This window comes from Inhella sp. (assembly GCF_027532025.1).
GTDB lineage: Bacteria > Pseudomonadota > Gammaproteobacteria > Burkholderiales > Burkholderiaceae_C > Inhella.
On the sequence record NZ_JAPZSY010000003.1, the window covers coordinates 56642 to 110566 of the forward strand.

The window sequence follows — 53925 nt, forward strand, 5'->3', positions numbered from 1 at the left end:
CGTCGCAATGGATGATGGGGATCGGGGTGCCCCAGTAGCGCTGGCGGCTGATGCCCCAATCGCGCAGACGCCAGGTGGTCTTCTTCTCGCCCAGGCCCTGGGCGGCCACCAACTCGGCCACTTTGTCCACGGCCTCCTTGTGGCTCAGGCCGTCCAAGGCGCCGGAGTTCACGCAGCGACCGCGCTGCTTGTCGCCGTACCACTCGGCCCAGGCGTCCAGGCTGAAGCTCTCGCCCTCCACCGCCACCACCTGTTGGATGGCGATGCCGTACTTCTTGGCGAACGCGAAGTCGCGCTCGTCGTGTGCCGGCACGCCCATCACAGCGCCATCGCCGTAGCTCATCAGCACGTAGTTGCCGACCCAAACCTCCACCTGCGCGCCAGTGATCGGGTGCGTGACGAAGAGACCGGTGCGCTGGCCCTTCTTTTCTTGCGTGGCCAATTCGGCCTCGGTGGTGCCGCCAGCCTTGCACTCTTCGATGAAAGCGGCCAGGCTGGGGTTGCTGGCGGCGGCGTGCGCGGCCAGCGGGTGCTCGGGGGCCACGGCGCAGAAGGTGACGCCCATGACGGTGTCGGCGCGCGTGGTGAAGACGTAGAGCTTGCCGTCCTGGATCAACTGGCCATCGGCACCGCGGATCTCGTGCGGGAACGCGAAGCGCACGCCCTGGCTCTTGCCGATCCAGTTCTCCTGCATCAAGCGCACGCGCTCGGGCCAGCCGCTCAGGTAGTTCGGGTCTTCGGGGTTGGCCACGGCCGAGAGCAACTCCTCGGCGTACTGGGTGATCTTCAGGTAGTAGCCGGGGATCTCGCGCTTTTCCACCAGCGCGCCCGAGCGCCAGCCACGACCGTCGATGACCTGTTCGTTGGCCAGCACGGTTTGGTCCACCGGGTCCCAGTTCACCACCTGCGTGCGGCGCTCGGCAATGCCGGCCTCCAGCATCTTCAGGAACAGCCACTGGTTCCACTTGTAGTACGCCGGGTCGCAGGTGGCGACCTCACGGCTCCAGTCGATGGCCAGACCCATGGCCTGCATCTGGCCCTTCATGTGGGCGATGTTCGAGTAGGTCCAGGCGGCGGGCGGCACCTTGCCCTTCATGGCCGCGTTCTCGGCCGGCAGGCCGAAGGCGTCCCAGCCCATGGGCATCAGGACGTTGAAGCCCTTCATGCGCAGCTGGCGGGCCAGCATGTCGTTGATCGTGTAGTTGCGCACGTGGCCCATGTGCAGTTTCCCGCTGGGGTAGGGCAGCATGGAACAGGCGTAGTACTTGGGCTTGCTGGCGTCCTCGGTGACGCGGTAGGCGTCGCGGGCGTTCCAGTGGGCTTGCGCGCGCGCTTGCAGGGCGCGGGGGTCGAATTCGGGGGTGGGGCTGGCGGGGGCGGTCATAGGGGCCGGATTCTCGCCCAGCCCCTCGGGTCCAAGCGTGGCCCTCAGGGCGACGAAGCCCCGACCGGCGCCGTGACGAAGGCCACGCGGCTCAGGCCAGCGGCTTGCAGGGCGTCGATCCAGCTGGCCACTTGCCCATAGGGCACTGCGCGGTCGATGGCCAACTGCACTTCCGCCTGAGGCTGGGCCTGGCCCAGCGCCTTCAAGCGCGCTTTGAGGGCGGCTTCGTCGGTGGGTTCGTCGTTCCAGAACAGGCGCCCCTGCGCATCGATCGCCATGCGCTGCGCCACGTCGCCTTCGGCCACCGGCGCTTGCGTGCTGGCAGGCAGGTCCAAACGCAGGGCTGCGCCCATCAAGGGAGCCGCCACCAAGAAGATCACCAACAGCACCAGCATCACGTCGACGAGCGGCGTCATGTTGATCTCGCTCATCGGCGGGGCCGGCTCGCGCCGGGCGAGGCGGCCGAAGCTCATGCGCGCGCCAGGGCCCAGGCCCGAAGGTCGTGGGCCAGCCCTTCGAGCGCGGCCTCGCACGCCGCCACGCGCTTGCCCAGCACGTTGTAGGCCAACACCGCAGGGATGGCCACGATCAGGCCAGCCGCCGTCATCAGCAGGGCCTCACCCACTGGCCCCGCGATGCGGTCGATGGTCAGGGCCCCGGCACCCGACAAGCCGACCAGGGCCTGCTGAATGCCCCACACAGTGCCCAGCAAACCGACGAAGGGCGCGGTGGCCCCGATGCTGGCCAAGACCACCTGCCCCGCCTGCAGCCGAGCGACCGCTTGCTGCAGCGCGCCGCGCAGCGCGCGGGTCAAGCGTGCTTCAGCCGGGCCTTGCTGGGCCAGTGAGCCCGCGGGCTCGTGGGCTTGGCTGGCGTCCAGCAGCGGCAACAAGAGCCCATCCGGGTCCAAGGCCTGGACCTGGGCGCGGCCCGTGGCCCAATCGGGCGCGGCCCAAAACACCGGCAAGGCCTCCACCAACCCGCGCTGCGCCCGACGCAGCAGCCAAGCCTTCCAGCCGATCAGACCCCAACTGACGATGGACATGCCCAGCAACAGCAGAGCCACTGCGCGACCGACCCCATCGGCCGCCTGCCAAAAACCACCTGCGTCCATCATGCCGAGGCCTGCAAGGCTGCGGCAACGTCCGCCATCCGGTAGAGCCGAGGCGCACGGCTCGGTTGGGCCAGGAAACGGGCGGCGGCCAACGCACCCTGGGCGTAGTGCACCCGGCTGCTGGACTTGTGACTGATCTCGATGCGCTCGCCCTCGCCACAGAACATCGCGGTGTGATCGCCAATGATGTCGCCGCCGCGCACCACCGCAAACCCAATGCGCCCGGCTTCGCGCGGGCCGGTGTGCCCTTCGCGGGCGAAGGTGGCCACCTCGGCCAAGCGCTGGCCCTGGGCCTGCGCGATGACCTCGCCCATCTGCAAGGCCGTGCCGCTCGGGGCGTCGACCTTGTGGCGATGGTGGGCCTCGACGATCTCCACGTCGTAGGCCGCCCCCAACTGCCGCGCGGCCTGGGCCAGCAGGTTCATCATCACGCTCACCCCCAAGCTCATGTTGGGCGCCCACAGCATGGGCACGGTCTGTGCTGCCTCGTCGATGCGCGCCATCTCGTCGGGCGTGAAGCCCGTGGTGCCGATGACCAAGGCGCAGGCTTGCGCCTGGCAAAGCGGCAAATGCGCCAAGGTGCCGCTCACGCGGGTGAAGTCGATCAGCACCTGGGCGCCGGCCAGCGCGGGCGCCGCATCTTCGGCAATGGCCACGCCGCAGGGGCGCCCCAAGAAGGCGGCCGCGTCTTGCCCGATGGCGGCGCTGCCGGCGGGCTCCAGGGCTGCCGTCAGCTGCATGTCTGGCACAGCCAACACTTGCTCGATGAGCATGCGGCCCATGCGACCGGTGGCGCCCGCCACCGCGATGCGCAGCCGCCCGCTCACTCGCGTTCCAGGGGCGGGTAGCTGCGGGTGGGGCCCATGGCTTCCGTGGCCGAGGGCTCCGCGCGCACGGGCTTGGGCAGCGCGGCACGCTCGGCCTGGCTCAGCGCCAACTTGGGCGCCTCGCGCTTGGGCTGGAAGGTGTTGATCGAGGCCACGAATTCGTTCTCGGTCGGCAGGTTGTCGGGCACCTCGAATCGCTCGAGCACGTCGCCCTTGAAGTGCGCCACCAACTTGCGCAGTTGCGGTTCGGTGCCTTGCCGCCGGATGGTGAAGAGGTAGTCCCAGCGGTCGGCGTGGAAGGGGTCGGTCAGCAGCGGCGAACCCAGCACCCCCCGCACCTGATCGCGCGTCATGCCGGGCTTGACCAAGGCGGCTTGCTCCTTGGTGACGACGTTGCCTTGCACGATCTCCACGCGGTAGAGCGGCACGACGTAGGCGAAGCGGTCGTTGTGACCCACCCAACTGGAACAACCCACCAGCAGCACGCTGGCGGCAAGAGCGACGAATGACTTCATGGGGTGATCGGGCGCGCGCCGTCGGCGCTCGCTGGCTATGATAGTTCGATTCTAGGTGGCTGCCCATGCCGGCTTCCTGACGGCAGCGATGAACCAAAGCGACGAAATCAAGAACAGCGGGCTCAAGGCAACGCTTCCGCGCATCCGGGTGCTGGAGGTGTTCCAGCGCGCGACGCGGCGACACCTGACGGCCGAAGACGTCTACAAGGCACTGTTGGCCGAAGACGCCGACATCGGCCTGGCCACGGTCTACCGGGTGCTGACGCAGTTCGAACAGGCGGGCCTGCTGACGCGCAACCACTTCGAAGTGGGCAAGGCGGTGTTCGAACTCAACGAGGGCCGGCACCACGACCATTTGGTGTGCCTGAGCTGCGGCAAGGTCGAAGAGTTTTACGACGAGGCCATCGAAACACGCCAACATGACATCGCCAAAGAGCGGGGGTTCGAGTTGCAAGAGCACTCGCTGGCGCTGTACGCCGTCTGCACCCGCACCGACTGCCCTCACCGGCGCAAGTGACGCCGCCGGCGCAGGGGCTCAGTCGGGCTGTCCCTGCTCCATGGCCCGCTGGTGGCGGGCCACGAACTCCTGGTAGGTGTCGATGCCGCGCAACTGCAAGATGGTGTTGCGCACCGCCGCCTCCACCAGCACGGCGAGGTTGCGCCCGGCATCGACGGCGATGATGACCTTGCGCGTGGGCACACCCAGGACGTCCTCGTACAGGGGCTCGTAGGGCAAGCGCTCGAACTCGCGCTCCAAGGTTTCGCGGCGCACCAGGTGAACGATGAGCTTGAGCCGCATCTTGCGGCGCACCGCCGTCTCGCCAAAGATGGCCTTGATGTCCAGCAGGCCGATGCCGCGAACCTCGAGCAGATTGGCCAGCAACTCGGGACAGCGCCCAACCACGGTGTCTTGGGCGATGCGGAAGAAATCGACCGCGTCGTCGGCCACCAAACCATGACCACGAGAGATGAGCTCCAGCCCCAATTCGCTTTTGCCAAGGCCAGACTCACCGGTGAGCAACACGCCAAGACCCAGGATGTCCATGAACACCCCATGTCGGGTGCTGCGGTTGGCGCAAAGTTGGGCCAAATGGGCCCGCACCACGTCGATCACGTGCCCCGCCGAATCGGCGGTGGTGAACAGCGGGATGTCGGCGCGGTCGCACATGGCCACCAGCTTGGGCGGCGCGACGCAGCGGTCGGCCACGATGATGACCGGCGGCTCCAGCGTGACGATGCGCGAAACACGACGCTCCAACACCTCGTCGCTGGCCTGGGTGAGGTAGGCCACCTCGCGCACGCCCACGATCTGGACGCGGTAGGGGTGGATGTAGTTCAGGTAACCGACCAGGTCGGCGGCGGATTGCGCATCCCGCAGCGCAGCGTCGTCGAAGCGGCGTTCGGGGTGGGCGTGGCCCGCAATCCATTCCCAGCGCAGGGCCTCGCGGTGTTCCTCGAACAAACGGTCGGCACTGATCGAGACTGCCTTCATGCCGCCGAACGGGCTGGCTGCCAGGCGCTGATCAGTTGATGCACCGTGGCGGCATCGGGCTCGGTTTTCAGGCGCTCGCGCAACTCGCGGTCGCTGAGCATTTCGGCGATCTCGCCCAAGATTTCCAGGTGCCGCTGGGTCGCGGCTTCAGGGACGAGCAGAAGGATGAGCAGGCTCACGGCCTCGTCGTCGGGCGCGTCGAACCCGATGGGCTGTTGGACGCGCATCACCGCAGCCAAGGGCGATTTCAAACCCTTGATGCGCCCGTGCGGGATGGCCACCCCATAGCCCAACCCGGTCGACCCCAAGCGCTCGCGCGCGAACAGGTTGTCGGTGACCACCGCCCTGGACAGGCCGTGCAGGTTCTCGAAGAACAGGCCCGCCTGCTCGAACAGCCGCTTCTTGCTGGTGGCGTCCACGTTCAGCTGCACATTGGCAGCGGGGAGCACGGCGGCGAGTCGGTTCATGGGCGGGGCGTCGAGAACGATTGGAAATTATAGGAAGCGGCGCACAAAAAAGCGGCCCCAAGGGCCGCTGCGGGGGGAATGCACCGCGTCGGTCAGGATGCAGCGCCCACGTCCAGGCGCTTGGCCGCCTGGTGATGGTGGTCCTGCAGCATCTCCTTGTGCCGACACACTTGCCGATCCAGCTTGTCCATCAGCTGGTCGATCGCGGCGTACAGGTCTTCGTGGGCCTGCTCGACAAAGATGTCCTTGCCCTTGACCCGAACGGTGACTTCGGCTCGCTGCCGACGCTCCTTTTCCTTTTGCTTTTCCACGGTGAGGAGCACGTTGATGTCCACCACTTGGTCAAAGTGACGGGTCACTCGGTCGAGCTTGGTCACCACGTATTCGCGCAGTGCCGGCGTCACGTCGAGATGATGGCCGCTGATCGTCAGGTTCATAGAGCCTCCTTTCCAAGGCTGGGGCAACAGACGCCGTTGCCGAACCTCCAAGGGTCCGGTGATGGCGCCAAGGGAGCGCTGGAGCCGGGCTGCCGCTCGGCCACGCGCCCTCCGTGGAAGCGGGGGGCGGTGGCAGGCCCGGTCAAAAGGCGGGCCGAGGGAAACGGGTCTCGGGGCAGCAAAGGAACTCCAAACGCACCCTGAGTGTGCCCACGGAGCGGGGCGCGGGCAAGCCACTTTTGCAGGGCTCCAGTAGGCATTTGTTCACGTTGTGAGCCCGGTCAAGGCAAGGCCATAATGACCCGTTTTCTGCATCGACAGGAGCCATCTTGGACAGCGACCACCCTCGGTGACCGCTTCCTTCGGCGTCTAGGAATTCCTGAGGCCCAAGGAGCGGATCCCCACCCCACCCAGCCTTTGGAACCGCCCCACCGGGGCCCGCTTGCACGCCGACGATGCTCAACATCTTCTCGATCGACAACGGCCGTTTGGCCGGCTTGGCCCCCGAGGCCTTTGATGCGCCCGATGCCGGGCAACTGCGCCCGATCTGGGTGGACCTGGAAGACCCGTCGCCCGACGACAAGGCTTGGGTGCTGAAGCACTTCGGGCTGTCGATCCCGGAGGACGCGGTGGACGATGACTTGGAAGAGTCGGCCCGCTTCTACGAAGAAGACGACGGGCAACTGCACATCCGATCCGACTTCTTGCGCCTGGACGAAGAGGGGGCCTCTCGCAACGTGCGCGTGGCCTTCATCTTGCACCGCAGGGTGCTGTTCAGCGTGCGCAAAGAAGAGCTGCCCGTGTTCCGCCTGCTGCGCATGCGGGCTCGGCGCACGCCCGCCTTGATCGACGACGCGAAGGACGTGCTGCTCAAGCTGTACGACGCCGACGCCGAATACAGCGCCGATGCGCTGGAAGGCATTTACGACGCCCTGAACGCCATCAGCGCCCGCGTGCTGAAAGAACAGGTGACCGACGAAGAAGCCGGCGAGGTGCTGACCGCCATCGCCCGCGAAGAAGACTTGAACGGCCGCATCCGTCGCAACGTGATGGACACGCGCCGCGCGCTGAGTTTCATGATGCGCAGCCGCATGCTCACGGCCGAGCAGTTCGAGGACTCGCGCCAGATCTTGCGCGACATCGACTCCCTGGACAGCCACACCGCGTTCTTGTTCGACAAGATCAACTTCTTGATGGACGCGACGGTCGGTTTCATCAACATCAACCAGAACAAGATCATCAAAATCTTCTCCGTGGCGTCGGTGGCCTTGCTGCCGCCCACGCTGATCGCCAGCGTGTACGGCATGAACTTCGACTTCATGCCGGAGTTGAAGTGGACGTACGGCTACCCGTTCGCCATCGGCCTGATGGTGGTGTCGGTGGCCGCCCCGTTCATTTACTTCAAGCGCAAGGGCTGGTTGCGGTGAAGGTTCGCGCCTTCACGCTGGACCTGGACGACACCCTGTGGCCGATCTGGCCCGTGATCGAGCGGGCCGAGGTGGAGCTGCACGGCTGGCTGCAGCGCCACGCCCCGCGCACGGCGGCGATGTTCGACGTGCCCGGCCTGCGCCAGCTGCGCGACGCAGTGACCGCGGAGTTCCCCGAACAAGCCCACGACTTCTCGTGGCTGCGCCAGCGCGCCATCGAGCAGGCACTCGCGGCAGCGGGCGATGCGCCCGCGCTGGCGTTGCCGGCCTTCCAGCATTTCTTCCACTGGCGCCAACAGGTGGTGTTGTTCGACGATGCGGCCGCTGCCCTGTCGGCGCTGAGCGCGCGCGGGCCGATCCTGGCCCTGACCAACGGCAACGCCGACCTGCACGCCGTGGGGCTGGACCGGTTCTTCGTCGGCATCCTCAGCGCGCGAGCCTTTGGGCGCGGCAAACCGCACACCGACTTCTTTCACGCGGGCTGCAGCCAGTTGGGCGTTCCGCCTGCCGAAGTGCTGCACATCGGCGACGACTGGCGGCTGGACATCGAAGGCGCGCACCACGCGGGCCAGCCCAGCGCCTGGGTGCACCGGGGGCACACCGCCGCCAGGCCGGCGGACACGCCGATCCGCCCGTGGTTCGAGGGCGCGACGCTGGCCGCGTTGGTCAGTGCGCTCGAAGCCGCTTCTTGAGCAGCCGCAGCACCGAGCCCAGCACGGGCAGCTTTTCCCAAAGTTCTTCGGCGGCGTCCCAGTAGTCGCGGTGGTATTGCACCTTGCCATCGGGGGCGAAGCGCACATGGCTGCTGCCGTGGATGAGCATGGGGCGGCCTCGCGCGACGAAGTGGAAGTCCCACGTCAAGAAACCCTGATCGCCTTGCTCGAAAGCGTCGCGCACGACGAAACGCGGCGCCTCCACGCTCTCGAACATGTGGGCAAAGATGCGCTGCACGGCCGCCAGGCCGCGCACCTCGTTGAACGGGTCGCGGAAGAAGGCTTGGTCGGCGTACAGCTCGCCCATGCGCGCCACGTCGCCGGGCTGCAGGGCTTCGAAGTAGGCGCGCACGGCCTGAACGCGACTCACAGCCCCGTACCCTTGCGCACCAGGGCAAAGTAGGCCCGCGCCGGCATCCAGCGCAAGGCCTTGACGAGGCGCGTGAAGCGCTTGGGGAAATGGATTTCAAAGTCGCCTGCGGCGTAGCCGTCGAGCATGGCCTGCGCGGCCTGCTCGGGGGTTTGCAGCGCCGGCATGGTGAAGTCGTTTTGCGCCGTGAGCGGGGTGGCCACGAAGCCCGGGTTGACCACGCTAACGGCCAGGCCCTTGGGCTGCAGGTCGAGGTAGAGCACTTCGGCCAAGTTGATGAGGGCCGCCTTGGACGGCCCATAGGCCAAGGCCTTGGGCAAGCCACGGTAACCGGCCACGCTGCTGACAAGGCTGAGGTGCCCGCCGCGCCCTTGCTCGCACTGCGCCAGCAATTGCGGCAGCACGGCATCCAGCAAATTCAAAGCGCCCAGGTAGTTGACGCGCAGCTGGTCGGTGGCGTTGGTCAAGTCGAAGGCTTCGGCCCGCATGGGGCTGTAGGTGCCGGCGCAGAACAGCACGAAGTCCAGCCCGCCTTGGCGCGCCACCAGGGCACGGGCTGCGGCGCGCAAGCTGGCGGGGTCGCCCACATCGACCGGCAAGGCCAGGCTGCCCGGGTGCTCGTCGACGAAGGCTTGCAGCTTGTCGGCGCTGCGCGCGCTGACGGCCACGCGTGCGCCAGCGGCATGCAGGGCGTGGGCCAGCGCGGCGCCGATGCCGGTGCTGGCGCCGAGCAGCCACACGGTCTTGCCGCGCCAGTCGGTGATCTTCGGGTTCAAAGGCATGGGGAGGGTTCAGGGTTTGGTGAACGACAAAGTGACCTCGCCCAAGCGGACGCCGAACTTGCTCATCGTGGCCTTGTTGAGCATGACGCGCTCGTCCACCAGCCACATCCAGTCGTCGAACTGCACGTCGTAGGTGGTGTCGTCCACCTTCAGGCGCAGGGTGTAGGCCCAGCGCAGGGCATTGCCCGCAGCCTGACCTTGGGCCTCGCCGATGACGTCGTCGGCCCGGCCGGTGTAGCGCCCCTGGCCGTGGTGGGTGATGCGCCACACGCGACGCTCCTGGGCGCCGTCGCTGTAGACGAAGTCCTCCTCCAGCACCCCCTCGTCGCCCTTCCAGGTGCCCAGCAGCTTGACCACGAAGCGGCGCTTGACGGCGCCGCTGCGGTCGGTGAAGACGCCGTGCGCCGTCATGGGGCCGTTGAAGTACTGGCGGAGATCCAGCACCGGCTTTTCGGCGGCGTACTGCTCGACCGAGGGGCTGGCGCAGGCGGCCAGCAAAGGCAGGCCCAACAGGGCCCATCGGCGGTTCATGGGTGTGTCTCCAGCGAGGAGCGGCCCTGACCGGCCGCGAAAAACGTCCACAACAGGGCCATGGCCCCGACTTTGAGCACGCAAGGCAGCCAGGCGTACACCTGGGCCAGCGCCTGCAAGGAGCCCTCGTCGCGGGCGCCTTCTTGGTAGCCCAGGGCCTGCAGCAGCGGCAGGGCCAAGCCGGCGGCCAAGGCCAGGTTGAGCTTGCTCATGCCGTTCCACCAGCCGAAAAAAGCGCCTTCGGCACGGCCGGCTAAGCCGGCGTTCTGCACGACCCGCGCCAGCATGGCGGCGGGGATGGCCAAGTCGGCCCCCACCGCCACGCCGCTGGCCAAACAAACGAGCAGGAAGGGCATCACATCGCCCGCGCCCAGGGACCCCGCCCAAACGAAGCTGATCACCGCCAGGCCCATGCCCAAGAGCCACGAGCGCGCCTGACCCCAACGGGCCACGGCGCGCAGCCACAGCGGCATGGAAACGGCCGCGGCCGCGAAGTAGGCGACCAAGAACATCGCCTCCTTCTCGGGGGCTTGCAGCACGTCGCGCACGTAGAACAGGAGCACGGTGGCCGGGATGGCGGCCGCGATGCCGTTGACGGCGTACACCGCCAGCAGCTTGCGAAACGCGGGCGTGCGCCAGGCCAAGGCCCAGCGCGTGGACTGGCGGGGCGGGGCCGGCGGCGCGGCCAAGCTCCACAGCAGCGCCAGCCCCAAGGCCAGGGTGATGGCCAATGCCAGGGTGGTGATGGGCCACCCCGCTTGGCTCATGAGCACGCTGGCCAGCAACACCCCCAGCAGAGCAGACCCTTCGCGCCAAGCCACGATGCGGGTTTGGGCCGTGGCATTGCCCCCGAGCCGTGCGCCCCAGGCTTGGTGGCTGATGGCCAGCACGCTGTAGGCGGTGTAGCCGAGCACCAGCATGGCACCGGCCCAAGCCAGGAGGGCGGGACCGCGAACGGCGGCCGGCGGGAAGAACAGCCCTGCAAACGCCAGCAGCATGACGACACCGGCCACGCCAAGCACGGGCACCAGCCAGGACCGGCGGGACAGCCAGGCGTCGGCCGCCCGCCCGATGAAGGGGTCCAACGCGGCATCCACCAATCGGGCGAACAGCAAGAGCGCGCCCAACTGCGCCAGGGGCACGGCAAAGGCCTGGGCGTAATAGGCCGGCAGGCTCACATAAAGCGGCAGCGCCACGAAGGCCAGGGGCAGCCCCAAGGCGCCGTAGCGCCAGCCGCTCATCCCCGCTCTCCCAACAACTGCTCACGCAGGGCCAGCTCGGAGGTTTGCGGGCTGAGCCAGATGCCGAAGAACCAGCGGCTGCCCTCGGCGTCCAGTTGGGCGGGCCGAGGCTGTCCGTTGAACCAGAAGCGGGCGGGCTCGCCAGGGGCGTAGCGACCCACAAGACGGTCGTTTTCGGCCACGTCCGGGAAGGCGGCGGTCATGGCTGCCAACCAGGCCTTGGCCTTGGGCTCCGCGATCTCCCCCTGGCGCCGCATTTCCTTGAGCGAACGCTCGGCAATGAGCGGGCCCTTGAGGCTGCGCGCGTAGGTCAGCTCCAGGGCCAGCGTGTGCCGGGTCCAGTCGGGACCGATGGGCTCGGGCGACCAGAGCTTGATGTCGTACACACGCAGGCCCAAGAAGCGCAAGCGCCCCTGGCCGCGCGCCTGCATGCCCGCCAACTCGGCCGGGACGGCGGTGGCGCCCTGGGCCCAGGCGAGCCCTGGCACGGCCATCAGCGCGGCAGCCGCGCCGATCCAAGCCCTACGGCTTGCGCAAGGTGAATTGCATGACATCGGTGTTCCCCGTGGCAAAGGCGGCCTCGCAGTAGGCCAAATAAAACTCCCACATGCGGACGAAGCGCTCGTCAAAGCCTTGTTCCCGCACCTGCGGCTCGTGGCGCAAAAAGGCCTCACGCCAGCGCTTGAGCGTTTCGGCGTAATCGGCGCCGAACGAGAAAGCACGCTCGACCACCAGGCCCGCCCGCTCGGCGGCTTGCCGGAAAGCGCTGGGGCTGGGCAGCAAGCCACCCGGGAAGATGTACTGCTGGATGAAGTCGGTGGAGCGGCGGTAGCGCGCCCACAGCTCGTCGCGGATGGTGATGGTCTGGATGCAGGCGCGCCCCCCCGACTTGAGCTGGCGGGCCACCGTCTCGAAATAGGCGGGCCAGTAGGCCTCGCCCACGGCTTCGAACATCTCGATGGAGACCAGGCCGTCGTACGGCTGCGCGGCTTGGTGGTCGCGGTAGTCCTGCAGGCGCAGATCGGCCTGTTCGTGCAGGCCGGCCGCATGCAAGCGCCCTTGGGCGTAGGCCAGTTGCTCGTCGCTCAAGGTCAGGCCGGTGGCGCGCACCCCGAGGTCGCGGGTGGCCATCTCAGCGATGGCGCCCCAGCCGCAGCCGATTTCGAGCAGACGCTGGCCGGGTTGCAGGCCCAGCTCGTCGAGCGCGCGGCGCATCTTGGCGTTTTGGGCCTCCGTGAGCGACATGTCGCGCCCTTGCGAGAACCAGGCGCTGCTGTAGTTCATGCTGGGGTCCAGCCACAGCGTGTAGAACGGGTTGCCCAGGTCGTAGTGGGCGACGATGTTCTTGCGGCTGCCGCTGCGCGTGTTGCGGTTGAGCCAGTGTTTGACGCGGTAAGCCAGCGCCCCCCACCAGGTGCCGTATATGACGGATTCGAGCTCCTGGCGGTTGCGCAGGAACAAGGTCAGCAAGGTGGCCAGATCGGGGCTGCTCCAGTGGCCCTGGATGTAGCTCTCGGCGAAGCCAATGTCGCCCTTCTTGAGCGTGGCCTCGGCCAAGGCCCAGTCTTTGATGCGGATGGCGGCACGCTCGCCCTCGGCCACGCCCACGTGGGCGGTGCTGCCATCGGGCAGTTGCAGGTCCAGGCTGCCATGGCGCAGGCGGTGCAGCAGCGCAAAGACGGCGCGCACGGCATGCGGCGCGTCGGCCGGAGCCTCCAAGGCGGGGCGCAGGGTGTCGGAGGTGGTGCTCATGGGGTGGACCGTGTGACAGATTGGAGGGGAGGCTCGGGCTTGCTGAACCAGGGCACGCGCTTGAGCCACAGACCCAAGGCTTGCCAATGGATGCGGGCCACGACCATCAGGCTGTGCAAAGGCTGGGCCCAGGCGACGCGGCGCAAGGCCGCGGCCGTCAAGGGTTCCAGCGTGCCGGAAAGGGAGGTTTCGATCAAAGGCCGCCCGGCGTCGTCGTCGAGATCCACGCGGGCCAGCAGGCGGGGCTGCTCGCCCCAGCGGTGAAAGAACCGGAAGCGATAACGCCCGGCCACTTCGGCAAAAGGCGAGACGTGGAACACCTTGCGGGCCTGCAAGGTGGCACCGGTGCGCAAGCCCGGCCCTTGCAGCAAGTAAGCGTGTCGCTCGCCGAAGGTGTTGTGCACCTCGGCCACCACGGCGGCGGTGCTGCCGTCGGCGCGTTCGCAAAACCAAAAGCTGACGGGCTTGAAGGCATGACCCAGCACCCTGGGAAAGCACTGCAACCAGACCTCGCCATCGGCGTCGCGCACACCCTCGCGGGCGAGCAGCGCTTCCAGCCAAGCCAGGGCATCGGGGCCGCCGTCGCCGTGGTCGGCGTCGTGGAACGACATCCAGCCCCAGCGATTGCGGGGCAAGGCGGGATGGGGCTGCGCCCGCAAGGTGCGCATGGGCAGCATCAGGAAGCAGCTGGCGTAGGCAAAGCCATGGCGGCGCGGCGCCAGGCGCTGGTGGCGCACCGGGCCGCGGCCCAACCAGGCGGTCGCCAGGCTCATGAGCGAACCGCCTCCAACTCGGCCAGCACGGCACGCGCGGCGGTCAGGCCCGACAACAGCCCGTCTTCGTGGAAGCCGTAGCGCGTCCAAGCGCCGGCAAACCACACCCGGCCTTCGCCTTGCAAGGTGTTCAAGCGCGCCTGCGCACGCACCGCCGCTTCGTCGAACACCGGGTGCGCGTAGCGGAATTCCTGCAGCACCTGGGTCGGCTCGCGCAACGGGTTCATGCTGACGACGACGGGCCGGCGCCACGGCAAGGGCTGCAGGTGGTTGATGAGGTAGTGCAGGCACACGGGGCGGTGGTCCTGCTGAGGCTGCGCAGCTTGGGCCTCGTAGTTCCAAGCGGCCCAAGCACGACGGCGGCGAGGGAGCACGCGCTCGTCGGTGTGCAACACGGCGCGGTTGGGTTGGTAGCGCAACGCACCCAAGAGGCGGCGCTCGGCGTCGCTCGGGGTGTCCAGCAAAGCCAGGGCTTGGTCGCTGTGCGTGGCCATCACCAGGGCATCGAAGTGCTCCTGGCCTTGGTCGGTCCGCACCCACACGCCGTCGGGCTGGCGCAGCACGCCGCGCACGGGGCTGGCGCTGCGCACGTCGTTCAAGCTGGCGCGCAGACGCTCCACGTAGTGCCGCGACCCCCCGGCCACCGTGTACCACTGGGGTCGGTCGGCCACCTGCAAGAGGCCGTGGTTGTGGCAGAAGCGAATGAGCGTGCCGATGGGAAAACGCAGCATCTGCTCCGTGGGGCAGGACCAGATGCAGGCCACCATCGGCAACAGATAACCGTCGCGGAAGGCGTCGCCAAAGCGCTCGCGGCGCAAAAAGGCGTCGGTGGGCTCGGCCAAGGCGGCGTCATCGCCCCGCTCCGCCAACTCGGTGCATCGCTTGTTGAAGCGAAGCAGGTCGGCCAGCATGCTCCAAAAGCCCGGTCGCACCAGATTGCGACGCTGGGCAAACACCGTGTTCAGGCTGCTGCCACTCCACTCCAGGCCCGTGGCCAGGTTTTGCACCGAAAAGCTCATGTCGCTTTTCGCGGTGGTCACGCCTAAGTGGGCGAACAGGTCGATCAGCAGCGGATAGGTGCGCTCGTTGAACACGAGAAAGCCCGTGTCCACGCCGTGCGTCACACCGTCCAGGGTCACGTCGACCGTGTTGGCATGGCCGCCAAGGCGCGGCTCGGCCTCGAACAGCGTGACCTGCGCCGAGGTGGACAGGGCATGCGCCGCGCCCAGGCCGCTGATGCCCGCCCCCACCACGGCGACGCGCGGCCCCCGACCCGACGGCGCCGGGCGAGCGCGCCGCTCGTGCAGCCAGGGCAGCAAATCCCGCGCATGGGCGGCAGGCCCGCGGTCGGGCGCGGCGGTCTCGCGGCGCATGGCGGGCGCGAGCATCGGGGAGGCGCTGCCCAGGGCGCTCAAGGCCGGGCCCCCAGCGCCTTCTCCAAGGCCGACACCAGGGCCTTGCTGTCCGGCGCGGTCATGCTGCCGTAAGCCTCGATGACCTTGCCGTCGCGGCCCACCAAGTATTTGTGGAAGTTCCAACGCGGCGCGCTGTTGCTTTCGCGGATGAGTTGCTCGAACAACGGGTTCATCCCGGCCTTGCCGGGTTTGACCACCGACTTGGCGAACATCGGGAAGCTGACGTTGAAGGTGTTCTCGCAGAAATCGGCGATCTCCTGGTTGCTCTTGGGCTCCTGCTCGCCGAAATCATTCGACGGGAACCCCAACACCGAAAAGCCTCGTGGCCCGTACTTGGCTTGCAGGGCCTCGAGCCCCTTGTACTGCGGGGTGAAGCCGCAGTAACTGGCGGTGTTGACCACCAACAGCACCTGACCCGCATACTGGCACAGATTCTGGGGCGCTTCGTCTTGCAAGCGCAGTTGGGTGCGCTGCAGCAAGCTGGGGCAGTTGGGAGCGGCGCTGGTCGCCGCCGGGCTGCCGGGCGCTTGTGCTCGGGCCTCGCCGGCCCCCACGCACCACGCCAGCACCAAGCTGGCGAACACCGACGCTTGGACAGAAAAGCGATTCATGGGGTTTTGTCCTGGTCAAAGTTGGGTTGATGCGCTAAATTACAGCACATTGTCCATTCGAGCACAACTCTGTCCAAGACATTCGCCGAACAGGTCGAGGCCCCTCCGACTGCCAGCCCCACGCTGGACGTGGGCTTGGGCATTGCTGCCGTGGAACGCGACACGGGGCTCTCCAAGGACCTGCTGCGCGTCTGGGAACGCCGGTACGGCTTCCCCTGCCCCGAACGGGACGGCTTGGGTGAACGCGTGTACTCGGCGGAGCAAGTACAGCGGCTGCGTCTGATCAAGCGCCTGCTGGACGCAGGCGCCCGTCCCAGCCACGTGGTGGCCCTGCCCACCTCCGCGCTGCAGCAGCGGCTGCAAACCCTGGAACAGCGACCCGCACCGGCCACCAGCCGCAGCGAAGGGCGACTGAGCCACGAAGACCTGGACGCCCTGCTGAAGCCCTTGCTCAGCCACCAGCTGTATGCGCTGCAAGAGGCCCTGCAAGCCCAGCTGCTCAAACGCGGCTTGGGGCCCTACGTCATCGAGGTGTTGGCCCCACTGATCGCCCACGTCGGCCACCTGTGGAGCCAGGGCCGGGTGCAGATCTTTGAGGAGCACCTGTTCACCGAAGTCGTCCAACAACAGCTGCACCGCGCCATGGCGATGCTGCCGCCCAACGAGCGCATGGGCCCGCCCAGGGTGTTGCTCGGCACGGTGCCCGGCGAAGAGCACGGCCTGGGCCTGCTCATGGTCCAGGCGCTGCTGGCCCTGTCGGGTTGCCAATGCATTTCGCTGGGCTTGCAAACGCCCATCGACCAAATCGCCACCGCCAGCCACAGCCAGCGCGCCGACGTGCTGGCCCTGAGCTTTTCGGCCTACGCCTCGGCCGCCCTGGTGGATGAATCCCTGACCCACCTGCTCGCCAGCCTGCCGTCCGATGCGCAGCTGTGGGTGGGCGGCTCGGCCGCCGCCCTGCGCCGGCATGCGCAACGCGATGAGCGCTTGCGGGTCATCGCCTCGCTGGACCAAGTGGCCGAAGCCGTGAGCCAATGGCGCGGCCGCGCCCAAGAAGCGCCGACCCGCCCCTGAGGCTGCCGCCGGGGTTCAGGCCCCGCAACGAAAAGCCCGGCAGTGCCGGGCTTTTCGTTGTGCGCGTGAGTCGCTCAGCCGTTGCTGCGGCGCTTGACGATCAGCAGATAGATCGCCACCGCGCTCAACAGCAGGCCCAGCGCAAACTGCGGGGAGGCCAGGTCTTTGGCGGACTCGGTGAGGAACTCAACCGGCAGCATGGGCTGGAAGCTGTCGCCGTCCACCTTGCCACCCGGGACGTTCAGGGTGGCAAAGACCCGCACAGAGCCGTCCACCACCGCGCCACCCAAGCTCAGCCAGGTCATCATGAAGGCACGGAACGCCGCGGCCGAGGCCGGCAGGTTGGCCAACAAGACGCCCACCACGATCAGCAGCGGCAGCGCCAAACGCTTGACCCAGGCCGACGCAGCCATGATGACGAAGACCAGCGGCGCCATCCACAGGGCGGTCAGCACCAGGCCCACCACGCCCAAGCCCGCCTGCAGACCCACGCGGCCGAACAACAAGCCCCAATCCACGTTGCCGAGCGCGGCCAGACCCTGCCACTTCACCAGCAGCAGCGGCAGCAGCATAAAACCCAGGGCCAGGCCCAGGGCCAGTGCGCCCAGCGGGAAGAGCAGGCCGTGCATCAAGTACTGCGCACCAACGTGCTCGCCATGCGTGCTGGGCAGGGACAGCCAGAATTCGATGGAACGGTCCTGCACATCTCGCCGCGCCAGGCCGCTGGCGGTGAACAAGGTCGTCAGCCAGGCGAAGGTCACCGCCAACAGGGCCGTCACGCAAACGGCCGCCGTGCCCACAAGCGTCACAGGCAAATCTTTGGGCAAGCTCACTTGCCCAAAGGGCGTGATGAGGAGCACGAGCGTTGGCAAACTGCCCACGGCAATCAGCCAGGTCCAGCGGTTTTGCAACCACTCGCGCAGCATCAGGGTCTTGAATCGCGTTGCGTTGAACATGGTCCTTCTCCTTCAGGCGCGGGGGGCCAGTTCGGGCTTGCGCGTCAGCGCCACGAACAGGTCCACCAAACTCGGGCGGAAGCGCTGACCCAGCGCCTCCAAGTGCGGCGGCGGCGCGCCGTCGAACAGCGCGGCCGGCTTGCCGCCCATCGAGCGGTAGCGCAGCAGCGGGTGCGCGGCGGCCACCGCGTCGGCGGCTTCGGCATCGTGGCTCAGCGCGACAAAACGGCTCTCCATCGCCTCCAGGCTCAGGTTCAACACCAGCTTGCCTTCGTCCATCATCAGCACGTCGGTCAGCAAGGCCTCGATCTCTTCGACCTGGTGCGTGCTGATCAGCACGCTGCGCTCGCCGTCGCACCACTCGTCGATCAGCATTTCGTAAAAGCCCTTGCGGCTGATCACGTCCAGGCCCAGCGTGGGCTCGTCCAAGATCATCAGCTTGGCGTCGATGGCGGCGATCAGCGCCAAGTGCACCTGCACCACCATGCCCTTGCTCAGGCTCTTCACCTTGTCGTTCAGGCCCACGCTGGTGCGACGCAGCAGCTGGCGCGCCCGCTCGGCACTGAACTTGGGCTGCAGCCCGCTCATCAGCGTGATCAGCTCGTGCACCCGGGCCCAGCGCGGCAGCACCGCCACGTCGGGGATGTAGCTCAGTTCGCTCAGCAACTCGGCGCGATCGACCACCGGGTTGCGGCCCAGCACGCTCAAGGAGCCCTCCACGCCCTTCAAACCCACCAGGGCCTTCATCAGGCTGGTCTTGCCCGCGCCGTTGTGGCCCAACAGGCCCACCACGCGGCCGGGGGCGATGTCGAATGACACGCGGTCCACCGCCGTCTTGCTGCGCCCGTATCGCAGCGTGACTTCACGGGCCTCGATCCAATTCATCAGTGGCTCTCCCAGTTCAAGTCCTTGGCGCCCAGGCCCAGTCGGCGCAACCGCTCCCGCAGCACCGGCCACTCGTCGCGCAAAAACGCCTCTCGCTCGCTCATCATCAGGCGCTGGCGCGCCCCTTCGGTCACGTACATGCCCAAGCCGCGACGGGGCTCCAAGAACCCCTCGTCGACCAAACTCTGCAGCGCCCGGCTCACCGTCAGCGGGTTGATCAGGTACTGCTGGGCCAGCGCGCGCACCGACGGCATCGGTTGGCCCTCGGGCGGCTCGCCATCGAGCAACTGCCCAGCCAACTGCTGGGCCAGCTGCCGATAAATCGGCGCCGTGTCATTCCATGGGTGGTGCATCGCGATCCCTCCGGCTCCAGTGTGTTGGTGAGTTAACACACTATGCCCGCACCCCTCGCCCCACCCAAAGCGATCGCGATGCGCCGCACGGTGGCGAGGATGAACTGCACACGGGGTGGATGGGCTGCCTGTTGTCGGGTTTCACTGAAACCGGGATTGTTTTCATTCAATCCTGAACTGAACGGGCTCGTAAGACAGTGAACCCGGTAACCCAGCCAGACCCGAGTGATCGACAGGACGCTACCGCAACCTGAAGCGCAGCCCAGAGCAGCCAACCAGCGCAGTCGTCACAGCCGGCAGCGCAGCACCAAGCCACGGCGCTTGATGCAGCGCAAAGCCAGCCTCGTCCGGGACGGCGAGCATGGGGTTTCAGGAGACGACGATGACCACCACCCAAATCCCCTCACGATTGGCCCAGCCCTGGGCTCAGCTGGAATCCGAGTTGATGACCCGCGAGCGCGCGCTGGCATCGGAATGGCAGGCGCTGGCCGAGCAAGCCGGCGCAAGCGGCGAGCAACGCACCGAGCTCGCGCACGCGTTGTTGGCCAACGACCCCGAAGGGGTGCGCCACCACCCCGACGACCGCGAGCTGGCGTTGGGCCGGGCCGATGCGCTCCATGCCGAGCAAGTGGCCATTGGCGAGGCGTTGCTGGCCCTGCGCGATGGACGATACGGGGCGTGTGCCGACTGCGGCGAGTCCATCCCGGTCGAGCGGCTGCTCGCTCAGCCCACGGCGCTGCGCTGCGTGCGCTGCCAAGCCCTGACCGAGCAAACGTCAGGGGCTGCCTGAGCCTGGGCCTGAGCCTGAGCCTGAATTCGATCCCCGGGCGGCGCGAGCCACCGCGCGCCACCCGCACGCAGTCGCCACCGCCATGACGCCCGCGAGGGCGCCCGCTGCATGCGCCCAAGGTGCCACGGGCATGGCCCCCCAAAGCGGCTCGTGGCGCAGTGCCGGCCCCCAGGGCTGCTCCAGGCCCAGTTTGACGAGCAGGCCCAGGCCGATGAGGACCCCGACCCAGCGGTCGCGCCGCGGCGCCGCCATCACATGCAAGGCGGCGATCGCCACGCCGGCGTGCAGCCAGCCGGACAAGCCCGCCACCCGCGTCAGATCGGGGTGCGCCAGCAGCATCCACTGCCCCAGGGGCGCGGCCAGCGCCCAGGCCCAGGCCGCGCGCAGCGACAAGCCGGCGCGCCAGCCCAGGGCCGCCAGCACGAGCGCCCCGGCGACGTTGGCTCCCGCGTGCCCAACCGACCAGTGGGTGAAGGCGCCGGTGACCCAACGCCAGGGCTCCTCGCGGAGCCAGGCGCGGTCCCAGGCCCAGCGCGCAGCGTCGGCCTGCCACGCGATGGACAACGCCGCCCAAGCAGCGCCGAGCAGGGCCAGCAGGACCCACAGACGGCCCGGCTGCCGCCAGGCGTCGTGCTTCATGGTTGGGGCGTCGTCGGGAACACGGCCGCCCACAGGGCGCGGACGGCATCCCGGTGGGCGGCCAGTTCGTCCAGTGCGTCCTCGGGCAGGTGGGTGGCCTGCTCGTCCAAGCGCAGCCGGTGCTGGGCACGGCGCAGGGCGCGGTAGGCATCGGCCGCCGCTTGGCCCACGCCCTGGGCCAGCAGGCCTTCTTGCTCGGCCCGCTTGAGCAGGGCGATGACGCCGAGGTTGGCCATCAGGCCCGGGTGCGTGGCGCTGTGGGTCAGCTGCAAAGCCTGCAAGGCGAACTCGGCGTCCAGCATGCCGCCGGGGCTGTGCTTGAGGTCGAAGCGACCGGCGCGGATGGGGTGGGCGGCGCGCAGTTTGTCGCGCATGGCCAGCACCTCGGCGCCCAGGGCCTGGGGTTGACGCGGCGCGGCCATGACGGCCTCGCGCACGGCGTCGAAGCCGGCTTGCAAGGCCGGGTCGCCGGCGCACCAGCGGGCGCGGGTGATGGCCTGATGCTCCCAGGTCCAGGCGGTGTTGCTGCCACGACCTTCTTGGTAGGCCGCGAAGCTCTGCAGGCTGCTGACCAGCAGGCCGCTGCTGCCGTTGGGGCGCAGCGCGGTGTCGATGTCGAACAAGCCGCCGGCCCGGGTCTGCAGCGTCAGCCAGGGCACGAGCTTGCGCACAAAGGCGCTGTAGGCCTCGAGCGCAAGCTCATCGTCGTCGTCGAACAGGAACACGAGGTCAAGGTCGGAGCCATAGCCCAGTTCCTTGCCGCCGAGCTTGCCGTAGGCGATGGCGGCGAACCGCGGCGCGGCCCGGTGCGCCTTGCCAGACTTGACCTGCCGCGCCCAAGCCCAATCGATGGCGGTTTGCAGCAGGGCGTCGGCCAGCAGGCTGAGGTCGTCGGCCACCTGCTCGACGGTGATGACGCCTTCGACGTCGCGCACCAGGGTGCGGAACACCTCGGCGTGGTGCGCGCGGCGCAGGGCGTCGAGCAGGGCTTCTTCGTCGGCGTCTTCGCCCGAGCGGACCCAGGCGGCGTGGCGGTCGGCCAGCTCTTGGCGGAAGACCACGGGGTCGAAACGCTCGTGCAGCAGCCGCTCGTCGGCCAACTCGTCGATGACCCCCGGGTGCTGCATCAGGTAGCGCATGGGCCAGCGGGCCAGGCCGAGCAGGCGCAGCAGCCGGGTGAGCACGCGCGGTCGCTCGGCCAGCAGGGCCAGGTAGGCGTCGCGGCGCAGCAGGGGCTCCAGCCAGTCGACGAAGCGCTCGCCGGCCTCGTCGCTGCAGTCGCCCCGGCGCACGGCCTGCGCGGCGCGCTCGAACAGTTTGGCCAGGCGCAGCTTGGCGTCTTCTTTGAGCGCCTGCACCCGGGGGCGCTGCCCAAAGGTGCGCACCGCCTGGCCCAGCCGCTCGGGCAGTTGCTCGACGAAGGCCTCGCTGTCGAGGGCCGGCGGCGGGCCGCCGCAGTTCTTGCAGCCGCCGGGGGCGGCGTCGCGCGGGTTGCCGTCGTGCAGCAAGGCGTCGAATTCGGCGGCCACGCGCTCGCGGATTTCGAGCAAGCGCTCCATCAGTTCGCAGGCTTGCGGCTTGCAGGTCAGGCCCAGGGTTTGGGCGATCCAGCGCAGGTCGCCGTCGTCGCTGGGCAGCACGTGGGTTTGCTGGTCGTCCAGGTACTGGATGCGGTGCTCGATGTGACGCAGCAGCTCGTAGGCCTCGCCCAGGGCGCGGGCGGTGTCAGGGCTCATCAGGCCGGCGGCGGCCAAGCGCGTCAGCGCCTTGAGGGTGGAGCGGGTTCGGATCTCGGGGAACTGCCCGCCCCGCACCACCTGCAGCAGCTGGACGGTGAATTCGATCTCGCGGATGCCGCCGCGGCTGAGCTTGACGTCGTTGGCCCGCTCGGGGCGGCCGGCGGCCCGGCGCTGGGCCTCGTCGCGGATCTTGCGGTGCAGCTGACGCAGGCCCTCGAAGACCGAGTAGTCCAGGTAGCGCCGGTACACGAAGGGGGTGACCAACTGGCGCAGCTGCTCGGCGCGGCGAAGGGTGTCGGGGTCGCGCGGGGCCACGACGCGGCTCTTCAGCCACGCCAACCGCTCCCACTCGCGCCCCTGCACCAGGAAGTAAGTTTCCAAGGCGGCCAGGCTCACGGCCGGGGCGCCGCTGTTGCCGTTGGGGCGCAGGGCCAGGTCCATGCGGAAGACTTGCCCCTCGTCGGTGACGTCGCCGATCAGGGCGTACAGGCGCTTGGCCAAACGGCCGAAGTACTCGGCCGCGGTGAGGGGCACGGGGCCGTCGCTGTCGCCGTCTTCTTCGTAGACGTAGATGAGGTCGATGTCGGGCGAGACGTTGAGCTCGCGCGCGCCGAGCTTGCCCATGCCCAGCACCCAGAAGTCCACCGGCTGGCCCTCGGCGTTTCGCACGGTGCCGTGGCGGCCGCGCAGCTCGTCCTGGGCGGCGGTCAGGGCCAAGTCGAGGCTGACTTCGGCCCAATCGGTCATCACGCCGGTGACGTCGGCCAGGGGCACGCGCTGCTCCAGGTCCAGCACGGCCAAGCGCTCGATGAGCACCTGCCGGGCCACCCGCAAGGCAGCGCCCAGCTCGCGCCCCCGGGCCTGCAAGGTCGCAACCAGGGCGCGCATGGCGGCGGGGTCGGGCGTGCCAGGCGGCAGCAGGGGCAATTCGTCCGCGTGGCGGCGTCGCACGCGCTGAACGAAGCGACTGTGAGCGGCAGTGGCGGTGTTTTGCCACACCGCGTCATCAACCGGCGGGGGCAGCGCGTTCACGAACACCCCCTACGATCCGGCCCGCTCACCACCACCGCCTCCAGGCGGTCGCCCGTTCCCCGTCCATGTCGTCCCTCTGGTCTCCATTGCTGACTGCCTGCCACCGGCCGGCGCGTTGGCTGCGCCGCGTGCTGCGTTGGCTGCTGCTGGGGGTGGCGGGCCTGTGGCTGCTGCTGCTCACCCTGTGGCTGGTGCTCCATTGGGCGATTCTGCCGAACGTGGACCGTTGGCGTCCGACCCTGGAATCCCGCGCCTCACAGTGGACAGGGTCTTCCGTGCGCATCGGGGCCATGAGCGTTCGAACCAGCGGCTGGATGCCGGTGGTGGAGTTGCGGGACGTGCGCCTGATCGACCCCCAGGGCCAGAACGCGGTGCAGCTGCCGCAGGTGACGGCCGCCTTGTCAGCACGCAGCTTTCTGACCCTGGTGCCGCGGCTGGAGCAGCTCTACCTGCACGAGCCCGAGCTGACCCTGCGCGTGGACCGAGAGGGCGTGCTGTGGCTGGGCGGCCAGCCCCTGCGCGGGGGGGGCCAAGACACCGCCTTGGCCGACTGGCTGTTCAGCCAGCACGAGGTGGCCATCCGCGGCGGACGCCTGCACTGGTTGGACGAACGCCGGCCCGGTGCCACGCCGCTGACGCTGAGCGACGTCAACGCCGTGCTGCGCAACGGCCTGCGCCGCCACGAGGCCCGGCTGGATGCCACGCCACCGGCCGCCTGGGGCGAGCGCTTCAGCCTTCGCGCCCGATTCACCCAACCGCTCTTGGCCCGCTCGGGCGACTGGCGCCGCTGGAGCGGCTTGTTCTACGCCGACCTGCCGCGCGCCGACCTCGCCGTCTGGCGCCAGCAAGTCGACCTCCCGCTGCAGATCACCCAGGGCGTGGGGCAGTTGCGGGCCTGGGCCGAGGTCGAACGGGGACGCACGCGCAGCGTCGACGCGGACTTGGCCCTCGCCAACGTCGACCTGCGGCTGGCGCAAGCCCAGGAGCGCTTGCGCCTGCCCACCCTGCAAACCCGTTTGGGCTGGCGCGCCTTGCCCGACGGCTCGCGCCTGCAGGCCCGCGGCCTGCAGTTCACGCTGGACGGCGAGTCGCCGCTTCGCTGGCCCCCCAGTCAACTCACCCTGACCCTGCGGCATGCCGAAGCCGCCGCCCCCTGGCAAGCCAGCGCCGTGCAGGGGGGGCGACTGCAGGCCGACCGCCTGGACCTGGCCCTGCTCACCCACCTGGGCCGCGCCCTGCCCTTGGGCGACGCCCTGCAAAAAGCCTGGGTGAGCCGGCAGCCGCAAGGCCTCGTGACCAGCTTGGACGCCGACTGGCAAGGCGCGCTCGATGCCGAGCGCCCCCCGGCCCGCTGGCGCCTGAGCGCGGCGGCCCAAGACCTGGCCCTCAATGCCCTGCCCGCCCCCGAACCCAGCGCCAGCAGCCCGCACCCGCTGGGCGAGCCCGGCTGGCGGGGCGCCGGCCTGACGCTGAGTGCCACCCACCAAGGCGGCGAAGCCCGGCTGACCTTGCGCCAAGGCGAGGTCGCGTGGCCGGGCCTGCTGGCGGTCGATCGACTGGCCGTGGCCAAAGCCGAGCTGCCCCTCAAGTGGCGCCACGACGGCGACGCTTGGCGCGTGCAACTGCTGGCCTCGTCCATCGACACCGACGATGCCGACCTGAAAGTCAGTGGCGAGTGGCGCAGCCTGCCCGGCCACCCGGCGGGCCACCTGCAGCTGCAAGCCAGCGCCCCCAAGCTGGATGCGCGTGCCCTGCCCAAGTACCTGCCCGCCATGCTGCCGGTCACCCGTCAGTACCTGACCGACGCCTTGCTGGGCGGCCAGGCCCGCGGCCTGCAGTTCCGGCTGGACGGCCCGCTTCACGCCTTTCCGTTCGCGGCGCCGGCGCAAGGCGCGCCAGCCGGCGTGTTCCGCGTCAGCGCCAAGGCCGACGGCGTGCGCTACGCCTTCGTGCCCAGCCACGGCGCCGACGCCACACGTGCGGCCTACGCCTCACCCTGGCCCGCCTTGGCCGAGGTTTCGGGCGACCTGTTGTTCGAAGGCCCGGGCATGAGCATCCGCAACGCCCGAGCTCGCGTGGGCGATCTGGAAGCCACGGGCGTGCGGGCCACCATCGCCGACTTCGCCCACGAGCCCACCCTGGAACTCGACGGCCAGTGGCGCGGACCGGCTGCCGGAGCCTTGGCCTTGGTGCAGACCACCCCGATCAACGACTGGACGGCGCAAGCCCTGGCCCGGGCTCGGCTCAACGGCCCGGCCCAGGGTCGCCTGAGCCTGCAATTGCCACTCAAGCACCCCGAACGCACGCGCGCCCAAGGCGACGTGCAACTGCTCGGCGCCGAGCTGCAATGGCGGCCCGACCTGCCCAGCTTCCAGCAGCTGCGGGCGCGGCTGGAGTTCACCGAGCGCGGCTTCACCCTTCAACCCAGCCAGGCCCAGTGGCTGGGGGGTGAAGTGCGGGTGGACGGAGGCCTGGCCGCCGACGGCGTGCTGCGCTTCAACGCCCAAGGCACCGCCACCGCAGACGGACTGCGCCAGACGGTGGAGTGGGCGCCACTGCCCGTGCTGGCCGAAGCCATGAGTGGCAGCACGCGCTACACCGCCCGCCTGCAGTCGCGGGGCAGCCGCCCCGAACTCGACGTGCGCAGCAGCTTGCAGGGCCTGGCCCTGACCCTGCCCGAACCCCTGCGCAAGCCGGCCGACGCCCAGTGGCCTTTGCGCATCGGCCTGCTGCCTGGGGAGGGCGGGCGCGACCAACTCAGCCTGGACCTCGGCAACCTGCTGTCGGCCCGCTACGAACGGCAAGACGCCCGCCCGCAGCGCGGCGTTTTGCAAGTGGGCGGCCCTCGGCAGGGCGAGCCCGCGCTGCCCGAGCGCGGTGTCGCCCTCCACCTCGCCCTGCCCCGCTTGGACCTCGACGCCTGGGTGCCCCTGGCCCGCGCGCTGCAAGGCCCCAGCCCGGCCCGCGGCGCCGACGCCAGCTTGGCCGGTCGGGCCTACCTGCCCGACCACGGCAGCATCCAGACCCCCAGCCTGTACCTGCTGGGTCGCACGCTCAACAACGTGCTGGCCGGCGTGTCGCTCGACGGCAGCACCCAGCGCGTCACCCTGCAGGCCGACCGCGTCGCCGGCTTCCTGGCCTGGACGCCGCCCCCCAGCAACAGCCCCAGCGGCGGCCGCCTGGAAGCGCGGTTGGCGCGGCTGTCCCTGCCCAAAAGCGAAACCGAGCGCGTCGAGCAGTGGGTCGACGAGGCCCGCGCCAGCCAGTCGCCCTGGCCCGCGGTGGACATGAGCGTGGACGACTTCGAGCTGCGCGGCATGCGGCTGGGGCGGCTGACCCTGCAAGCCCAAGCGGCCCGCGCCGGCGAGCCCTGGCTCATCGACCGCCTGGTGCTGCAGCACCCCGACGCCGTGTTGCAAGCCGACGGGGCCTGGAGCCCCGTCACCCGCCGCACGCAAATGCATTGGGCCCTGGCGCTGAGCAACAGCGGCCGCTTCCTCGACGCCGTGGGCTACCCCGGCACCGTGCGCGGTGGCAAAGGCGCCCTCAAGGGCGACCTCGGCTGGCCCGGCTCGCCGCTCAACCCCGACCCCGCGCAGTTGGACGGGCAATTCACCGTGCAACTGGGCAGCGGCCAGTTCCTCAAAGCCGAACCCGGCATGGCCCGCCTGCTGGGCGTGCTCAGCCTGCAGTCCCTGCCGCGCCGCCTGCTGTTCGACTGGCGCGACGTATTCAGCGACGGCTTTGCGTTCGACAACTTCACGGGCGACGTCGACATCGAGCGCGGCGTGGCCCACACCCGCAACCTGCGCATGGGCGGCGTGCACGCCAGCGTGCTTATGGAGGGCAGTGCCGATTTGGCCGCCCAAACCACCGACCTGCGCGTGCTCATCGTGCCCGAGGTGAATGCCGGCGGGGCCTCGCTGGCCTACCTGGCCGTGAACCCGGCCGTGGGGCTCACCACCTTCCTCGCGCAGCTGCTGCTGCGCAAGCCCATCGCGGCGGCCAACACCACGCACTTCGTCGTCACCGGGCCGTGGTCGGCCCCGCAGGTCGACAAGGTGGAGCGCCCCCTGCGCCCAACAGCGGCCGCGTCAGCAGCCAGTGCCCCCAGCGGAGCCAACCCATGACCCTTCCCCTGCCCACGGCCCCGTTGCGGGTGGCCGCCGTCCAACTCGTCAGCGGCCTGGACGTGGCCGAGAACATGGCCCGTGCCGCCCACTGGGTGGGCGAGGCCGCCGGGCAAGGCGCGCAATTCGTGGGCCTGCCCGAGTACTTTTGCCTCATGGGCCAGGCCGACGAAGACAAACGCGCCATCGCCGAGACCTTCGCCACGGAGCCGCAGGCCGCGCACCAGCCCCTTCAGCACGCCTTGCAAGCGTTGGCACGCCGCCACGGCGTGTGGCTGCATGGCGGCACCCTGCCGCTGCACGCCGACGGCGGCAAGGTCAGCAACAGCAGCTTGGTCTACGCCCCCGACGGCCGCTTGGCGGCGCGCTACGACAAGATCCACCTGTTCGCGTTCGACAACGGGCGCGAGCGCTACGACGAGGGGCGCGTGCAAGCCGCTGGCGCAACGCCCACCGCGCTGGACGTGGCGGGCTGGCACGTCGCCCTCTCCGTTTGCTACGACCTGCGCTTCCCCGAGCTCTACCGCCAGCTCGGCCCCAACCTCATCTGCGCCCCCGCCGCCTTCACCCACACCACGGGCCAAGCGCACTGGCAGCTGCTGCTGCGCGCCCGCGCCGTGGAAAACCTCAGCTACCTGATGGCGCCGGCCCAAGGCGGGCTGCACGCCAACGGCCGCCGCACCTGGGGGCACACGACCATCGTCGACCCCTGGGGCGACATCTTGGCCGAGCTGCCCGAAGGCGAGGGCCTGGCCCTGGCCACCCTGGAGCCCGAGCGCCTGCGCCAGGTGCGCAGCCAACTGCCCGCCCTGCAACACCGGCGCCTGTGAGCCGCGAGAGGCCGCCGCCCTACCAAGGCGGCCGGCTCGGCAGCGCGGGCGTGGCAGGAGCGGAGGGCGACACGGCGTCCAGCACCCGGCGCAGGGGCAAGTCCATCCAGGCACAGCCGATGTAGTCCGGGCACACGTTCAGTTCGATCACCATCGGCCCGGAGGGCGTGAACGCCATGTCCAAGCCCGCCAGCTGGATGCGAGGGAACGCCGCCACCGCTTCGCCCGCCAAGCGCAACGCGCCGTCCCAATCGGGCAGCTGCAAGCCCTGCAGCGCCACACCGCTGTCGGGGTGGCGGGGCAAGGGCACCCGCGGCTGAGCCGGCAAAAACGCCTCGCGCACGCGCCCCGTCGCCAAGTCCAGCGGGCAGGCGATGCCCCCACTGGCGATGTTGTCCACCTGCGCCCCGCGGCGCCCGACGCGCAGGTAGGCCCCCAGCGTCTGCGCGCCTGCGGGCGTGGCCATCGTCCACAGCCGCACCGTGTTCAAGGAACTGTCGTTCAGCGCAGCCAGCAGCGGGTGCTGCGCCATGTGCTCTTCGATCAACAGGCCGTCGGTCGGGGCGGCGTGCTCCTCCCACCAGTCCTGCACCCGCTGGGGCGACTCGCCCTCCATCCGCTGCAAGGTCAACGCGTCGCCTTGCCCGCCCACCCTGCAGCTGGCAAAGCCATGCCCGCCGTGGCCCTCCACCCATTTGAAGCACACGCGGCGCCCCGCATACGGCGCCAAAACGCGGGCCAGGTCGGCGGCGCTGCGCAGCGGCGAGCCGTCGACGGCGCGCCCGCGCCAGCGGTGCGCATGCCCAACGAGTGGCGCCGTGGGCAAGCCCTGCGCCAGCAACACCGCCTTTTCCACCAGCTTGTGCTGCGACGCCTTGCGGTAGACGACCGGGTTCAAGCGAGCCAGGGCCTGGCGGTACTCGCGGCGGTTGACGTGCTCCCACTTGTCCGCCCAGGGCAGCGCCCTGCGACCCCAACGGGCCTGCAAGTAGTAGCCGGGACCGATGGATCGGCCCACGTACAGGGCCGCCATTTCGGCCAACTGCCGCCAGCGCGGCCACTCATCGTGCGTGGGCGCTTCGGGCCAGTACTTCGCCAGGGTGTGCAGCACAGACCAAGCTCGAAAAGGAGATCCGTGCAGTCTAGGAGTCTGCGCGGCAGAAGCCCAGGCCGTCGCCGAGATCCCGGGGGCGACAGGCTAGGAGTCTGCGCGGGCTGCGCCGTCACGACTGCAGGCTTCGCGGGGTAGAGCCGCCTCAAAGGGTGAGCGAGTGAGGGGGAAACGGGCGGGGGCCCGCAGCCCCAGCGCGGGGGCCACGAGGGAGGTCCAGCTCAGGACTTCGGCGCGCTGGCGGGCGCAGCCGGCGCGGCAGCAGGTTGCTTCTTGCCTTCGTGCTTCTTGCCGCCATGGTGCACCCCATGATGGGGCTTGGCATGGTGGGGCGCACTGGCCGGGTGGTGCATGCCGCTCGCAGCCGGCGCCGGGGCCGGCGCAGCAGCGGCAGCAGGCGCAGCGGTGGGCTTGGCGGCTGGTGCCGGCGCGGCGGGGGCCGCCGTGGTGGCTGCAGGCGTCGCCGTCTTGGGCGGCGTCGCAGCGGGGGCCTGTGCCAAAGCGGCGCTGGTGGCGAACAGGGTGGCGATGAGCATCAGCGAGGTCTTCATGGTTCCGTTCCTGAATCGTTCGGCTCGACAAAGCTCCGAGGCCAAGAGCCAGTCGGTGTGCGACCGACTTGGGCGTTCAACGCGGGTTCGTGCAGGCCGTTGACGCACGTTGGGCAAAAGGTCCAGGCTGCGCGCCGCGACGCGCCCCGAGCGCCACACGTCCAGCGGCGCAGCCGATCAACCCTGCATCAGGCGCAGCAGGGCCGCCACGGTATTGAGGTTTCGCGCCGTGCCTGCCTCGGCCGCCGGCACGCGCAGCTTGCCGCTGCCCATGCCCGAGGTGTAGTGCACCACCACCTCGCGCGCCAACAAAGCGATCTCCTCGTCGCGCTGGTGGCGCACCGTGGCCAGCGCATCGGCCGGCACCGGGCCGGGCAAAAAACTGACCAGCACCCGGTTCGGCGCGGCCTCGCGAAACGGCTGCGCGTCGAGCACGCGCACCAAGTCCTCGGCCGTGCGCATCACCACGCCCACCTCGCGGCCTTGCTGCGCGGCCAGGGCCACGCTCAAGAAAGCCTGCACCTCCTCAGCGGGCCGTGGACTGTCCACCAGCAAGTTACCGCTGACCAGGTGCGTGCGCACGCGCTCGAAGCCCAGGCCTTCGGCCAGCGTGCGCAAGTCAGCCATCGGCAAGAGGCCGGTGCCGCCGACGTTGACGGCGCGCAGCAGGGCGAGGTGGGTGGGCATGGTGGCGATTGTGGGCATGGCCACAATGCCGCCGCTTCACACCCTTCGACCGTTCACCAGCCCATGAAGACCTGCTTTGCCACAGCCCTGATCGCCGGGGCCCTGGGCCGTCGTTTGGCTTGGTACGGGGCCGGTGCTCTGGGCTTGCTCTTCACACTGCCGACCCCGGCCGCGGAACCCGCAACCCCCAGCGCCTTGCCCCTGCCGGCCATGCGCGCCCTGGCCGACACCTACGGCCGCGTGCGCCAACTGCGCCCCGACGCGCCCCCGCCCGAGCAGCTGCTGCTGGGCGCCATGAACGGCATGCTCCGCGGATGGGCCGACGGCGACGGCGCCGTGTGGTCGCCCGAGGACCTGGCCCGCCAGAGTGCCGCCGCCTCGAAGGGCTCGCGCGGCTTGGGCTGGGCCATCGGCGTGCGCGACGGCCACCTCGTCGTGGAGCACCTGCACCCGCGCGGCCCCGCAGCCCAAGCCGGGCTGCGCGTGGGCGACCGCCTGATCGCCTTGAACGGCCAAGGCCCTTCCCTGGGTGCGGCCCAACGGCAAGCATGGACGGATGCGGAGTCCCTGCACGTCACCGTGTGGCGGCCCTCGGCCGAGACCCTGCTGTCGGTTCGCTTGCAGGCCGCCGACCTGCCGGCGCCGACGTGGCAGCTGCGACGCAGCGCCCCTGGCGTGCTTCACCTCACGCCGCCCGATTGGCAGGCCACCGCGGCCACCGACCTGTCGCGCCAACTGGACGCCGCCCAGCGCGAGGCGCCGTTTCGCCGCTTGGTGCTGGACCTGCGCGGGCACAGCGGCGGCGTGCTGAGCGCCGCCGCCGACGTGGCCGCGATGTTCCTGCCCGAAGGCAGCCCGGTGGCCGCCTTGCAGACCATGGCCGGGGGCGCTTCGGAGCCGCTGCAAGGCCGAGCGCCCCAACGCAGCAGCCCCGCGTGGCGCACGCTGCCCCTGGTGGTTCGCGTGGACGAGAGCACCGCTGCCGGCGCCGAGCTGGTGGCCGCCGCACTGCAAGACGCCGGCCGCGCCACCGTGGTGGGCCGCCCCACCCTGGGCCACACGCGCATCCGCACGCTGACGGCCCTGCCCGAGGGCTACGCCCTGTCGCTGGTCACCCACCGCTGGGTGCGCCCGAACACGGAACGCGCCCAGCGCGACGTCGGTGTGCAGCCGGACTGGTCGCTACAGACCGACGCTGAGCTGGACGCTTGGCTGACCAGCCGCTGATCTCGCGATGCACTGGGGCTTGACCTTGGGACTGGCCGCGTTGGCAGGTTGGGTGGGCGTGCTGCTGTGGCGCGAGCAAGAGCGCGTGGAGGCGGAGCGCCTGATGCGCTTTCGCCAAGCGGCCGATGAACAGTTCCGCCATCTGGTCGTGCCCTCGGCCAACCCCCGCCTGCACTTCGACGGGATGCAGGTCACCGAGGTGATGGACGAAGAGACCTTGCGCTACATGAACAAGAACCTGGTCGGTATCGAGCTGACCCGCTACTCACGGAACGCAGCCGGCGAGTACTTCATGTTCGTGCACAACCCCGAGGGCAAGCCCTCGGCCAAGGCGCGAAGTTCAGCCATGGGCAAGAGGCCGGTGCCGCCAACGTTGACGGCGCGCAGCAGGGCGAGGTGGGTGGGCATGGTGGCGATTGTGGGCATGGCCGAAGGCTTGATCGCTGGCACTTTCTGCCTCGCCACCGCTGCGCATGGGACAGGCTGCACCTGCCTGCAGAATGGCGCCGAAGCTTGATCCGCAACTCGCCAGCACCGTGCACTGAGCTGCACCCCTGAGGCGTTGCGGCGGCTGGCATTCAATCCACGGACCCACTTCCCCTGCCCTAGCCCTTCGCACCGCATGCAAGACGCCCCCATCAACTACGCGCTCCAGTACCGCCGCTTCTGGGTTTTCTATGCATGGGCCATGTTGGCAGCGCTGCTCTGGTCCTACGGCTCCACTTTGCTGGACGTGTGGGCTAGCAAGGCCAGCATGTCTTCATTCACCCAATTGGTGATCCCGTCTTTGGCGCTTTGGGTTCTGTTTGGCTTTGTCGCGCAGAAGCGAGTGGCGCCGAGATGGCTGTGCCTGGCGGTGCTGGGCCTTTCGTGGCTGGGCCTGCTGCTGGCCACCGCGCTCCTCGGCCTTTCGGGAGCTCGATCTGGACAGTTCAGTCCTCTGCTGGCGCTGGCGGGCGTCTGGCTGCTCCTTGGGCCCCAGATGTTTGCCATGCACAAGTACGTGGATGCCAGTCCCCACATCTGGCAGACGCAGTCCGGCTGAGCGCGTGCCCAGCGACCTAGAAGCGCTGCCTCCATGCTTGAGATCGTCTTCGAAATCGTCGGTGAGTTCATCCTTCAAGTGTTGGGCGAGGCCCTTGTGGAGCTGGGACTTCATTCCCTGGGTGAGCCCTTTCGCCGACCGCCCAACCCCTGGCTGGCTGCGCTGGGGTACGCGCTGTTCGGCGCCATCCTGGGTGGCCTGAGCCTCTTGGCGTTTCCCAACAACCTGGTGCCGGAAGCTTGGCGCGTCGCCAACCTCGTGGCCACGCCAGTGGCCGTTGGGGGTGTCATGGCGGGGATGGGGGCTTGGCGCGCCCGCCGCGGGCAGCCCGTGCTGCGCATCGACAAGTTTGCTTACGGTTTTCTCTTCGCTCTGGCTTTGGCGCTCGTGCGCTACTTCTTCGCGGCGTGACGTCTTGCAGGGCATGCCTCTTTCTATGAACCAGCCAATGCCAATTGCCATCCGTCTGGTGTTCGCCATCTGCCTTTCTGGGCTGCTGCTGCACCTTTTCACGGTGACCTTCCGCGCCGAGGGTGATTTGGATTGGGCAGGCTTGGGTTTCTTGGCAGGACTTTTGGTCTGGTCGCTCGTTCCGTACTTGGTATGGGCTTCGGTTGCGCTGATGAAACGACACATGGACCCAGCCATTGGTGGAGCGGCGGCCACCTTGGGTTTTGATCTGTACATGCATTACAGCGTTTTCGTGTCGCCGACGGGGTCAACGGCGGCTCTAGGGCTGTTGTTTGCACCTTTGTGGAACCTCCTCCTGTTTGGACCGATCGGAGCTGCCACTTCTTGGCTGCTTCTTTCGCTGGCACGGCGCATTCGCCGTTCAACTTGACGCCTGTCCACTGCCGATCCGTGCTGGCCGCCTCATCGGTAGCTCCGAAAGAACTCACCTGACCGCGCCCGCCGGGCAGCCCTGACTCTGGGCCACACTCTCGCCCCCCGATTAGCGAACCTGCGAACGCACGAAGGCGGCGATGTCCGAATGTTTCGTTGAACGCCAACGGTGCAAGCACAACACGCCTAGGCCCCATCCAAACCCAAGACCCCATGCGCCGCTTCATCGTCCTTTCGTTACTCGCTTTGCTTCTTACTGGCTGCTCCCAAGAGGCCCTGTTTGAAAGATTTGTTCCCCAAGAGGAATCGGCTCTTGCAAAGGAACTCATTGCCAAGATGGCCGCCAAAGATTTCGCAGCGGTCGAATCGCGCTTGGCCGGCCCACTCAAGACTCCTGACCTCCGGGAGAAGCTGGAACAGATGTCCAGCTTGCTGCCTCCCGAGCCCCCAAAGTCTGTAAAAACTGTCGGTGCCAACACGAGCACTTCGAGTGCCGCCACAACCTACAACCTGACCTACGAGTACGAGTACCCAGATCGCTGGATCATTGCAACCACAGTGCTGGAACGCCGCGACGGGCAGTTGATCTTGGAAGGCATTCACTTCATGCCAAGTTCCCAGTCGCTTGCAGCAACGAACGCGTTCACGTTCAAGGGCAAGGGAATTGCGCACTACACGGTGTTCGCGCTGGCCATTGCCATTCCACTCTTCATCGTCTACGCACTTTTCGTTTGCGCTCGTACCAAGCTCCCAAAGCGCAAGTGGTTGTGGCTCTTGTTCGTTGCCGCAGGTGTGGTGCAGTTCCAGTTCGATTGGACGAGCGGCGCCTGGGGTGTTCAACCCATCAGCTTCGCCCTACTCGGCGCAGGTTTTGCAAAGGCGGGACCGGTCGCCCCTTACGTCTTCACGCTGGCCTTCCCGCTCGGCGCCATCGTGTTCTTGCTCAAACGTCGCTCGATGCTGAAAGCCGCGGCCGTTGAGAACTGAAAGCCAGTATTCAAACGCTTGGCCCATCAACGACAGTGACCACCCTGGTTTGACGGTCACTGCTTGGTCCCGCCTAGCGATCGGCCTGCCCTCACCGCGCCAACGGACTCCCCGCCTTCCATGCCGCATCGGCGCTGCGCTGGAACGCCGCCAAGGGCATGGGTTCGGTGGCCCAGCGCTGGGGCTGCACGAAGTCGTTGCCGTAGACCTCGAAGCGGCGCAGCACCTTGCCCTCGGCCGCGGCCTCGCCAGCACGCAAAAGATCGATGACATTCGCAATTCACGAATTGCGAATGTCGACCGATCATGAACCTCAAACTTCATGACGCGCCGGCGCTGCTGAGGGCGATGGCCCAACTTCAGGAGCGATGGGTCCCCGCCGCATTGGGCCAGACTTTGTCGCTCAATGCGGCGGGACCCAAGCCAGACCGCCGCCGTGCGCCTTGCCGCTAGCTAGCCGCGACGGAACGGCGGCGCAAAACCGCGAAGCGCGTCATCGCACGCATGGAGCTTGGCGTCCGCGCCGATCAGCGCGCGGACCTGCGTCACAAAGTCCCGCGCGCGCTCGGCTTGGCCGATTTGCACCATAGCGGCCACGGCGGGTGCAGCCTCGCGGTCGGCGAAGGCCTGGGCCGAACGCCGGGTCTCTTCGACGCTCCGGTCGCTTCGACTGCTTTCCGACAGACCATTGAAGGTGCGTTGGATGGCGGCCAGTGCCTGCTTCGCGTCGAAATGCTGCATCGCGAGTGAGGCGTTTCCAGCCGCCACCAGGGCGGGCAAGGCTCTTGAAACGAAGGCTGGGAGGTCGGCGGGCCGATGCATCTGCAGCCACAGGGCGGTGGCAGCACTGCCGGAGGGATCGGCCAAGTGCTCCTCCAACCGCACCAGGTCGCGCACGACTTCACGCTGTGCGGGGCCGCCGGCGCGAACTTGGGCCGCTGCCGCATCGCGCGCCTCGCGCATGTCCTGCAGCGCGGGCGGGTACAGCTCGCCCAGCGCGCGCCATGCTGACAGTTGGAACGACAAGCGCACCCCGCTGTGCGCCTGATCGATCCCCAAGGCATGGGTGAAGTACCAGCGGTGGTAGGCCGCCACTTGGGCGTAACGGCCAGCCGCCAAGTCAGCACGGGCTTGCCGATCCAAAACGTCCAAGTCGGGCTGGGCCGGGGGCGTCCACACCGGCTCGAGCTTGGGTGCTGGCAAGTCACCCAAGTTGCCAAACCGAGGCGCCTGCCCCGCCAGGGCGGCCAAAGTGACGGGCAGCGCGGCCTCCGCGCCCAGCAAGGCTTGGGCGCTGGTGGCCAGGGCCATGGCGCGGTCGAATGCACCGCCCTTGACCAAGGCGGCCACGGTGGGGGCGACCTGGCGGTCCATGCTCTCTTGGGCGTGGCGAATGCGGTCCTGCTCGGTCCATTGCGGGAGCCCGTAGCGGGGATCCATGCCCACCTCTTGCGTGCGCTTGGCGTCCCGCAGCAGCTCGTCGGTGTCGATGAACGGCAGCGCCATCGCCACGCGGTTGGTCGCCACCAACGCGGGCAGGGCCAAGGGCGCGAAGGTCCGGGCGTCGGCCGGGCGGCGCTCCAGCAGCCACGCAAAGGTGTCCGCGGTAGCGTGCGGTTCGCTCAAGTGGGCGTTCAGGGACTCCAGTTCGTTCATGGTCCTACGCGACCCGTAGCCGCCGGCACGGACCTTGGCCGCCGCACGGTCGCGCGCGTCGCGCAGGTCGAGCAGGGCTGGCGGGTGCTTCTCGCCCACCAGCCGCCAATAGGTCAGGGCGTACGAGAGCCGGACGCCGCCGTGGCCGCCTGCGTTGCGGCTCATTTCGTGATAACGCTTGAGGAGCCCAGCGGCCGCCTCCCACTCGCCCTTCGCGGTGGCCTCCTGGGCCTGTTGGAACAGCGAATCCACCTCTTTCGCCGACGGCACGATCCACGGTGTCGATTGACCCATGGCAACGCCGCTGCAGAACATCAAAGCGAACAGCCAACGCGAGCGCGTTGGCTTGACGGAGATTGGATTCATGGAGCCTCCCTGGAAGCGCCGCTGGGTGGCGCGATCGCGCGGGATTGTGGCCGAGCTGGCGAGGCCTCCAACCCCCCAAGCTGGATGGGGTCGGGGGCCGCTTTCAACGCCTCAGCGCGCCAACGGACTCCCCGCCTTCCACGCCGCATCGGCGCTGCGCTGGAACGCCGCCAGCGGCGAGGGCTCGGTGGCCCAGCGCAGGGGCTGCACGAAGTCATTGCCGTAGACCTCGAATCGGCGCAGCACCTTGCCCTCGGCCGCGGCCTCGCGGGCGACGAGGAGTTGCAGGCCGTCTTTGTTCGGCGACCAGCCGGCGAACTCGGCCATGCCCAGGCCGGGCACGGCGGCGCTGGGGGGCAGGACTTGCACGGTGCCGTCGGTCCCCAAGCGCCAGAGTTCGGTCCAGCCGTCCAGGGGCTGCACGGCGAGCACGAGGGAACGGCCGTCGGGGCTGAGGCGGGCGCTAGTGGCGTGCACCCAGGCGTGGGTGCAGCGCTGCACGGTGTCGAGCCACTTGCCCTCGGGATTCGGGTGCTGCCAGCGAAGGCAGGTCTCGCCCGGCGTGGCGCCGGCGCTCAAGCTCAGCTGGCCTTGCCCCAAGCGCTGCTCGCGCACGGCGGGGCGGGCGGCCCACCGCATGGGGGCCATGCGCAGCGCGGCCTCGCGCAGGGCGGGGGCGTCGTCGTCACTCAGCTCGGCGGGCAGCAGCTGGGTCCAGGCGGCCAGGGCCTGGCCGGCGGGGGCGGTGGCGTCGGTGCCGCGCTGGGAGAAGGCCAGGCTGCTGAGCACGCCCACGCGGCGCAGCAGCAGGCGGTTGCGCAGGGGGCCGGGCAGCTCGGTCAGGTGGATGCCGTCCAGCGCTTGGGCGCGGGCGGCGTGCACCGCCGCCCACTGGTGGGCCGGGGTGTCGGCGCTCAGGCACTCGGGGCGGGTCAGGGCCAGGGCGGCGCGGGCTTGTTGGTCGGGGCGAGCCGCGGGGTGGCCGCGCAGCAGGCGGGCGGGCTCGGTGTTGGCGCACAGGCGTTGGGTGCCGTCTGCCAGGGGCACGGGGCGCAGAGGGTAGCCGTAGCGGGCCGCTACTTCGGCCTGCGCGGCGGCGCTGCTTTGCTGGCCGGGCGTGGCGGCGGCCTGGGCGCGTTCGGCCAGGCGTTCGTTCACCTCCACCAGCGCGTCCAGCAGCTCGGCGCCGGCGGGGCCGGTGAGCCAGTCGGCCGGGGCGCGTTCGATCACGGCGGCGGCCAGGCCCAGGCCCAGCGCTTCGGCGCCGGGTTGGCGGCGCACCAGGCGCAGCTGGGCGCTGAGCTCGGGCAGCGCGGTGCTGCCGTCCGTCAGGGGCAGCAGGCGATCGGCGCGCACGAAGCCGCCGCGCTCGCGGCGGTGGTCCCACACCTGCAGCCAGTCGCCCTGGGTGCCGCGCACCTCCAGCGCTTCACCGCGGGTGAGCGGGGTGAGCAGGGGCGCGGCGTCCTTGGGCGCGGCGCGCAGGGCGCTGCCGTCTTGCAGCACCAGGGCCGAGGCAGCGTGGGCGGGCTGTGGCAGCAGCAAGGCCAGGGCGATGGCGGCGCTGGAAGCGAGGGCCACGGCAGTGGCTTGGGCCAGTGTGTGACGGAGGTTCGGCATGGCTCATTCCTCCGAGGTGGTTTGTGCGCCAGCAGCCGGGGCGGGCGGGGTGTCCAACGGGCCACCCATCAGGCTGCCGGCGATGCCGGGGGGCGCGACGATGACGCGCACCTTGTCGCTGAGCTTGTCGGCCAGGGTCTTCTGCACCAGCAGCGGGTGCTTGGTGATGAGGCGGCCTTCGCGCTCCATCTGCACGGCGTTGACCTTGCCGATTTCGGCGATGCGGTAGGCCTCGGCGTCGGCCAGCTTTTGGCGCGCCTTGGCCTCGCCCTCGGCCTCGATCTGGCGGGCTTGTGCCGCGCCTTCGGCGAGCTTGACGCGCGACTGGCGCTCGGCCTCGGCTTCGAGCTGGCGCTGCTCGATCTGGCGCTGCTTGAAGGGCAGCACGTGCTTCATGGCTTCTTCTTGGCCCTTGGCCTGGATGAGTTGCTCGCGAGCGGCGGCCTCGGCGGCGATCTCGCGGTTGCGGCGCTCGGTGTTGGCGTTGATCTCGGCCTCTTGGCCTTGCTTGGCGCGCAGCTCCAGGGTGAAGCGCATCTTGTCGGCGGCCAGGCCTTCGGCCAGCAGCGCGTCCATGCCCCGGCGGTAGTCGGCCGGCAGGTCCACGGCGCCGAAGTTCAGGCCCTTGAGCACGATGCCGTCGGCGGCCAGTTGGGTGCGCAGCTCGGCCTCGACGCGGCGCTGGATCTCGGCGCGCTGGCTGCTGAACAGCTCGCGCACCGTGTGCTGTGCCACGTGCTTGTAGAGGATGGAGGCCAGCGCGGGCTCGACGAGTTCGGCGTCGATGCGCTCGGGCAGCTTGCGGGCCAGCATGGGCAGCTGCTTGGGGTCCAGGCCCAAGCGCAGGCTCACCTCCAGGCCCACCGACAGGCCTTCCACGGTTTGCAGGGCCTGTGCGCTGTCGGCGCGCTTCAGGCCTTGGGCCTGCAGCACCCAGTCGCGGGCTGGCAGCAGGCGGGCTTCGTGCACGCCGGGCAGCACCCAGGCGCGGCCCTCAATGAGCACGCCGACGCCGCCCGTCCACGTGTTCGTGCGCACCAGCTGCTGGCCGCGGGGGATGGTTTGCGTTTGCTGGCTCAACCACCAAGCGCCACCGCCCAGCGCGGCCACGGCGGCCAGGGGCAGCAGGGCGCGGCGCAGGGGCGGCAGGGTGTGACGGGCCAGGCTCTCGGCGGCGTCCAGCAGGCGTTGGCCCGTGGTGGGCGTCATCGGGATCGGGGTGGCGGTGGTGTCGTTCAGCGGGTCGTTCGAGGCGGTCATGGAAGCTCTCCTTGGAGCGGGTGGTCGATGGGTCTCACTGTCCGGCCGACCCCCCGGAGCGCGCCAGGGCGCCGCGGGGTGGGAGTGGGGCGTGGCGCGGAAGAAAACTTCCGCACGGGGCGGCCGCCGCCAATGCGACGATCTCGGCGTGAGCACGCCCATGACCCCTCCCACCTTGCGCATCGCCGTCGTCGAAGACGACCCCCCCACCAGCGACCAGCTCGTGCGCTGGCTGCGCGCCGCCCAGCCGCAGGCGCAGATCGACACCTACTTCGACCGCGACGGCGCCGAGGCCGGCTTGCAGCGCGAGCGCTACGACCTGGTCACTCTGGACCTGGAGTTGGGCCGCGAGCGGCACGCGGGCATCGCCCTCATCAACCTGTTGAACAAGCGCGGCCAGGGCACGCCGGTGCTGGTGGTCAGCGCCATGCCGGCGGCGGTGTACCGCTCCATCATGAAGGCGCTGGACGCCTGGGATTACCTGCAGAAAACCCAGTTCGACGAGGCCGAGTTCATCGACACCGTGCTGGCCTTGGTCCGCCAGACGCGGCAATCCACCGCCCCTGCGAGCGACGACGCCCCCACGCTGGACCCGCTGTGGCAGCGCACGCCGCTGTGGCGCGGCCAGAAGCTGAACCTGCCGCTGACGGCGCAGCGCATCCTGGCCACGCTGTTGGAACACCGCGGCGAGGTGGTGGCCTACGAGACCCTGTTCGACGCCGTGAAGAGCGGCCGCAGCCGCGACAACGTGCGCAAGCACATCGCCACCATCCGCGACGCGCTGCGCGAGGTGGACCCGGCGTTCGACGGCATCGAGAGCGTGCCCATGCGGGGCTTTCGCTGGTCGGCGCGGTGAACCGCTTCAACCCGCACCTGCCTCGGCTGCCGCGCTTGCCGCTGGCAGCGTTTCGGCGCCGCGCGCTGCTGCGCGCTGTGTTCGTGCTGCTGCTGGCCGGCAGTGCGTTTTTGGTTCTGCAGCTGCTGACCGACGAGCGCCAGCGCCTGCAGCGCGCCTACGAGGCCGGCTTTCGCGGCCAGCTGGACGTGCTGGCCGAGCGCCTGCGCCACCCCAGCGGGCAATTGGCCCTGCGCAACGCCGGCCGCCCGGCTGACACCGCCCAGGGCAGCGTGCCGCTGCGACTGCCCTTTGGCGCCATCGACTTCGACGACCCGGCCAAGGCCGAGCGCGCGGTGGAGATGAGCGGCTGCTCGCAGCGCCACGCCGACGGCAGCGAGGCTTGCATCGCCGTGGGCCAGCGCGCCAGCGCCGGGGCCTTCGTGTACGCCGTGGTGCGCTTGCAAGCCGGACCCTTGCTGGGCCGCGCGCCCGGACAAACCGCCTTGGACGAGGTGCACCGCGCCCAAGTGCTGCTGACCCACGCCGGCCAGCGGCAGCGCTGGCTGGCGCCGCTGGAGCTGCTGAGCGAGCGCCGCGGCCAACTCGCCGGCTTTGCGACGGACGCCGACGCGCTGGACCCTCGCGCCCGCCCCGACCGCGACTTCCGCGGTTGGCTCTGGCAAGAGCCCGCCTGCGTGCAAGACGGCGACGACCCCGCCACCTGCGCGCGCCGCACCCTGCTCACGCTGCGCGTGCCCGTGGCCGCCTGGCGCGAGGCCGCGCGCGCTGGCGCCGCTTGGCCACCGGCCGACCTGCCCCAGTTGCGTGTGGCCGTGCAGCTGCTGGGCCCAGATCCGCAAACGGGCCTGCTGTTCGACAGCCTGCGCGCCAGCGCCAGCCCTGCGCCCTCGGTGGGCGACCTGGCCGCCAACCTGCAAGCCGGCGAGCTGCTCACGGTGTTCGCCGCCCAGGGCGAGACCCCCATCGCCCGCGTGCAAGGCCCGGCGCCCGCAGGGCAAGCGGCCTACCCTTGGCTCACGCGCCTGATCCGCCGCTTGCCCGCGGCCCGGCTGGAGGGCCCACTGCAGGCCGAGGCCACGCTGCCCAGCGGCCACCGCCTGCGCCTGGAGGGCGACCTCAAGAGCGTGGACCGCACGCTCAGCGCCACGGCCACGCGCTACGCCAGCTACTTCGGGGGGCTGGCGGGGGCCATCGCGTTGGCCTGGTTGATCGTCGAGATCGGCCTGCTGCGCCGCATGGCGCAACTCACCCGCCGCGCCAACGCGCTGACCTTGCAGCTTCAGCGCGCGCCCGACCAACTGCCGCCGCTGGACGTGGACGACCTGAAGGGCCGCGACGAGCTGGGCATCTTGGCTGGCACCCTGAGTGAGCTGCTGGCCCGCGCCCGCGAGCACCTGCGCGGCGAGCAGCTGCGCGCCCACCAAGAGCGCGAGCAATGGCAGGCCGTGGGCCACGAAATCATGAGCCCGCTGCAAAGCCTGTTGGCCCTGCACGGGGCGGACGACGACACCAGCCGCCGCTACTTGCTGCGCATGCAAGCCGCGCTGAACCTGCTGTACGGCCAGGCCTCGGTGGGCGAGGCCATGACCCAGGCCCAGGTGCAGCGCGAGCGCCTGGACCTGGCCGACTTCCTGCGCCAGGTGGCCGCCAATGCGCCCTACGCCGGCATCGAGGGCGTGGTGGCCGAAGGCTGCGACGCGCCCTGCGAGGTCTACGCCGACGCGCTCAAGCTCGAAGACGCGCTGACGCACCTGCTGACCAACGCCCAGCGCTACCGCCTGCCCGGCACGCCGATCGTGCTGCACCTGCTCGCAGGCGCTGAGACGGCGCAGGTCGAGGTGCACAACCAAGGCCCGACCATCGACCCCGCGCGCTTGGACACCCTGTTCGAGTTGGGCGCGGGCGACGCCGAAGGCCCCACCCACCGCGGCCAAGGCCTGTTCATCGCCCGCGGCTACCTGGCCAAAATGGGCGGCACCATCGAGGTTCGCAACGCCGCCGATGGCGTGGTCTTCACCCTGCGCCTGCCCCGGCCCTGAAGGCCAAAGTCAACGGCCTGACCCCGCCCCCCGTTCGAGACCCCATGCAACGTCGCTCCCTTTTGGCCACCGCCGCCCTGCTGCCGGTGGGCGCCGCCCAAGCCGGTCTGATGGACTGGTTCAACAGCGTCCAGGTCGGCCAGGTGCTGCCCCCGCACGCGCTGCGCTACGAGCCCCCCACGCCGGCCGACACCCGCTGGCAGGGCAAGCTGGTGCTGATCGACTTTTGGGCCACGTGGTGCGGGCCTTGCAAAACCGCCATGCCCCACCTCAATGCCTTGCACGCCCGCTACCGCGACCGCGGCCTGCTGGTGGTGGGTGTCACCCGCGAGCCGCCCGAGGTGGTGCGGCCCTTCCGCCAGCAAGTGGCCATGGACTACGCCGTGGCCTGCGAAGGCCAGCCCAGCTTGTCCGACCAGCTCAAGGTGCGCGCCTTGCCCTACTCGTTGATGACCAACGACCAAGGTCGCGTGCTCTGGCGCGGCCAGCCCATGGCCATCACGCCCGCCTTGGTGGAGGCCTTCTTGCCCGAGCCGGCGGCGGCGCCCGCGGGCTGATCCAGCCGCCCGAAGGCCAGGGCGCTCAGGCCACGCGCTGCTGCGTGCGCGCGTCGAACAGGTGCAGGGCCTCGGGCGCCCATTGCAGGTGCACCAGGTCGCCCACGCGTTCGCGCACTTGGCCGGGCACGCGGGCGGTCAGGCGGCCCAAGGCGGTGTCGGCGGCCACGTAGGTTTCGGGGCCGGTGGGCTCGATGAGGTGGATGCGCGCGGGCAGGCCGCGGTCGGCGAACTGCAACGCTTCGGGGCGCAGGCCCAGCAGGCAGTCGCCCTCGGGCAGGCGCTCGGTTTGCGCTTCGGTCAGCATCAGCATCTGCCCGTTGGCGGCCAGGCCGCCCAAGGCGCGCTGGGCGCTGACCCAGTTGATGGCGGGCGAGCCGATGAACTCGGCCACGAACACGGTGGCCGGCGCGGTGTAGATCTCGTGCGGGGTGCCGAACTGCTGCACCTGCCCGTCCTTCATCACGGCGATGCGGTCGCCCAGGGTCATGGCCTCCACCTGGTCGTGCGTGACGTACACGGTGGTGGTGCGCGTGCGCTGGTGCAGCAGCTTGATTTCGGCGCGCATCTCCACGCGCAGCTTGGCGTCGAGGTTGGACAGCGGCTCGTCGAACAAGAACAGCTGCGGCTCGCGCGCCAGGGCGCGGCCCATGGCCACCCGCTGGCGCTGGCCGCCGCTGAGCTGCGCGGGGCGGCGGTCCAGCAGGTGCTGGATCTGCAGCAGCTCGGCCACCTGCTGCACCTTGGCCTCGCGCTGGGCCTTGGGCACCTTGCGCATCTCCAGCGCGAAGGCGATGTTCTGCGCCACGTTCATGTTCGGGTAGAGCGCGTAGCTCTGGAACACCATGGCGATGTCGCGGTCCTTGCTGGGTAGGTGCGTGATGTCGCGCTCGCCCAGGTGGATGTGGCCGCTGGTGAGCTGGTCCAGGCCCGCGATCATGCTCAGCAGGGTGCTCTTGCCGCAGCCGCTGGGGCCCACCAGGATGAGGAACTCGCCGGGCTCGATCGCGATGTCGATGCCCTTGAGGATCTCGGTCTCGTGGAAGGTCTTGCGGATGCCTTGGATCTTGAGACTTTGCATGTTTGACTGCCTTTCTTGCATTTCGGGCCGAGCGCCGGGCCGCCCCAAGCCGGCCCCGCTGGTGAGGCCGGCGGGTCCGGCCCGCCAGCCTCGCCGTCCCCCCGGGGGACCGGCCAAGGTATTCCTTGGACGAGGGGCTAACCCTTGACCGCCCCAGCGGTCAAGCCGCGCACGAAGTACTTGCCGGCCAGCACGTAGACGATCAGCGTGGGCAGCGCGGCGATGAGCGCACCGGCCATGTCCACGTTGTATTCCTTGACGCTGCTGGTCGTGTTGGCGAGGTTGTTGAGGCCCACGGTGATGGGCTTGTTGTCGAAGCCGCTGAACACGGCGCCGTACAGGAAGTCGTTCCAAATGGCGGTGAACTGCCAGATGACGGTGACGGTGACGATGGGCCCCGACAGCGGCACCAGGATGCGCCAGAAAAAGGTCCAGAAGCCCGCGCCGTCCAACTGCGCCGCCTTCAGCAACTCGCCAGGCACGCCCAGGTAGTAATTGCGGAAGAAGAGCGTCGTGCTGGGCAGGCCGGCCAGCACGTGCACCAGCACCAGGCCCACCAGCGAGTCGCTCAGGTTCAACCAGCCCAGCACCTGGCTCATGGGCAGCAGCACCACCTGCATGGGCATGAACACGCCGAACAGGATGAGCGCGAACATCAGCTCGCTGCCGCGGAAGCGCCACTGCGTGAGCACGTAGCCGTTCAACGCCCCCAGCACGGTGGAGACGACCACCGCCGGGATGACCATGGCCACCGAGTTCAAGAAGAAGGGCTGCAGGCCGTTGCACTGCATGCCGGTGCAGGCGCTGCCCCAGGCCTTGGCCCAGGCGCTGAAGTCCAGCGAGGGCGGCAGGCTCAGCAGGCCGCCGGCGTACAGCGCGTCCATGCTCTTGAACGAGGTCGCCAGCATCACGTACAGCGGCGCCAAGAACACCAGCGCCAGCGCGGCCAGCACGGCGCCCAGGAAGAGGCGGTGCGCTTTCATCGCTTGGCCCTCAGCTCGGAGTACAGGTAGGGCACCACGATGGCGGCGATGGTGGCCAGCATCATGGTGGCGCTGGCCGCGCCCAGGCCGATCTGGCCGCGGGTGAAGGCCATCGTGTACATGAAGGTGGCGGGCAGGTCGGTGGCGTAGCCGGGGCCGCCGGCGGTCAGCGCCATCACCAGGTCAAAGCTCTTGATGGCCAGGTGCGAGACGATCATCAGCGTCGAGAAAAACACCGGGCGCAGGCTGGGGATGAGGATGCGCGCGTAAATCTGCGGCAGGCTCGCACCGTCCACTTGCGCGGCCTTGACGATGGACTCGTCGATGGCGCGCAAGCCGGCCAGGAACAAGGCCATCACGAAGCCCGCGCTTTGCCAGATGGCGGCGATGACGACGCAGTACAGCGCCTTGTCGGGGTCGATCAGCCAGTCGAACTTCACGCCGGTGAAGCCCAGGTCGTGCAGCACCTTCTCCAGGCCCAGGCCGGGGTTCAGGATCCACTTCCAGGCGGTGCCGGTGACGATGAAAGACAGCGCCATCGGGTACAGGAAGACCGTGCGCAGCGCGCCCTCGGCGCGGATTCTTTGGTCGAGCAGCACGGCCATCAAGAGGCCCAGGGCCATGGCCCCGCCGATGAAGAGGCCGCCGAATACCGCCAGGTTGCGCAGCGCGAGCCACCAGCGCTCGCTGGCCCACAGGGTTTGGTAGTGCACGAGGCCGGCCCACTCGTAGTTGGGCAGCAGGCGCGAGGCCGAGAACGACAAGACGCCGTTCCAGGCGATGAGCCCGTAGATGAAGCCCATGGCCAGCACGAAGGACGGTGCAAGCACCAGTTTCGGCAGCCAAGGGGTGGATGAAGACGACGCGGACATGGGGAACCAACAACGAGGACAGACGCGGGGAAAAAAGGCGGCCTCGCCCCCGTTCAAAGCGAGGCCGCTGCCCAATCAACGGACCAACTCACGCGGCCCGGGGCGGTGGGCGCCCCAGGGCCGCGTCTCCCTCCTCAGGAACCTTTGGCCGCGGCGGCGATGCGCTGCTTGGCCTGCGCCACCGTCATGCTGTCGTTGTTCCAGAACTGGCTCACCACGTCCTTGATGCCGCCTTCCACTGCCGAAGGCACGGCCATGCCGTGGGCGATGGAGGGCACCAGGCTGCCGCCCTTGGCCGTGGCCAGGAAGTCGGCGTTGCTTTGCTTGGCGCAGTCGTCGAACTTGTCCATCTTCAGGTCGGTGCGCACCGGGATGGAGCCCTTGTTCAGGTTGAACAGCTCTTGGAACTCGGGCGACATCACGGCCGACGCGAAGTCGCGCTGGGCCGCCTGGTTGGCCGAGTTCTTCAGTTTGAAGAGCGCAAAGCTGTCGACGTTGAAGGTGAAGCTCTTGGCCGTGCCGGGGGCGGCGGCGCACACAAAGTCCTTGCCCGGGGCCTTGCCCGCGGCCAGGAACTCGCCCTTGGCCCAGTCGCCCATCAGCTGCATGCCGGCCTCGCCCTTGATGACCATGGCCGTGGCCAGGTTCCAGTCGCGGCCGGGGCTGTTCTTGTCGGTGGTGGCCTTGACCTTGCGGAAGGTCTCCAGCACCTTGTCCATCGTGGCGCTGTTCAGCGTCGCGGCGTCCAGCTGCACCAAGGCCTTCTTGTAGAACTCCGGCCCGCCCACGCCCAGGGCCACCGACTCGAACACGGTGAAGTCCTGCCAGTTCTGGCCGCCGTGCGCCAGGGGGATGACGCCGGCCTTCTTCAGCGCCTCGGCAGCAACGAAGAACTCGTCCCAGGTGGTGGGCGCCTTCACGCCGGCCTTCTTGAGCACGGCGGCGTTGGCCCACAGCCAGTTCACGCGGTGCACGTTCACCGGCGCGGCCACGTACTGGCCGTTGAACTTCATCACGTCGCTGACCACCTTGGGCAGCTTGGCGTCCCAGCCCTCGGCCTTGGCCACGGCATCCATCGGCTGCAGCAGGCCTTCGCGCGCCCACTCCTGGATGGACGGGCCCTTGATCTGCGCCGCCGCCGGGGCGTTGCCCGAGACCACGCGGCTCTTGAGCACGGTCATGGCCGAGTCACCGCCACCGCCGGCCACGGCGAAGTCCTTCCAGGTGTGGCCCTTGGCCTGCAGGCTGGCCTTCAGGCCTTGCGCGGCCTTGGCCTCGCCCCCGGCCGTCCACCAGTGCAGCACTTCCACCTCGCCGGCTTGCACGGCGCTGCTCAAGGCCAGCGCCAGGCTGGCGGCCACCATCGTCAGTTTTGCGTTCATCGTGTGTCTCCTCGGGGAATCAGAACCACCACTCGACCTGGGCACCAGCGCTGGTGCCCGAGGTCTTGCCGTTGAAGGCCGGGTTGCCGGTCACGTTGCCCGCGGCGGCGTTCCACTTGGCCGTGGTGACGTAGAAGCGCAGCTCGGGGCGCGACCAGAAGCTGCTGTCGATCGACAGGGTCGGGGCCAGGGTCAGTTTCGTCAGGCGCGCGGTGGCGCCGCCTTCGGGCTTGTACTGGCTCACGCCCAGCTCACTGACGAACTTGAAGTGGCGCGACAGGCCGTAGCTCATGCGCCCGCCGATGGAGCTGGACGTGGTGCTCACGCCCGCGCCGTTGGTTTCCTTGGCCAGCAGCAGCATGACCTGGCCGCCCAGCGCGCCGCTTTGGCCATTGAACGACTCGACGATGCGCCAGCCCTTGGCCTTGCTGCCGGCGCTCAAGTCGCCGAAGTTGCTGTTCAGCGCGGCCGAGCCTTGCGACAGCTGCACCCACAAGGTGTTGCTCAGGCCCGTGCCCAGGAACTTGCTTTGGTCGTGACGCACCGCCAGCGCCATGCCCGATTTGCCGCCGGTGAACTGACCCTTGGTGAAGGTGGCGAACACGTTGAGCTTGGCGTCGTCGTTGGCGGGCAGGTTCACCCATTCGAGGTTGACGCGGTGGCCCGGCTTGTTGGGCTGGTCATCGTTCTTGTAGTAGGCCACGCCAAAGTTGCCACCGATGTTCTTCACGCCAGCGCCCACGCCCTTCATCTCGGTGAAGAAGGTGTCGACGATGTGCACGTCGCCGCGGCGGCCGCGCTCTTTGCCGATCCAGAAGGTGGCCTCGGGGGCGAAGTCAAAGCCCTTGACCTCGGCCCACAGCTGCTCGATGGCCAGGCCCTTGCCGTCGGTGTCGGTGTTGCCCGTGTAGTGGTTCGTCATCAGGCTGACGCGGGCCTCCAGGCCGTCTTTCTTGACGTCTTGGCTCAGCAAGAACTCGCCGTACAGGTCGCACTCGTTGCCCAGGCGGTACTTCATGCCGCTGGTGCCACCGTTCAGGCCGTAGCAGGCGCGGTTGGTGCTGTTGCTCGTCAGGCCAGGGCCGGCGCGGAAGTAGCCGCTCCAGTCCAAAGCCTGGGCGGTGGGGGCGCTCAAAGCACCGGTCAGGGCCAGCAGGGCAGCCAGGGGCAGGCGCGCCACGTTGCGCGCGCCAGGGGTTCGGGTCATGGGGGGTCTCCTCGGGGTGTTGGTGCTGCTGGAGCGCCAGGTTCCGGAGCCCGACGTTCAGCAAACGTTCATGTTCGCTAGCGGGACGGATGTTAAGGAGACGTTCAGGTATATGAATCGGTAATAACCTTAATGTTTCATGAATTCCCACATCCGACCCCCGGCGGGATGTGGGCGACCAGCGCCGCCGTCGCTCGAGTCAGCGCGGGCGCGTTGGAGGGGTTCCCGCTCTTTCAGCCTGCCCGCTTGGGCCGGTGCAAGGCGCAGAGCTTGTGCCCGTCGGGGTCGCGCACATAGGCCAGGTGCAGCACCCCGGCGGGGCCCTCGCGCGGCCCGGGTGGGGCTTCGATGGCGGTGCCGCCATGGGCCAAGGCCACCTGATGGAAGCGCAGCACCTGCTCGGGGCTGTCGCACAAGAAGCCGATCGTGCCGCCGTTGGCCACCGTGGCGGGTTCGCCGTTGATCGGCTCGCACACGCCGAAGCTGGCCCCAGCGTGACGCCAAAAGGCACGCCAATGGCCGGTGCCCGCCTGGCTGCGCGCGCCCGGGGCGGCACCCAGCACGCCGAGCACGGAATCGTAAAAGGCGATGGAACGATCGAGGTCGTGGGTGCCGACCATCACGTGGCTGAACATGGGAAAGCTCCTGTTGGGTTGGGGAAGGCGGCCGAATGGGGCGGGCCCTGGAGCGAGCCCGCTGGAGACCCAGTGTCTTACTGCCCGGCGGCCAGCCCGAGCAACATGATGAAGAGGGTGCCGACGATGGACACCGACGAAAACACCGTGCCCAAGATCGCAAAGATCTTTTTGCGGTTGGCCTGCATCAGGCCCCCGACCCCCAACCCCAAGGCCACCAAGGCCAGGCCGATGAAGGCGAACAGGAACAAACCAATGGCCACAGCCGCGGGGGACTCTTCGTCGATGCCCCCCGGGGTGGATGCCTCCATCACACCGGCGATCACGATCAACAAGAAGATCAAGACGCCCGACACCAAGCTGATGATGAATGAGGCAATCCCCAAACCCGAATGCTTGGGCTCGTCCATGGCGGCCGCTTTGACTGGCGTTGGTTCCACGTTTCATCCCCCTTGAAAACCCAAACGGCAGTATCGGCTGCCCTGGGCCGTGGGAACCCGATGGCCCGCCCCCGCTTCGTCCGCGCGGCGAGATCCCGCCGGAGCGGCGTCCCGTCAGTGCACCGCCGTCAGTGCACGCGGCCGCCCATCACAGCAACGGCAAGCAGCAGGCCGCCACCGGCCAGCTGCACGAAAAAGGGGTTCTTCGCCACGTTCCATTGAACGATCAAAAACACCAAGCTGACGGGCGCGATCAGCAAGCACCCGAGACCCCACCAAACGCTGGTTCGAAACGCAGCGATCAAGGTGCCGATGCCCCCCAAAACGACCAACAAGAAGCCCAAAACTGACAAAGTCATCATGGCTGCTTCTCATCGTCCAAGGTGAGGGGCAGCCGACCGAGGGGCGGGCACCCGGAAGCGCAGGGTCTGGACTGGCCCCTCGACCGAAGCGTTGGGCCTCACGTCAGCCACCCAACGGAGAACAGAGTTCAACCAAGGTGCCGTCAGGACACCGAACATACGACACGACCTGCCCCCACGGCTTGGACTCGGGAGGCCTGACTTCGGTGGCACCGCAAGACACCGCCTTCGCGTGAGCTTCGGCAACGGACGGTGTCACAAACGCGACTTCGAACCCGAGCGGTTGCTCCGACGCACTTGCGGCAACAAAGCCAGCGGGTAGATTGGCATTCCCCAATTCAAGGGACGCAAACGCCAAGACTGTTTCGCCTGTGTCCAGTTCGCCATAAGCACCGGATTCATGGAGGAAGCGCCTCGACAAACCGAACGCTCGTTCAAAGAAGGCAAGCGTCGACGAAACATCCGGCACATAAATGATTGCGTAACCAAATTTCATGGTTGCTCCACTGTTGAGGCTCAACACGGTGCTTGGAAGAGACACCGACCTGGGTGCCACAACCCGCAGCACTCGGCTGCGGTTCGAGCAAGTCATGTTGCCTCAGTGCCCACCGCATGGGCTTGCGCCCGACGAGCCGCCCTACCGAGCTGCCCCTCAGCGCGACTCGGCGGATGCCCCGTCGCGGCGACCGCCGTGCGCCGCGCGCCCCTGGGCCGACGCCAACGGCCCCACGGCCGGTACCAACGCCCCCGCCGCCCCCAGCCCGAACGCCGGCATGTTGACGTACACATTCTCGTAGCGGCCGGGGCCGACGAGGTAGGTTTCGTGCCAGATGCCGACGCTGCCGTCCGTGCCCACGGCGCGGTTGAAGGCGGCCCAGGCGGGCAGGTGCCGGGCGTCTTTGGCCTTGGCGTAGGCCAGCAACGGGTCCAGCGAACGCCAGTACAGCAGCATCAGCGTGGTGCGGCCGAAATAGCTCTCGCCGTGCAGGAAGCCGAGCTCGGGCTTCTGCGCCAACTCGCGCAGCATGCGCGGCATAGCGGCCACCACGGGCGCCCAACGGTCCACGCGCCAGAGGCGGTTGAAGCGCATGCCGATGAGGAAGACGACGAAGTCGCCGTCCAGGCGGGCGGTCATGCGGGCGGGGTGGATGGCGTTCACTGGCCCACCCTCCGCGCCCGGGCGCTGCGGGATTCGCCCTTGGGGCGGCCCTGCGAGCTCATGCAGCCTCCGCGGCAACGGGGGTGGCCTGAGGGACTTCGGGGCGCCAGGTGCGCAGGGTGGCGAGGAGGGCCTCGTCCAGCGGGGTGTGGGGCAGGGCCTCGCCCAGGCGCTGGCGCAGGCGGGTGCCGTCAAGTCGGTGGGGAACGTCCCACAGGTAGCGCATGGCCATCACCTCCCGCAGCAGGGGAACGAAGGGGGCGGCCAGCTGCCAGGGCCACCAGGCCATGGACTTGGCATGCACGCGCTCGACCCAGCCCAGTTGCAGGGCGGCGCGGGCCAGGCCGTCGAGCAGCTCGCGCCCGGTGAGGGTGTGGCCTTCGAAGTGCAGGCGTTCGTGGGCTTCGGCGCCGCGGCGCTCGGCCAGGGCGACGAAGGCCTGGGCCAGATCGGGCAGGTAGGCCCAGGCGTGGGGCACGCCGTCCATGGGGCCAGGGTAGACGAGGCGGCCTTGGGGCAGTTTCTTGGCGATGAGCAGGTCCAGCCAGGTGCCTTGCCCTGGGCCGAAGAAATCGCCGGCGCGCAGGACGGCGCTGCGCAGGCGGCCGGCGGCGGCGCGCTCGGCCAGCTCGTGCTCCAGCTGCGCGCGCAGCGCGCCCTTGGCCGTGCTGGGGGCCTCGGGGGTGGTTTCGGTGAGCAGGGGCGGCATGCCGGCGCCGTAGGCGTAGACGTTGCCGGGCAGCAGAAAGGTGGCGCCCAGGCGCTCGGCCACGTCCATGCCCTGGCGGGCCAGGGGCAGCATCTCGGTGGCCCAGCGGGTGTAAGGCGGGTTCACGGCGTAGACCACGGCGCGCGCGCCTTGCGCGGCCTGGGCCAGGGCGACGGTGTCGGCCAGCGGCAGGGTCAGGGCCAGGGGGCCGAGGCCTTCGGTGCGGCGGGCCTGGGCCAGCACGCGCCAGCCCGAGCTGGCAAAGGCCTGGGTGGCGGCGCGACCCAAGCGGCCTTGGGCGCCAAGCACCAGGACGGCGGGGAGGACGGTCATGCTGGGCTTTCAGGGGCTGCCGGATGGCGACAGGCCCACTGTGCCTTTCCGTGGGCCATTCCACAATCGACCCACCCTGCAAACCAGCCATGCGTTTTGGTATGAGCCCACTCCCCCGCTTCGATTGGTCCCTGGTGCCCAGCTTTTTGGCGGTGCTGGACGCCGGCAGCCTGACGGGTGCCGCTCGCGCGCTGAACGCCCAGCAACCGACCTTGTCGCGTCACATCGCTGCACTGGAGGCGCAGTTGGGCGTGGCACTGTTCGAGCGCACCGGACGCGGCGTGCAGCCCACGGCCGCGGCGCGCGAGCTGGCCGACGCTGCCCGCCGCATGGCCGAGGGCGCCGAGCACATGGGGCAACAGCTGCTGCGCCGCGCCAGCAGCACGCAAGGCACGGTCCGCGTCAGCGCCAGCCAAGTACCGGCCGTGACCCTGCTGCCGCCGCTGTTGGCGGAGCTGCAGCGGCAAGAGCCGGGCGTGCAGGTGGAGCTGGTGGCCACCAACGCGGTGAGCAACCTGCTGCGCCGCGAGGCCGATATCGCACTGCGCATGCTGCGACCGGCTCAAAGCGGCTTGGTGGCGCGCCAACTGGGCGAAGTGGCCGTGGTGGCCTGCGCGCATGAAAGCTACTTGGCGCGCCGGGGCACGCCACGCTCGCCGACGGAACTGGCGGGCCACACCCTGGTGGGCATGGACCGGGACGAGGGCATCTTGCAAGGCTTTGCCGCCGCGGGGAGCCCGCTGGCGCGCGAGCACTTCGCGCTGCGCACCGACGACCAGGTGGCCTACGCCGCGCTGGTGATGGCGGGCGCAGGCATCGGCTTCGTGGCGCGTTACTTGGTGGACAGCACGCCGGGGCTGGTGCCCCTGCTGCCCGAGCTGCCCACACCAAGCCTGCCGGCGTGGCTGGTGGTGCACCGCGAGATTCGCGGCAACCCGGCGGTGCGGCGGGTGTTCGACTTCTTGGCCGACGCCCTGCCGCCCCGCCTGGCCTGAGCCCAGCGACTCAGTCGATGCGCACGCGCTTCTGGCCCACCGGCGCGCGGCGCTTGGGCAGGTTCAGGGTGAGGACGCCGTTGTCGTACTTGGCGCTGGCTTCGGCCTCGTCCACGTCCACCGGCAGCTGAATGCTGCGGGCCACGCTGCCGTAGTAGCGCTCGCTGCGCACCAGGCGTTCGCCCCGGCCCTCGCCATCGCGCTGGGCGTCGTGCTGCTTGACCTCGGCGCGCAGAGTCACCAAGCTGCCGTCGATGTCGACGTGGATGTCGTCTTTGGCAACACCGGGCAGCTCGGCCAGCACGGTGTAGGCCTGCTCAGACTCCTTCACGTCCAGCCGAATGCGCTCGGGCAGCGCGTCGCCGTGCAAGGGGCGGACGAAGAAGCCGGGGGCGGCGTCGCGGAACAGGTCGTCGAACAGGTTGGAACGGATGGGGAAGCGGTTCATGGGGAACTCCCGTGGCATGACAGAAAACAACCCGGCGCCGCCACCTTGGCGGGCCTGGGCACCCAATCAGCGACGCTCCGGATCGCGCTGCAGGCTCCAAGTTAAGGGCGAAGCACGCGGGTTTCAACACCTTCACCAACGGGGCTTGATGCGCGTCAAAGTGGACGGGCTGCCACCCCTGACGTTTTGCCAGACCGCGGGCATTCGCTAAGCTGTTACCAATCCTCACGAC

Annotated in this window: 57 protein-coding genes and 1 pseudogene (1 of these 58 running past the window's edge); 16 read left to right on the forward strand and 42 right to left on the reverse strand. The window is 69.1% G+C overall.

Annotated elements, in window-relative coordinates:
- The 5 genes in view from leuS to O9335_RS00895 are tightly spaced (at most 44 nt apart) and all read right to left on the reverse strand, a layout consistent with a single transcriptional unit that may run on beyond the window.
- Positions 1–1384: the 5' portion of a leucine--tRNA ligase gene (gene leuS / locus O9335_RS00875; protein ID WP_298382126.1), read on the reverse strand. Its footprint begins 1274 nt before the window's first position; only the first 1384 of its 2658 coding nucleotides appear in the window; it begins with the start codon at positions 1382–1384; its stop codon lies beyond the left edge, outside the window.
- A 44-nt stretch (positions 1385–1428) separates the two neighbouring features.
- Entirely contained in the window at positions 1429–1857 is a 429-nt protein-coding gene (locus O9335_RS00880; protein WP_298382129.1) for a biopolymer transporter ExbD, read from the reverse strand.
- Positions 1854–2501 (reverse strand): MotA/TolQ/ExbB proton channel family protein, encoded by a 648-nt coding sequence (locus O9335_RS00885; RefSeq protein ID WP_367185391.1) that lies wholly within the window; start codon positions 2499–2501, stop codon positions 1854–1856. Before O9335_RS00885 ends, O9335_RS00880 begins: the two co-directional genes overlap by 4 nt.
- Entirely contained in the window at positions 2498–3325 is an 828-nt protein-coding gene (dapB, locus tag O9335_RS00890) for a 4-hydroxy-tetrahydrodipicolinate reductase (RefSeq protein WP_298382132.1), read from the reverse strand. Before dapB ends, O9335_RS00885 begins: the two co-directional genes overlap by 4 nt.
- Positions 3322–3840: an outer membrane protein assembly factor BamE gene (locus O9335_RS00895; RefSeq protein ID WP_298382135.1), complete on the reverse strand. Its 519-nt coding sequence runs from the start codon at positions 3838–3840 to the stop codon at positions 3322–3324. The genes dapB and O9335_RS00895 overlap by 4 nt, the downstream gene beginning before the upstream one ends.
- Positions 3841–3928: 88 nt before the next feature.
- Here O9335_RS00895 and fur point away from each other — a divergent pair, with 88 nt between their 5' ends.
- On the forward strand, positions 3929–4357 hold the full coding sequence (gene fur / locus O9335_RS00900) for a ferric iron uptake transcriptional regulator (RefSeq protein WP_298382340.1): 429 nt from the start codon (positions 3929–3931) through the stop codon (positions 4355–4357).
- Between the two features lie 18 nt (positions 4358–4375).
- Here the strand turns inward: fur and hprK are convergent, their stop codons facing one another.
- The 3 genes from hprK to raiA form a co-directional block, all read right to left on the reverse strand.
- Complete coding sequence (gene hprK / locus O9335_RS00905) at positions 4376–5332, reverse strand: HPr(Ser) kinase/phosphatase (protein ID WP_298382138.1); 957 nt, start codon at positions 5330–5332, stop codon at positions 4376–4378.
- A complete protein-coding gene (locus O9335_RS00910) occupies positions 5329–5799 on the reverse strand; it encodes a PTS sugar transporter subunit IIA (RefSeq protein WP_298382141.1) in 471 nt (156 codons plus the stop codon). Before O9335_RS00910 ends, hprK begins: the two co-directional genes overlap by 4 nt.
- A gap of 92 nt (positions 5800–5891) precedes the next feature.
- Entirely contained in the window at positions 5892–6236 is a 345-nt protein-coding gene (gene raiA, locus O9335_RS00915; protein ID WP_298382144.1) for a ribosome-associated translation inhibitor RaiA, read from the reverse strand.
- Positions 6237–6691: 455 nt separating this feature from the next.
- On the opposite strand from raiA, the gene corA reads away from it, so the two are divergent.
- Positions 6692–7663, forward strand: coding sequence for a magnesium/cobalt transporter CorA (gene corA / locus O9335_RS00920; protein ID WP_298382147.1), 972 nt, complete (start codon positions 6692–6694; stop codon positions 7661–7663).
- Positions 7660–8355: an HAD-IA family hydrolase gene (locus O9335_RS00925; RefSeq protein ID WP_298382150.1), complete on the forward strand. Its 696-nt coding sequence runs from the start codon at positions 7660–7662 to the stop codon at positions 8353–8355. Before corA ends, O9335_RS00925 begins: the two co-directional genes overlap by 4 nt.
- Here O9335_RS00925 and O9335_RS00930 read toward each other — a convergent pair.
- From O9335_RS00930 to O9335_RS00970, 9 genes are read right to left on the reverse strand one after another with little or no spacing between them, the layout of a single operon-like run.
- The gene (locus O9335_RS00930) at positions 8330–8746 is read right to left on the reverse strand and encodes a nuclear transport factor 2 family protein (protein ID WP_298382153.1); all 417 of its coding nucleotides are present in this window, start codon (positions 8744–8746) and stop codon (positions 8330–8332) included. The genes O9335_RS00925 and O9335_RS00930 overlap by 26 nt on opposite strands.
- Positions 8743–9528, reverse strand: coding sequence for an SDR family NAD(P)-dependent oxidoreductase (locus O9335_RS00935; protein WP_298382156.1), 786 nt, complete (start codon positions 9526–9528; stop codon positions 8743–8745). Before O9335_RS00935 ends, O9335_RS00930 begins: the two co-directional genes overlap by 4 nt.
- Positions 9529–9537: 9 nt before the next feature.
- A complete protein-coding gene (locus tag O9335_RS00940; protein ID WP_298382160.1) occupies positions 9538–10059 on the reverse strand; it encodes a DUF3833 domain-containing protein in 522 nt (173 codons plus the stop codon).
- Positions 10056–11300 carry an MFS transporter gene (locus O9335_RS00945; protein WP_298382163.1) on the reverse strand — a complete coding sequence of 415 codons (1245 nt, stop codon included), beginning with the start codon at positions 11298–11300 and terminating at the stop codon, positions 10056–10058. The genes O9335_RS00940 and O9335_RS00945 overlap by 4 nt, the downstream gene beginning before the upstream one ends.
- Positions 11297–11794 carry a hypothetical protein gene (locus O9335_RS00950; protein ID WP_298382166.1) on the reverse strand — a complete coding sequence of 166 codons (498 nt, stop codon included), beginning with the start codon at positions 11792–11794 and terminating at the stop codon, positions 11297–11299. The genes O9335_RS00945 and O9335_RS00950 overlap by 4 nt, the downstream gene beginning before the upstream one ends.
- A gap of 28 nt (positions 11795–11822) precedes the next feature.
- Positions 11823–13052: a cyclopropane-fatty-acyl-phospholipid synthase family protein gene (locus O9335_RS00955; protein ID WP_298382169.1), complete on the reverse strand. Its 1230-nt coding sequence runs from the start codon at positions 13050–13052 to the stop codon at positions 11823–11825.
- Positions 13049–13825 (reverse strand): DUF1365 domain-containing protein, encoded by a 777-nt coding sequence (locus tag O9335_RS00960; RefSeq protein WP_298382171.1) that lies wholly within the window; start codon positions 13823–13825, stop codon positions 13049–13051. The genes O9335_RS00955 and O9335_RS00960 overlap by 4 nt, the downstream gene beginning before the upstream one ends.
- A complete protein-coding gene (locus O9335_RS00965) occupies positions 13822–15198 on the reverse strand; it encodes an NAD(P)/FAD-dependent oxidoreductase (RefSeq protein WP_298382173.1) in 1377 nt (458 codons plus the stop codon). Before O9335_RS00965 ends, O9335_RS00960 begins: the two co-directional genes overlap by 4 nt.
- Positions 15199–15236: 38 nt before the next feature.
- Positions 15237–15851, reverse strand: coding sequence for a glutathione peroxidase (locus tag O9335_RS00970; protein ID WP_298382174.1), 615 nt, complete (start codon positions 15849–15851; stop codon positions 15237–15239).
- Between the two features lie 135 nt (positions 15852–15986).
- Between O9335_RS00970 and O9335_RS00975 the strand changes: the two genes are divergently transcribed.
- On the forward strand, positions 15987–16925 hold the full coding sequence (locus O9335_RS00975; protein ID WP_298382175.1) for a MerR family transcriptional regulator: 939 nt from the start codon (positions 15987–15989) through the stop codon (positions 16923–16925).
- A 74-nt stretch (positions 16926–16999) separates the two neighbouring features.
- Here O9335_RS00975 and O9335_RS00980 read toward each other — a convergent pair whose 3' ends face one another.
- From O9335_RS00980 to O9335_RS00990, 3 genes are read right to left on the reverse strand one after another with little or no spacing between them, the layout of a single operon-like run.
- Positions 17000–17881, reverse strand: coding sequence for a hypothetical protein (locus O9335_RS00980; protein WP_298382177.1), 882 nt, complete (start codon positions 17879–17881; stop codon positions 17000–17002).
- A gap of 12 nt (positions 17882–17893) precedes the next feature.
- Positions 17894–18766 carry an ABC transporter ATP-binding protein gene (locus O9335_RS00985; protein ID WP_298382178.1) on the reverse strand — a complete coding sequence of 291 codons (873 nt, stop codon included), beginning with the start codon at positions 18764–18766 and terminating at the stop codon, positions 17894–17896.
- A complete protein-coding gene (locus O9335_RS00990) occupies positions 18766–19119 on the reverse strand; it encodes a GntR family transcriptional regulator (protein ID WP_298382180.1) in 354 nt (117 codons plus the stop codon). Before O9335_RS00990 ends, O9335_RS00985 begins: the two co-directional genes overlap by 1 nt.
- Positions 19120–19501: 382 nt before the next feature.
- Here O9335_RS00990 and O9335_RS00995 point away from each other — a divergent pair, with 382 nt between their 5' ends.
- Positions 19502–19909 (forward strand): TraR/DksA C4-type zinc finger protein, encoded by a 408-nt coding sequence (locus O9335_RS00995; protein WP_298382183.1) that lies wholly within the window; start codon positions 19502–19504, stop codon positions 19907–19909.
- Here the strand turns inward: O9335_RS00995 and rrtA are convergent.
- Entirely contained in the window at positions 19895–20548 is a 654-nt protein-coding gene (rrtA, locus tag O9335_RS01000; RefSeq protein ID WP_298382186.1) for a rhombosortase, read from the reverse strand. The two genes, O9335_RS00995 and rrtA, sit on opposite strands and share 15 nt — an antisense overlap.
- A complete protein-coding gene (glnE, locus tag O9335_RS01005) occupies positions 20545–23319 on the reverse strand; it encodes a bifunctional [glutamate--ammonia ligase]-adenylyl-L-tyrosine phosphorylase/[glutamate--ammonia-ligase] adenylyltransferase (protein WP_298382189.1) in 2775 nt (924 codons plus the stop codon). The genes rrtA and glnE overlap by 4 nt, the downstream gene beginning before the upstream one ends.
- 65 nt (positions 23320–23384) lie before the next feature.
- Here glnE and O9335_RS01010 point away from each other — a divergent pair, with 65 nt between their 5' ends.
- Both O9335_RS01010 and O9335_RS01015 read left to right on the forward strand, forming a co-directional pair.
- Positions 23385–27449, forward strand: coding sequence for a YhdP family protein (locus O9335_RS01010; protein WP_298382192.1), 4065 nt, complete (start codon positions 23385–23387; stop codon positions 27447–27449).
- Positions 27446–28279: a carbon-nitrogen hydrolase family protein gene (locus O9335_RS01015; RefSeq protein WP_298382195.1), complete on the forward strand. Its 834-nt coding sequence runs from the start codon at positions 27446–27448 to the stop codon at positions 28277–28279. Before O9335_RS01010 ends, O9335_RS01015 begins: the two co-directional genes overlap by 4 nt.
- A gap of 19 nt (positions 28280–28298) precedes the next feature.
- On the opposite strand, the gene O9335_RS01020 is transcribed toward O9335_RS01015, so the two are convergent.
- From O9335_RS01020 to O9335_RS01030, 3 genes are all read right to left on the reverse strand, one after another.
- The gene (locus tag O9335_RS01020) at positions 28299–29390 is read right to left on the reverse strand and encodes a sugar-transfer associated ATP-grasp domain-containing protein (protein ID WP_298382198.1); all 1092 of its coding nucleotides are present in this window, start codon (positions 29388–29390) and stop codon (positions 28299–28301) included.
- Positions 29391–29611: 221 nt separating this feature from the next.
- Positions 29612–29941, reverse strand: a complete 330-nt coding sequence (locus tag O9335_RS01025; RefSeq protein WP_298382201.1) for a hypothetical protein — start codon at positions 29939–29941, stop codon at positions 29612–29614.
- 177 nt (positions 29942–30118) lie between these two features.
- Entirely contained in the window at positions 30119–30628 is a 510-nt protein-coding gene (locus O9335_RS01030) for a DUF1697 domain-containing protein (protein ID WP_298382204.1), read from the reverse strand.
- Positions 30629–30691: 63 nt separating this feature from the next.
- On the opposite strand from O9335_RS01030, the gene O9335_RS01035 reads away from it, so the two are divergent.
- Positions 30692–31855 (forward strand): S41 family peptidase, encoded by a 1164-nt coding sequence (locus O9335_RS01035; RefSeq protein WP_298382207.1) that lies wholly within the window; start codon positions 30692–30694, stop codon positions 31853–31855.
- 315 nt (positions 31856–32170) lie between these two features.
- Here O9335_RS01035 and O9335_RS01040 read toward each other — a convergent pair.
- Positions 32171–32263: pseudogene (locus tag O9335_RS01040) on the reverse strand (DUF1697 domain-containing protein); the annotation flags it as partial.
- Positions 32264–32477: 214 nt separating this feature from the next.
- On the opposite strand from O9335_RS01040, the gene O9335_RS01045 reads away from it, so the two are divergent.
- The 4 genes from O9335_RS01045 (at position 32478) to O9335_RS01060 (ending at position 34730) form a co-directional block, all read left to right on the forward strand.
- On the forward strand, positions 32478–32900 hold the full coding sequence (locus tag O9335_RS01045) for a hypothetical protein (protein WP_298382210.1): 423 nt from the start codon (positions 32478–32480) through the stop codon (positions 32898–32900).
- 33 nt (positions 32901–32933) lie between these two features.
- A complete protein-coding gene (locus tag O9335_RS01050; protein ID WP_298382213.1) occupies positions 32934–33311 on the forward strand; it encodes a hypothetical protein in 378 nt (125 codons plus the stop codon).
- 37 nt (positions 33312–33348) lie between these two features.
- Complete coding sequence (locus O9335_RS01055) at positions 33349–33741, forward strand: hypothetical protein (RefSeq protein WP_298382216.1); 393 nt, start codon at positions 33349–33351, stop codon at positions 33739–33741.
- A gap of 215 nt (positions 33742–33956) precedes the next feature.
- Positions 33957–34730 (forward strand): hypothetical protein, encoded by a 774-nt coding sequence (locus tag O9335_RS01060; protein WP_298382217.1) that lies wholly within the window; start codon positions 33957–33959, stop codon positions 34728–34730.
- 91 nt (positions 34731–34821) lie between these two features.
- On the opposite strand, the gene O9335_RS01065 is transcribed toward O9335_RS01060, so the two are convergent.
- The 4 genes from O9335_RS01065 to O9335_RS01080 all read right to left on the reverse strand — a co-directional run bounded on the left by O9335_RS01065 (position 34822) and on the right by O9335_RS01080 (position 39632).
- On the reverse strand, positions 34822–34989 hold the full coding sequence (locus O9335_RS01065) for a hypothetical protein (RefSeq protein WP_298382219.1): 168 nt from the start codon (positions 34987–34989) through the stop codon (positions 34822–34824).
- A gap of 194 nt (positions 34990–35183) precedes the next feature.
- The gene (locus O9335_RS01070; protein WP_298382221.1) at positions 35184–36752 is read right to left on the reverse strand and encodes a hypothetical protein; all 1569 of its coding nucleotides are present in this window, start codon (positions 36750–36752) and stop codon (positions 35184–35186) included.
- 111 nt (positions 36753–36863) lie between these two features.
- Complete coding sequence (locus O9335_RS01075; protein WP_298382223.1) at positions 36864–38372, reverse strand: SH3 domain-containing protein; 1509 nt, start codon at positions 38370–38372, stop codon at positions 36864–36866.
- A 3-nt stretch (positions 38373–38375) separates the two neighbouring features.
- Positions 38376–39632 (reverse strand): SPFH domain-containing protein, encoded by a 1257-nt coding sequence (locus O9335_RS01080; protein ID WP_298382227.1) that lies wholly within the window; start codon positions 39630–39632, stop codon positions 38376–38378.
- A 160-nt stretch (positions 39633–39792) separates the two neighbouring features.
- Here O9335_RS01080 and O9335_RS01085 point away from each other — a divergent pair, with 160 nt between their 5' ends.
- From O9335_RS01085 to O9335_RS01095, 3 genes are read left to right on the forward strand one after another with little or no spacing between them, the layout of a single operon-like run.
- A complete protein-coding gene (locus tag O9335_RS01085) occupies positions 39793–40488 on the forward strand; it encodes a response regulator transcription factor (protein WP_298382230.1) in 696 nt (231 codons plus the stop codon).
- Complete coding sequence (locus O9335_RS01090; RefSeq protein WP_298382233.1) at positions 40485–42530, forward strand: HAMP domain-containing sensor histidine kinase; 2046 nt, start codon at positions 40485–40487, stop codon at positions 42528–42530. The genes O9335_RS01085 and O9335_RS01090 overlap by 4 nt, the downstream gene beginning before the upstream one ends.
- 44 nt (positions 42531–42574) lie before the next feature.
- A complete protein-coding gene (locus O9335_RS01095; protein WP_298382236.1) occupies positions 42575–43087 on the forward strand; it encodes a TlpA disulfide reductase family protein in 513 nt (170 codons plus the stop codon).
- 25 nt (positions 43088–43112) lie between these two features.
- On the opposite strand, the gene O9335_RS01100 is transcribed toward O9335_RS01095, so the two are convergent.
- From O9335_RS01100 to O9335_RS01150, 11 genes are all read right to left on the reverse strand, one after another.
- Entirely contained in the window at positions 43113–44168 is a 1056-nt protein-coding gene (locus O9335_RS01100) for an ABC transporter ATP-binding protein (RefSeq protein ID WP_298382239.1), read from the reverse strand.
- Between the two features lie 137 nt (positions 44169–44305).
- Positions 44306–45151: a carbohydrate ABC transporter permease gene (locus O9335_RS01105; RefSeq protein ID WP_298382242.1), complete on the reverse strand. Its 846-nt coding sequence runs from the start codon at positions 45149–45151 to the stop codon at positions 44306–44308.
- Complete coding sequence (locus tag O9335_RS01110; protein ID WP_298382245.1) at positions 45148–46023, reverse strand: carbohydrate ABC transporter permease; 876 nt, start codon at positions 46021–46023, stop codon at positions 45148–45150. Before O9335_RS01110 ends, O9335_RS01105 begins: the two co-directional genes overlap by 4 nt.
- Before the next feature lie 134 nt (positions 46024–46157).
- Positions 46158–47405 carry an ABC transporter substrate-binding protein gene (locus tag O9335_RS01115; protein ID WP_298382247.1) on the reverse strand — a complete coding sequence of 416 codons (1248 nt, stop codon included), beginning with the start codon at positions 47403–47405 and terminating at the stop codon, positions 46158–46160.
- 19 nt (positions 47406–47424) lie between these two features.
- Positions 47425–48612, reverse strand: coding sequence for a carbohydrate porin (locus tag O9335_RS01120; RefSeq protein ID WP_298382249.1), 1188 nt, complete (start codon positions 48610–48612; stop codon positions 47425–47427).
- A 233-nt stretch (positions 48613–48845) separates the two neighbouring features.
- Entirely contained in the window at positions 48846–49247 is a 402-nt protein-coding gene (locus tag O9335_RS01125; RefSeq protein WP_298382251.1) for a VOC family protein, read from the reverse strand.
- Positions 49248–49324: 77 nt separating this feature from the next.
- Positions 49325–49687, reverse strand: a complete 363-nt coding sequence (locus O9335_RS01130) for a hypothetical protein (protein ID WP_298382254.1) — start codon at positions 49685–49687, stop codon at positions 49325–49327.
- Positions 49688–49815: 128 nt separating this feature from the next.
- Positions 49816–50046 carry a hypothetical protein gene (locus O9335_RS01135; RefSeq protein WP_298382256.1) on the reverse strand — a complete coding sequence of 77 codons (231 nt, stop codon included), beginning with the start codon at positions 50044–50046 and terminating at the stop codon, positions 49816–49818.
- Between the two features lie 106 nt (positions 50047–50152).
- A complete protein-coding gene (locus O9335_RS01140; RefSeq protein WP_298382259.1) occupies positions 50153–50545 on the reverse strand; it encodes a VOC family protein in 393 nt (130 codons plus the stop codon).
- Positions 50546–50701: 156 nt separating this feature from the next.
- Positions 50702–51208, reverse strand: a complete 507-nt coding sequence (locus tag O9335_RS01145) for a DUF4188 domain-containing protein (protein ID WP_298382262.1) — start codon at positions 51206–51208, stop codon at positions 50702–50704.
- A 58-nt stretch (positions 51209–51266) separates the two neighbouring features.
- Complete coding sequence (locus O9335_RS01150; RefSeq protein ID WP_298382264.1) at positions 51267–52250, reverse strand: NAD-dependent epimerase/dehydratase family protein; 984 nt, start codon at positions 52248–52250, stop codon at positions 51267–51269.
- Positions 52251–52351: 101 nt separating this feature from the next.
- On the opposite strand from O9335_RS01150, the gene O9335_RS01155 reads away from it, so the two are divergent.
- Positions 52352–53245 carry a LysR family transcriptional regulator gene (locus O9335_RS01155; RefSeq protein WP_298382267.1) on the forward strand — a complete coding sequence of 298 codons (894 nt, stop codon included), beginning with the start codon at positions 52352–52354 and terminating at the stop codon, positions 53243–53245.
- Positions 53246–53255: 10 nt separating this feature from the next.
- Here the strand turns inward: O9335_RS01155 and O9335_RS01160 are convergent, their stop codons facing one another.
- A complete protein-coding gene (locus O9335_RS01160; protein ID WP_298382270.1) occupies positions 53256–53693 on the reverse strand; it encodes an Hsp20/alpha crystallin family protein in 438 nt (145 codons plus the stop codon).
- Between the last annotated feature and the right edge of the window lie 232 nt (positions 53694–53925).

What these genes read in the sequence shown, in the direction of transcription:
- O9335_RS01125 (WP_298382251.1), bottom strand. Translation starts at nt 49,247, where the DNA reads ATGTTCAGCCACGTGATGGTCGGCACCCACGACCTCGATCGTTCCATC.
- O9335_RS00965 (WP_298382173.1), bottom strand. Translation starts at nt 15,198, where the DNA reads ATGCGCCGCGAGACCGCCGCGCCCGACCGCGGGCCTGCCGCCCATGCG.
- O9335_RS01025 (WP_298382201.1), bottom strand. Translation starts at nt 29,941, where the DNA reads ATGAAGACCTCGCTGATGCTCATCGCCACCCTGTTCGCCACCAGCGCC.
- O9335_RS01035 (WP_298382207.1), top strand. Translation starts at nt 30,692, where the DNA reads ATGAAGACCTGCTTTGCCACAGCCCTGATCGCCGGGGCCCTGGGCCGT.
- O9335_RS00955 (WP_298382169.1), bottom strand. Translation starts at nt 13,052, where the DNA reads ATGAGCACCACCTCCGACACCCTGCGCCCCGCCTTGGAGGCTCCGGCC.
- O9335_RS00950 (WP_298382166.1), bottom strand. Translation starts at nt 11,794, where the DNA reads ATGGCCGTGCCAGGGCTCGCCTGGGCCCAGGGCGCCACCGCCGTCCCG.
- O9335_RS00960 (WP_298382171.1), bottom strand. Translation starts at nt 13,825, where the DNA reads ATGAGCCTGGCGACCGCCTGGTTGGGCCGCGGCCCGGTGCGCCACCAG.
- O9335_RS01080 (WP_298382227.1), bottom strand. Translation starts at nt 39,632, where the DNA reads ATGACCGCCTCGAACGACCCGCTGAACGACACCACCGCCACCCCGATC.
- O9335_RS01110 (WP_298382245.1), bottom strand. Translation starts at nt 46,023, where the DNA reads ATGTCCGCGTCGTCTTCATCCACCCCTTGGCTGCCGAAACTGGTGCTT.
- O9335_RS00895 (WP_298382135.1), bottom strand. Translation starts at nt 3,840, where the DNA reads ATGAAGTCATTCGTCGCTCTTGCCGCCAGCGTGCTGCTGGTGGGTTGT.
- O9335_RS01100 (WP_298382239.1), bottom strand. Translation starts at nt 44,168, where the DNA reads ATGCAAAGTCTCAAGATCCAAGGCATCCGCAAGACCTTCCACGAGACC.
- rrtA (WP_298382186.1), bottom strand. Translation starts at nt 20,548, where the DNA reads ATGAAGCACGACGCCTGGCGGCAGCCGGGCCGTCTGTGGGTCCTGCTG.
- O9335_RS01075 (WP_298382223.1), bottom strand. Translation starts at nt 38,372, where the DNA reads ATGCCGAACCTCCGTCACACACTGGCCCAAGCCACTGCCGTGGCCCTC.
- O9335_RS01140 (WP_298382259.1), bottom strand. Translation starts at nt 50,545, where the DNA reads ATGAAATTTGGTTACGCAATCATTTATGTGCCGGATGTTTCGTCGACG.
- corA (WP_298382147.1), top strand. Translation starts at nt 6,692, where the DNA reads ATGCTCAACATCTTCTCGATCGACAACGGCCGTTTGGCCGGCTTGGCC.
- hprK (WP_298382138.1), bottom strand. Translation starts at nt 5,332, where the DNA reads ATGAAGGCAGTCTCGATCAGTGCCGACCGTTTGTTCGAGGAACACCGC.
- O9335_RS01070 (WP_298382221.1), bottom strand. Translation starts at nt 36,752, where the DNA reads ATGAATCCAATCTCCGTCAAGCCAACGCGCTCGCGTTGGCTGTTCGCT.
- O9335_RS01160 (WP_298382270.1), bottom strand. Translation starts at nt 53,693, where the DNA reads ATGAACCGCTTCCCCATCCGTTCCAACCTGTTCGACGACCTGTTCCGC.
- O9335_RS01055 (WP_298382216.1), top strand. Translation starts at nt 33,349, where the DNA reads ATGCCAATTGCCATCCGTCTGGTGTTCGCCATCTGCCTTTCTGGGCTG.
- O9335_RS01010 (WP_298382192.1), top strand. Translation starts at nt 23,385, where the DNA reads ATGTCGTCCCTCTGGTCTCCATTGCTGACTGCCTGCCACCGGCCGGCG.
- O9335_RS01105 (WP_298382242.1), bottom strand. Translation starts at nt 45,151, where the DNA reads ATGAAAGCGCACCGCCTCTTCCTGGGCGCCGTGCTGGCCGCGCTGGCG.
- O9335_RS00910 (WP_298382141.1), bottom strand. Translation starts at nt 5,799, where the DNA reads ATGAACCGACTCGCCGCCGTGCTCCCCGCTGCCAATGTGCAGCTGAAC.
- O9335_RS01095 (WP_298382236.1), top strand. Translation starts at nt 42,575, where the DNA reads ATGCAACGTCGCTCCCTTTTGGCCACCGCCGCCCTGCTGCCGGTGGGC.
- O9335_RS00880 (WP_298382129.1), bottom strand. Translation starts at nt 1,857, where the DNA reads ATGAGCTTCGGCCGCCTCGCCCGGCGCGAGCCGGCCCCGCCGATGAGC.
- O9335_RS01015 (WP_298382195.1), top strand. Translation starts at nt 27,446, where the DNA reads ATGACCCTTCCCCTGCCCACGGCCCCGTTGCGGGTGGCCGCCGTCCAA.
- O9335_RS01115 (WP_298382247.1), bottom strand. Translation starts at nt 47,405, where the DNA reads ATGAACGCAAAACTGACGATGGTGGCCGCCAGCCTGGCGCTGGCCTTG.
- O9335_RS01120 (WP_298382249.1), bottom strand. Translation starts at nt 48,612, where the DNA reads ATGACCCGAACCCCTGGCGCGCGCAACGTGGCGCGCCTGCCCCTGGCT.
- O9335_RS00885 (WP_367185391.1), bottom strand. Translation starts at nt 2,501, where the DNA reads ATGATGGACGCAGGTGGTTTTTGGCAGGCGGCCGATGGGGTCGGTCGC.
- O9335_RS00990 (WP_298382180.1), bottom strand. Translation starts at nt 19,119, where the DNA reads ATGCACCACCCATGGAATGACACGGCGCCGATTTATCGGCAGCTGGCC.
- O9335_RS01030 (WP_298382204.1), bottom strand. Translation starts at nt 30,628, where the DNA reads ATGCCCACCCACCTCGCCCTGCTGCGCGCCGTCAACGTCGGCGGCACC.
- O9335_RS01135 (WP_298382256.1), bottom strand. Translation starts at nt 50,046, where the DNA reads ATGACTTTGTCAGTTTTGGGCTTCTTGTTGGTCGTTTTGGGGGGCATC.
- O9335_RS01050 (WP_298382213.1), top strand. Translation starts at nt 32,934, where the DNA reads ATGCTTGAGATCGTCTTCGAAATCGTCGGTGAGTTCATCCTTCAAGTG.
- O9335_RS01150 (WP_298382264.1), bottom strand. Translation starts at nt 52,250, where the DNA reads ATGACCGTCCTCCCCGCCGTCCTGGTGCTTGGCGCCCAAGGCCGCTTG.
- O9335_RS00995 (WP_298382183.1), top strand. Translation starts at nt 19,502, where the DNA reads ATGACCACCACCCAAATCCCCTCACGATTGGCCCAGCCCTGGGCTCAG.
- raiA (WP_298382144.1), bottom strand. Translation starts at nt 6,236, where the DNA reads ATGAACCTGACGATCAGCGGCCATCATCTCGACGTGACGCCGGCACTG.
- O9335_RS00985 (WP_298382178.1), bottom strand. Translation starts at nt 18,766, where the DNA reads ATGAATTGGATCGAGGCCCGTGAAGTCACGCTGCGATACGGGCGCAGC.
- O9335_RS00940 (WP_298382160.1), bottom strand. Translation starts at nt 10,059, where the DNA reads ATGAACCGCCGATGGGCCCTGTTGGGCCTGCCTTTGCTGGCCGCCTGC.
- O9335_RS00980 (WP_298382177.1), bottom strand. Translation starts at nt 17,881, where the DNA reads ATGTTCAACGCAACGCGATTCAAGACCCTGATGCTGCGCGAGTGGTTG.
- O9335_RS01060 (WP_298382217.1), top strand. Translation starts at nt 33,957, where the DNA reads ATGCGCCGCTTCATCGTCCTTTCGTTACTCGCTTTGCTTCTTACTGGC.
- O9335_RS01045 (WP_298382210.1), top strand. Translation starts at nt 32,478, where the DNA reads ATGCAAGACGCCCCCATCAACTACGCGCTCCAGTACCGCCGCTTCTGG.
- fur (WP_298382340.1), top strand. Translation starts at nt 3,929, where the DNA reads ATGAACCAAAGCGACGAAATCAAGAACAGCGGGCTCAAGGCAACGCTT.
- O9335_RS01155 (WP_298382267.1), top strand. Translation starts at nt 52,352, where the DNA reads ATGAGCCCACTCCCCCGCTTCGATTGGTCCCTGGTGCCCAGCTTTTTG.
- O9335_RS00970 (WP_298382174.1), bottom strand. Translation starts at nt 15,851, where the DNA reads ATGAATCGCTTTTCTGTCCAAGCGTCGGTGTTCGCCAGCTTGGTGCTG.
- O9335_RS01085 (WP_298382230.1), top strand. Translation starts at nt 39,793, where the DNA reads ATGACCCCTCCCACCTTGCGCATCGCCGTCGTCGAAGACGACCCCCCC.
- O9335_RS00935 (WP_298382156.1), bottom strand. Translation starts at nt 9,528, where the DNA reads ATGCCTTTGAACCCGAAGATCACCGACTGGCGCGGCAAGACCGTGTGG.
- O9335_RS00945 (WP_298382163.1), bottom strand. Translation starts at nt 11,300, where the DNA reads ATGAGCGGCTGGCGCTACGGCGCCTTGGGGCTGCCCCTGGCCTTCGTG.